Annotated in this window: 53 protein-coding genes and 2 tRNA genes (1 of these 55 running past the window's edge); 43 read left to right on the top strand and 12 right to left on the bottom strand. The window is 68.3% G+C overall.

The window, feature by feature from the left end; translation table 11 throughout:
* Positions 1-1,271: the 5' end (the start) of a TonB-dependent receptor plug domain-containing protein gene (locus tag ARC20_RS07385; protein ID WP_108143382.1), read on the bottom strand. It extends 1,528 nt beyond the left edge of the window; 1,271 of the gene's 2,799 nt are visible here — the first part of the coding sequence; the start codon lies at positions 1,269-1,271; its stop codon lies off the left edge, out of view.
* A 249-nt stretch (positions 1,272-1,520) separates the two neighbouring features.
* Here ARC20_RS07385 and apbC point away from each other — a divergent pair, with 249 nt between their 5' ends.
* Positions 1,521-2,354, top strand: coding sequence for an iron-sulfur cluster carrier protein ApbC (apbC, locus tag ARC20_RS07380; protein ID WP_057646136.1), 834 nt, complete (start codon positions 1,521-1,523; stop codon positions 2,352-2,354).
* A gap of 90 nt (positions 2,355-2,444) precedes the next feature.
* Positions 2,445-3,014 (top strand): dCTP deaminase, encoded by a 570-nt coding sequence (gene dcd, locus ARC20_RS07375; protein WP_057646135.1) that lies wholly within the window; start codon positions 2,445-2,447, stop codon positions 3,012-3,014.
* Between the two features lie 61 nt (positions 3,015-3,075).
* Here dcd and ARC20_RS18615 read toward each other — a convergent pair whose 3' ends face one another.
* Genes ARC20_RS18615 through ARC20_RS07365 form a run of 3 tightly spaced genes read right to left on the bottom strand, consistent with a single transcriptional unit; the run spans position 3,076 to position 4,335 of the window.
* Entirely contained in the window at positions 3,076-3,243 is a 168-nt protein-coding gene (locus ARC20_RS18615) for a LiaI-LiaF-like domain-containing protein (protein ID WP_108143383.1), read from the bottom strand.
* Between the two features lie 31 nt (positions 3,244-3,274).
* Positions 3,275-3,682 (bottom strand): HIT domain-containing protein, encoded by a 408-nt coding sequence (locus ARC20_RS07370; protein ID WP_057646134.1) that lies wholly within the window; start codon positions 3,680-3,682, stop codon positions 3,275-3,277.
* Positions 3,679-4,335: a dienelactone hydrolase family protein gene (locus ARC20_RS07365; protein ID WP_057646133.1), complete on the bottom strand. Its 657-nt coding sequence runs from the start codon at positions 4,333-4,335 to the stop codon at positions 3,679-3,681. The genes ARC20_RS07370 and ARC20_RS07365 overlap by 4 nt, the downstream gene beginning before the upstream one ends.
* Positions 4,336-4,503: 168 nt before the next feature.
* Between ARC20_RS07365 and rimO the strand changes: the two genes are divergently transcribed.
* Positions 4,504-5,862 (top strand): 30S ribosomal protein S12 methylthiotransferase RimO, encoded by a 1,359-nt coding sequence (gene rimO, locus ARC20_RS07360; protein WP_057646132.1) that lies wholly within the window; start codon positions 4,504-4,506, stop codon positions 5,860-5,862.
* A 69-nt stretch (positions 5,863-5,931) separates the two neighbouring features.
* Here the strand turns inward: rimO and greB are convergent, their stop codons facing one another.
* Positions 5,932-6,432: a transcription elongation factor GreB gene (gene greB / locus ARC20_RS07355; protein WP_057646131.1), complete on the bottom strand. Its 501-nt coding sequence runs from the start codon at positions 6,430-6,432 to the stop codon at positions 5,932-5,934.
* Between the two features lie 110 nt (positions 6,433-6,542).
* On the opposite strand from greB, the gene ARC20_RS07350 reads away from it, so the two are divergent.
* The gene (locus tag ARC20_RS07350; RefSeq protein WP_057646130.1) at positions 6,543-7,994 is read left to right on the top strand and encodes a rhomboid family intramembrane serine protease; all 1,452 of its coding nucleotides are present in this window, start codon (positions 6,543-6,545) and stop codon (positions 7,992-7,994) included.
* Between the two features lie 4 nt (positions 7,995-7,998).
* Here the strand turns inward: ARC20_RS07350 and ARC20_RS07345 are convergent, their stop codons facing one another.
* Both ARC20_RS07345 and ARC20_RS07340 read right to left on the bottom strand, forming a co-directional pair.
* Entirely contained in the window at positions 7,999-9,279 is a 1,281-nt protein-coding gene (locus ARC20_RS07345; protein WP_057646129.1) for a DUF4013 domain-containing protein, read from the bottom strand.
* An 84-nt stretch (positions 9,280-9,363) separates the two neighbouring features.
* Positions 9,364-10,872 (bottom strand): helicase HerA-like domain-containing protein, encoded by a 1,509-nt coding sequence (locus tag ARC20_RS07340; RefSeq protein WP_057646128.1) that lies wholly within the window; start codon positions 10,870-10,872, stop codon positions 9,364-9,366.
* A gap of 136 nt (positions 10,873-11,008) precedes the next feature.
* On the opposite strand from ARC20_RS07340, the gene ARC20_RS07335 reads away from it, so the two are divergent.
* Entirely contained in the window at positions 11,009-12,586 is a 1,578-nt protein-coding gene (locus tag ARC20_RS07335) for a transglycosylase SLT domain-containing protein (RefSeq protein ID WP_057646127.1), read from the top strand.
* Positions 12,587-12,607: 21 nt separating this feature from the next.
* On the opposite strand, the gene asd is transcribed toward ARC20_RS07335, so the two are convergent.
* Together asd and ARC20_RS07325 are read right to left on the bottom strand one after the other, a co-directional pair.
* The gene (gene asd / locus ARC20_RS07330; protein ID WP_057646126.1) at positions 12,608-13,453 is read right to left on the bottom strand and encodes an archaetidylserine decarboxylase; all 846 of its coding nucleotides are present in this window, start codon (positions 13,451-13,453) and stop codon (positions 12,608-12,610) included.
* Positions 13,450-14,094, bottom strand: coding sequence for an SCO family protein (locus ARC20_RS07325; RefSeq protein WP_057646125.1), 645 nt, complete (start codon positions 14,092-14,094; stop codon positions 13,450-13,452). Before ARC20_RS07325 ends, asd begins: the two co-directional genes overlap by 4 nt.
* Positions 14,095-14,274: 180 nt before the next feature.
* Between ARC20_RS07325 and prmB the strand changes: the two genes are divergently transcribed.
* The 7 genes from prmB (at position 14,275) to ARC20_RS07290 (ending at position 21,828) form a co-directional block, all read left to right on the top strand.
* Positions 14,275-15,204 carry a 50S ribosomal protein L3 N(5)-glutamine methyltransferase gene (gene prmB / locus ARC20_RS07320; RefSeq protein ID WP_057646124.1) on the top strand — a complete coding sequence of 310 codons (930 nt, stop codon included), beginning with the start codon at positions 14,275-14,277 and terminating at the stop codon, positions 15,202-15,204.
* Positions 15,201-16,304 (top strand): chorismate synthase, encoded by a 1,104-nt coding sequence (aroC, locus tag ARC20_RS07315; RefSeq protein WP_057646123.1) that lies wholly within the window; start codon positions 15,201-15,203, stop codon positions 16,302-16,304. Before prmB ends, aroC begins: the two co-directional genes overlap by 4 nt.
* Positions 16,297-17,352: a 2-hydroxyacid dehydrogenase gene (locus ARC20_RS07310; RefSeq protein WP_057646122.1), complete on the top strand. Its 1,056-nt coding sequence runs from the start codon at positions 16,297-16,299 to the stop codon at positions 17,350-17,352. Before aroC ends, ARC20_RS07310 begins: the two co-directional genes overlap by 8 nt.
* Positions 17,353-17,443: 91 nt before the next feature.
* Positions 17,444-18,472, top strand: coding sequence for an aspartate-semialdehyde dehydrogenase (locus tag ARC20_RS07305; protein ID WP_057646121.1), 1,029 nt, complete (start codon positions 17,444-17,446; stop codon positions 18,470-18,472).
* A 93-nt stretch (positions 18,473-18,565) separates the two neighbouring features.
* Positions 18,566-20,314, top strand: a complete 1,749-nt coding sequence (locus ARC20_RS07300) for a type IV pilus assembly protein FimV (protein ID WP_057646120.1) — start codon at positions 18,566-18,568, stop codon at positions 20,312-20,314.
* Between the two features lie 87 nt (positions 20,315-20,401).
* Positions 20,402-21,175, top strand: coding sequence for a tRNA pseudouridine(38-40) synthase TruA (gene truA / locus ARC20_RS07295; RefSeq protein WP_057646119.1), 774 nt, complete (start codon positions 20,402-20,404; stop codon positions 21,173-21,175).
* Entirely contained in the window at positions 21,172-21,828 is a 657-nt protein-coding gene (locus ARC20_RS07290) for a phosphoribosylanthranilate isomerase (RefSeq protein ID WP_057646118.1), read from the top strand. Before truA ends, ARC20_RS07290 begins: the two co-directional genes overlap by 4 nt.
* A gap of 37 nt (positions 21,829-21,865) precedes the next feature.
* Here ARC20_RS07290 and ARC20_RS07285 read toward each other — a convergent pair whose 3' ends face one another.
* Positions 21,866-22,759, bottom strand: a complete 894-nt coding sequence (locus ARC20_RS07285) for a LysR family transcriptional regulator (protein WP_057646117.1) — start codon at positions 22,757-22,759, stop codon at positions 21,866-21,868.
* A gap of 112 nt (positions 22,760-22,871) precedes the next feature.
* On the opposite strand from ARC20_RS07285, the gene trpB reads away from it, so the two are divergent.
* The 4 genes from trpB to glmM all read left to right on the top strand — a co-directional run bounded on the left by trpB (position 22,872) and on the right by glmM (position 27,229).
* Complete coding sequence (trpB, locus tag ARC20_RS07280; protein WP_057646116.1) at positions 22,872-24,089, top strand: tryptophan synthase subunit beta; 1,218 nt, start codon at positions 22,872-22,874, stop codon at positions 24,087-24,089.
* A complete protein-coding gene (gene trpA, locus ARC20_RS07275; protein ID WP_057646115.1) occupies positions 24,086-24,889 on the top strand; it encodes a tryptophan synthase subunit alpha in 804 nt (267 codons plus the stop codon). Before trpB ends, trpA begins: the two co-directional genes overlap by 4 nt.
* Positions 24,890-24,992: 103 nt before the next feature.
* Complete coding sequence (gene accD, locus ARC20_RS07270; RefSeq protein WP_057646114.1) at positions 24,993-25,886, top strand: acetyl-CoA carboxylase, carboxyltransferase subunit beta; 894 nt, start codon at positions 24,993-24,995, stop codon at positions 25,884-25,886.
* The gene (gene glmM, locus ARC20_RS07265; RefSeq protein WP_057646113.1) at positions 25,883-27,229 is read left to right on the top strand and encodes a phosphoglucosamine mutase; all 1,347 of its coding nucleotides are present in this window, start codon (positions 25,883-25,885) and stop codon (positions 27,227-27,229) included. Before accD ends, glmM begins: the two co-directional genes overlap by 4 nt.
* 6 nt (positions 27,230-27,235) lie before the next feature.
* Here glmM and ARC20_RS07260 read toward each other — a convergent pair whose 3' ends face one another.
* Positions 27,236-28,084, bottom strand: coding sequence for a polysaccharide deacetylase family protein (locus ARC20_RS07260; protein ID WP_057646112.1), 849 nt, complete (start codon positions 28,082-28,084; stop codon positions 27,236-27,238).
* Positions 28,071-29,270: a glycosyltransferase family 4 protein gene (locus ARC20_RS07255; protein WP_057646111.1), complete on the bottom strand. Its 1,200-nt coding sequence runs from the start codon at positions 29,268-29,270 to the stop codon at positions 28,071-28,073. Before ARC20_RS07255 ends, ARC20_RS07260 begins: the two co-directional genes overlap by 14 nt.
* 142 nt (positions 29,271-29,412) lie before the next feature.
* On the opposite strand from ARC20_RS07255, the gene ARC20_RS07250 reads away from it, so the two are divergent.
* The 27 genes from ARC20_RS07250 to pnp all read left to right on the top strand — a co-directional run bounded on the left by ARC20_RS07250 (position 29,413) and on the right by pnp (position 56,980).
* A complete protein-coding gene (locus ARC20_RS07250; RefSeq protein WP_057646110.1) occupies positions 29,413-30,348 on the top strand; it encodes an isopenicillin N synthase family dioxygenase in 936 nt (311 codons plus the stop codon).
* 188 nt (positions 30,349-30,536) lie between these two features.
* Entirely contained in the window at positions 30,537-31,292 is a 756-nt protein-coding gene (gene tpiA, locus ARC20_RS07245) for a triose-phosphate isomerase (RefSeq protein ID WP_057646143.1), read from the top strand.
* Positions 31,293-31,328: 36 nt separating this feature from the next.
* Positions 31,329-31,790, top strand: coding sequence for a preprotein translocase subunit SecG (gene secG, locus ARC20_RS07240; protein WP_057646109.1), 462 nt, complete (start codon positions 31,329-31,331; stop codon positions 31,788-31,790).
* A 47-nt stretch (positions 31,791-31,837) separates the two neighbouring features.
* Positions 31,838-31,922, top strand: a tRNA-Leu gene (locus ARC20_RS07235).
* A gap of 106 nt (positions 31,923-32,028) precedes the next feature.
* The gene (locus ARC20_RS07230) at positions 32,029-32,385 is read left to right on the top strand and encodes an NADH-quinone oxidoreductase subunit A (protein ID WP_057646108.1); all 357 of its coding nucleotides are present in this window, start codon (positions 32,029-32,031) and stop codon (positions 32,383-32,385) included.
* Positions 32,376-32,930, top strand: coding sequence for a NuoB/complex I 20 kDa subunit family protein (locus ARC20_RS07225; protein WP_057646107.1), 555 nt, complete (start codon positions 32,376-32,378; stop codon positions 32,928-32,930). Before ARC20_RS07230 ends, ARC20_RS07225 begins: the two co-directional genes overlap by 10 nt.
* A gap of 33 nt (positions 32,931-32,963) precedes the next feature.
* Positions 32,964-33,713 carry an NADH-quinone oxidoreductase subunit C gene (locus tag ARC20_RS07220; protein WP_057646106.1) on the top strand — a complete coding sequence of 250 codons (750 nt, stop codon included), beginning with the start codon at positions 32,964-32,966 and terminating at the stop codon, positions 33,711-33,713.
* Entirely contained in the window at positions 33,710-35,017 is a 1,308-nt protein-coding gene (locus ARC20_RS07215; protein ID WP_057646105.1) for an NADH-quinone oxidoreductase subunit D, read from the top strand. Before ARC20_RS07220 ends, ARC20_RS07215 begins: the two co-directional genes overlap by 4 nt.
* On the top strand, positions 35,014-35,541 hold the full coding sequence (nuoE, locus tag ARC20_RS07210; RefSeq protein WP_057646104.1) for an NADH-quinone oxidoreductase subunit NuoE: 528 nt from the start codon (positions 35,014-35,016) through the stop codon (positions 35,539-35,541). Before ARC20_RS07215 ends, nuoE begins: the two co-directional genes overlap by 4 nt.
* A gap of 4 nt (positions 35,542-35,545) precedes the next feature.
* Positions 35,546-36,877, top strand: a complete 1,332-nt coding sequence (gene nuoF / locus ARC20_RS07205; protein ID WP_057646103.1) for an NADH-quinone oxidoreductase subunit NuoF — start codon at positions 35,546-35,548, stop codon at positions 36,875-36,877.
* Complete coding sequence (nuoG, locus tag ARC20_RS07200) at positions 36,874-39,108, top strand: NADH-quinone oxidoreductase subunit NuoG (RefSeq protein ID WP_057646102.1); 2,235 nt, start codon at positions 36,874-36,876, stop codon at positions 39,106-39,108. Before nuoF ends, nuoG begins: the two co-directional genes overlap by 4 nt.
* Entirely contained in the window at positions 39,105-40,202 is a 1,098-nt protein-coding gene (gene nuoH / locus ARC20_RS07195; protein WP_057646101.1) for an NADH-quinone oxidoreductase subunit NuoH, read from the top strand. Before nuoG ends, nuoH begins: the two co-directional genes overlap by 4 nt.
* 3 nt (positions 40,203-40,205) lie before the next feature.
* Positions 40,206-40,694, top strand: a complete 489-nt coding sequence (gene nuoI, locus ARC20_RS07190; RefSeq protein ID WP_057646100.1) for an NADH-quinone oxidoreductase subunit NuoI — start codon at positions 40,206-40,208, stop codon at positions 40,692-40,694.
* A gap of 4 nt (positions 40,695-40,698) precedes the next feature.
* Positions 40,699-41,358, top strand: coding sequence for an NADH-quinone oxidoreductase subunit J (locus tag ARC20_RS07185; protein ID WP_181360135.1), 660 nt, complete (start codon positions 40,699-40,701; stop codon positions 41,356-41,358).
* The gene (gene nuoK / locus ARC20_RS07180; protein WP_057646098.1) at positions 41,355-41,660 is read left to right on the top strand and encodes an NADH-quinone oxidoreductase subunit NuoK; all 306 of its coding nucleotides are present in this window, start codon (positions 41,355-41,357) and stop codon (positions 41,658-41,660) included. Before ARC20_RS07185 ends, nuoK begins: the two co-directional genes overlap by 4 nt.
* 7 nt (positions 41,661-41,667) lie before the next feature.
* On the top strand, positions 41,668-43,860 hold the full coding sequence (nuoL, locus tag ARC20_RS07175) for an NADH-quinone oxidoreductase subunit L (protein WP_057646097.1): 2,193 nt from the start codon (positions 41,668-41,670) through the stop codon (positions 43,858-43,860).
* 19 nt (positions 43,861-43,879) lie between these two features.
* Positions 43,880-45,385: an NADH-quinone oxidoreductase subunit M gene (locus ARC20_RS07170; protein ID WP_057646096.1), complete on the top strand. Its 1,506-nt coding sequence runs from the start codon at positions 43,880-43,882 to the stop codon at positions 45,383-45,385.
* Positions 45,386-45,419: 34 nt separating this feature from the next.
* Positions 45,420-46,880: an NADH-quinone oxidoreductase subunit NuoN gene (gene nuoN, locus ARC20_RS07165; RefSeq protein ID WP_057646142.1), complete on the top strand. Its 1,461-nt coding sequence runs from the start codon at positions 45,420-45,422 to the stop codon at positions 46,878-46,880.
* Positions 46,881-46,947: 67 nt separating this feature from the next.
* Positions 46,948-47,024 (top strand) — tRNA-Met (locus ARC20_RS07160).
* A 195-nt stretch (positions 47,025-47,219) separates the two neighbouring features.
* A complete protein-coding gene (locus tag ARC20_RS07155; protein WP_057646095.1) occupies positions 47,220-47,630 on the top strand; it encodes a CBS domain-containing protein in 411 nt (136 codons plus the stop codon).
* Positions 47,631-47,961: 331 nt separating this feature from the next.
* A complete protein-coding gene (rimP, locus tag ARC20_RS07150) occupies positions 47,962-48,552 on the top strand; it encodes a ribosome maturation factor RimP (protein ID WP_057646094.1) in 591 nt (196 codons plus the stop codon).
* A gap of 4 nt (positions 48,553-48,556) precedes the next feature.
* Complete coding sequence (nusA, locus tag ARC20_RS07145; protein WP_057646093.1) at positions 48,557-50,068, top strand: transcription termination factor NusA; 1,512 nt, start codon at positions 48,557-48,559, stop codon at positions 50,066-50,068.
* 95 nt (positions 50,069-50,163) lie between these two features.
* On the top strand, positions 50,164-52,929 hold the full coding sequence (gene infB / locus ARC20_RS07140) for a translation initiation factor IF-2 (RefSeq protein ID WP_057646092.1): 2,766 nt from the start codon (positions 50,164-50,166) through the stop codon (positions 52,927-52,929).
* A gap of 76 nt (positions 52,930-53,005) precedes the next feature.
* Positions 53,006-53,374 (top strand): 30S ribosome-binding factor RbfA, encoded by a 369-nt coding sequence (gene rbfA, locus ARC20_RS07135; RefSeq protein WP_057646091.1) that lies wholly within the window; start codon positions 53,006-53,008, stop codon positions 53,372-53,374.
* A gap of 33 nt (positions 53,375-53,407) precedes the next feature.
* Positions 53,408-54,310: a tRNA pseudouridine(55) synthase TruB gene (truB, locus tag ARC20_RS07130; protein WP_057646090.1), complete on the top strand. Its 903-nt coding sequence runs from the start codon at positions 53,408-53,410 to the stop codon at positions 54,308-54,310.
* Positions 54,311-54,474: 164 nt separating this feature from the next.
* Positions 54,475-54,735, top strand: a complete 261-nt coding sequence (gene rpsO, locus ARC20_RS07125; RefSeq protein ID WP_057646089.1) for a 30S ribosomal protein S15 — start codon at positions 54,475-54,477, stop codon at positions 54,733-54,735.
* Between the two features lie 142 nt (positions 54,736-54,877).
* A complete protein-coding gene (pnp, locus tag ARC20_RS07120) occupies positions 54,878-56,980 on the top strand; it encodes a polyribonucleotide nucleotidyltransferase (RefSeq protein WP_057646088.1) in 2,103 nt (700 codons plus the stop codon).
* The last annotated feature ends 130 nt before the right edge of the window (positions 56,981-57,110 follow it).

The following is a 57,110-nucleotide window of genomic DNA, read 5'->3' as shown; positions in this document are numbered from 1 at the left end:
TACTCAGTGTAGGTCGCGCCGAAGTCGTAATCCCAGGCGGACGCACCGAACGTTCCCTTCGCGCCGAAGGTGACGCGCAGCGAGTCGCTGGTGTCCTTGCCCATGTTGTCGCGGAAGCCGCGCGAGCCGACTTCTTCCGGTGCGAACGCCTTCTGCAGGTTGACGAGGTCGCCCAGCGCGTCGTCCCAGAAATAGCCGAAGTCCGCGCTCGTGCCCCACCAGGTGTAGTTGGAGCCGACGTGGTACTTGGTCTCTTCGTGGCTGTACAGCACGTCGCCGTACAGCTGCAGGTTGTCGTTGATGTCGAAGGTGCCGTGCAGGTAGCCCTGCGTGGACTTCTCATCGTTCGCCAGGGTGCGGTAGCCCGGGGTGTAGAACGAGCCGCAGTAGTACTCGTCACCGAAACCGGGGCGCTGCTGCAGGCCGGTGGTGCCGCCGAACAGGCCGGTGAGATTGGAGCAGTTGGCGGGATCCAGGAAGTGGTAGCTGTCGAAGTAGCCGGCCACCAGGGTGTCGCGGCTTGCCAGCGGCGGGGTGAGACCATTCTGGTTGTACTGCTTGGTCAGGTCACGCTGGTAACCCCAGATCGCGTTCTTCTCTTCGTACTGCACGCCACCAATGACGCTGACGCGGCCGTCGGCCGAGGTCCAGCCGTCGGCGAAGCTCGCGCGGAAATTGCTGCCGCCACCTTCGGAGTAGCCGCCGCCACGGATGGTAAACACGCCGCCATCGAGCTTCTTCTTCAGGATGACGTTGATCACGCCGGCGATGGCGTCCGAGCCATACAGCGAGGACTGGCCGCCCGGCAGGATTTCGATGCGGTCGACCAGGTCGACCGGAATGCCGCTGATGTTGTTGAACGTGTCGCTGCCGTTGTACAGCGCGGGGTAGTTCGACATCGGGCGGCCGTCGATCAGGTACTTCACGTAACCCGGCGGCAGGCCGAACAGGCTGACGGTCTTGGCGCCCTGGGTGAACGAGGCGGAAGTCTGCGCGCCCTGCACGCCGCCGGTGGCGAAGGAACTCTTGGCCAGCACGTCGGCCACGGAGGTGAAGCCGCGCGCCTTGATGTCCTCGGCGCTGATGACCATCACCGGGGTGGCGGTCTCGATTTCGGTCTGCGGAATCAGCGAGCCGGTCACGGTGACGCGGTCGAGTTCCTTCGGCGGGTCCTGGGCCAGGGCGGTGCCGGCGGCCGGCAGGACGATGGCGGCGAAGACGGCCGCGGTCAGGCGGTGCCGTTTGAGGCGGGAAGCTTTGCTGGACGACATCTTGGCGAATCCCCTTGTGCTGTGTGGCTGACTCGGTTGGGGCAATGGCGACGGGCCCAGACAAAGATGTCCGGCGCGTGTCAATGGCATCACCCCTGACCCGACGTTAACACGGGGTTCATCAGTTCGTGAACGGAAAATTAGCGAAAAAGTGTGATGCAATTCTCAAATTATTGATGAGAAAACGTTTTAAGGGTGACGCACGACACGTTGTTGGAGTGCCCGCCCCGGCTCGCGGACAATAGGCACATGAAGATTCCAGCGCATAAGCCGCAGGGCGGCCTGAGCCCCCATTCCCGCATCCGCAACGTCATCGCCATTGCCTCGGGCAAGGGCGGGGTGGGCAAGTCCACCACCGCGGTGAACCTCGCCCTGGCCCTGCAACGCCAGGGCGCCCGCGTCGGCCTGCTCGACGCGGACATCTACGGCCCCAGCGTGCCGGCCATGCTCGGCCTGGCCGGCCGGCCCGACAGCCCGGACAACAAGTCGATCGAGCCGCTGCGCGCCTTCGGCGTGGAGGCGATGTCCATCGGCCTGCTGATCGACACCGACACCCCGATGATCTGGCGCGGCCCGATGGCCACCTCCGCGCTTACCCAGCTGTTCAACGACACCCTGTGGGACGACCTGGACTACCTGCTGGTCGACCTGCCGCCGGGTACCGGCGACATCCAGCTGACCCTCTCGCAGAAGATCCCGGTGGCCGGCGCGGTGATCGTCACCACGCCGCAGGAGATCGCCACGCTCGACGCGCGCAAGGCGCTGAAGATGTTCGAGAAGGTGGAAGTGCCGGTGCTGGGCATCGTCGAGAACATGGCCGTGCATACCTGCTCGAACTGCGGGCATGCCGAGCACCTGTTCGGCGAGGGTGGCGGCCAGCGCATGGCGGCGCAGTACGGCGTGCCGTTGCTGGGCTCGCTGCCGCTGGAGATCGCCATCCGCGAACAGGGCGATGTCGGCACGCCGATCGTCGCCGCCGCGCCCGATTCGCCCGCCGCGCAGGCCTACGCCGCCGCCGCCACGCGCCTGGCCGAGGAACTGGCCAAGCGCCCGCGCGCCAGCATCCCGATCGCGTTCGGCTGAGTGCCTCCGTGTGGCCGCAGACGCCTGCGGCCGCAATGTTTAGACTCTGGCGGCGGCGCAGACCGCCCCCTCCATCCCCAGGAACACCGAATGAGCATCAAGAGCGACCGCTGGATCAAGCGCATGGCCGAACAGCACGGCATGATCGAGCCGTTCGAGCCGGGGCAGGTCAAGCAGGACGCCAGCGGGCAGCGCATCGTGAGCTTCGGTACCTCCAGCTACGGCTACGACGTGCGTTGCTCGCGCGAGTTCAAGGTGTTCACCAACATCAACTCGACCATCGTGGACCCGAAGCACTTCGACAGCGGCAGCTTCGTCGATATCGAATCGGACGTGTGCATCATCCCGCCCAACAGCTTCGCGCTGGCACGCACGGTGGAATACTTCCGCATCCCGCGCGACACCCTGGTGGTGTGCCTGGGCAAGAGCACTTACGCGCGCTGCGGCATCATCGTCAACGTGACGCCGCTGGAGCCGGAGTGGGAAGGCCACGTCACCCTGGAGTTCAGCAACACCACGCCGCTGCCGGCGCGGATCTATGCCAACGAAGGCGTGGCGCAGATGCTGTTCTTCCAGTCCGACGAAGTGTGCGAAACCAGCTACCGCGACCGCGGCGGCAAGTACCAGGGCCAGACCGGCGTGACCCTGCCGCGCACCTGAGCCGCGCGGCCATGCAAACGAAAACGGCGCCCTTCGGCGCCGTTTTTCGTTTGATCGCGGGTTACTTCCCGCGCCCGAACAACATGCCGATGCCGACCGCCACCAGCAGGGCCGGCCACCAGGTGCTGATCAGCCGCCCGATGCTCAGGTGCGTCCAGCCCAGGTTGTTGGCCAGGAACAGCAGGCCGACGAGGATGAGGATCAGCGCGGCGACGACGTGGGATTTCATGCAGTCGGGATCGGGTGGCTTGGACGGGCGCCTATCGTAGCCGTTGCGCCCAGTCTTCGACACGCCGCTGCAGGTCGTCCGGCGCGAACCGCTGCGCCCGCCCGCTGCCCCACACCGGGCCCGGCCACGCGGCATCGCCCTCGTGCCGGCCGACCAGGTGCACGTGCAGCTGCCGCACGATGTTGCCCAGCGCGCCGAGGTTGAGCTTCCGCACGCCGGGTTCGGCCTGCAGCAGGCGCGAGACCTGGTTGACCTCGGCCAGCAGCAGGCGTTGCTGGCCACCGTCCAGGTCGATCCACTCGCTGGCGCCGTCCACGCGCGGCACCAGCACCAGCCAAGGGAAGCGTGCGTCGTCCATCAGGCGCACTTGCGAGAGCGGCCCGTCGGCGACGAACACGCTGTCGGCGGCCAGCCGCGGGTCGAGCGCGAAGCCGCTCACAGGTTGTCGGCGAAGAAGGCCAGCGTGCGCTCGCGCGCCAGCTTCGCGCTCTCCGGCGCGTAGTGCGGGCCGACGTCGCGATTGAACGCGTGGTCGGCCGGGTACACGTACACCGGCGACTGCGGCAGCTTCTCGCGGTGCGCCTGCACGGCTTCCGGCGGGATGCTCTTGTCCTGCTCGCCGAAGTGGAAAATCACCGGCGCCTTGAGCGGCTCGTCCAGGAACTGCACGTTGCGCGCGCCGTAGTAGCTGACCGACGGCAGGCCCAGGCGGATCGCCGAGAGCAGCGCGACGCTGCCGCCCCAGCAGTAGCCGACGGTCCCGACCTTGCCGGCCGGCGCCAGCGCCGTGGCGGCCGCCTGGACGATGTCCACCGCGCGGTCCATGCCCAACGCCTTGACCATCTCCAGGCCGCGCTGGGTGCCGGCTTGGTCGTACGGCAGCTGGGCATCCTTTTCCACCGGGTCGAAGAACGCCGGCACCAGCACCTCGTAGCCGGCGCTGGCGAAATCCTCGCCGACCTGCCGCATGTGCTCGTTGACGCCGAAGATCTCCTGGATCACCACCAGGCCGCCGCGCGGCTGGCCAGCCGGCTTGGCGTGCCAGGCGGTGACCTGGCCGTGCGGGGTATCGAGCGTGGTCCAGTGGCCCATGGGAATGTCCTCGGCTAATGAATGGGGGATCTCCATTATGGAAGCCTTGCCTGTTCGCAGGGGTGACGGAGTCTGGCCGCTGGCGTTCAGGGCGCCCGCGCGCGGCCGGCTATAATCCGGCCCGCCCAGGCCCCAGGCCGTTCCTCACCCAGGCCCCCAGACCCCCGCATGTCCCAGTCGAACCCCAAAGTCGGCTTCGTCAGCCTTGGCTGTCCGAAAGCGCTCGTCGATTCCGAACGCATCCTCACCCAGCTGCGGGTCGAGGGTTATGACATCGTCCCCAGCTATGACGCCGCCGACGTGGTGGTGGTCAACACCTGTGGCTTCATCGACTCGGCCGTGGCCGAATCGCTCGACGCCATCGGCGAGGCGATGAACGAGAACGGCAAGGTCATCGTCACCGGCTGCCTGGGCAAGAACTCGGCGCTGATCCGCGAGCAGTACCCGGACGTGCTCTCCGTCTCCGGCCCGCAGGACTACGCCACGGTGATGGAGGCGGTGCACGCCGCGCTGCCGCCGCAGCACAACCCGTTCGTGGACCTGGTGCCGGACTACGGCATCAAGCTGACCCCGCGCCACTACGCGTACCTGAAGATTTCCGAAGGCTGCAACCATCGCTGCAGCTTCTGCATCATTCCTTCGATGCGCGGCGACCTGGTCTCGCGCCCGGTGGACGACGTGCTGCGCGAGGCCGAGCGGCTGGTGCGCGGCGGCGTCAAGGAACTGCTGGTCGTCTCGCAGGACACTTCCGCCTACGGCGTGGACCTGAAGTACGCAGAGAAGACCTGGCAGGGCCGCCAGTACGCCACGCGCATGAAGGCGCTGTGCGAAGGGCTGTCCGAGCTGAAGGTGTGGACGCGCCTGCACTACGTCTATCCGTACCCGCACGTGGACGACGTGGTGCCGCTCATGGCCGAAGGGAAGATCCTTCCGTACCTGGACATCCCGTTCCAGCACGCCAGCCCGCGCATCCTCAAGCTGATGAAGCGGCCGGGCGCCGTGGATAAAACCCTCGAGCGCGTGCTGCGCTGGCGGCAGATCTGCCCGGACATCACCCTGCGTTCGACCTTCATCGTCGGCTTCCCCGGCGAGACCGAAGCCGAGTTCGAAGCGCTGCTGGACTTCCTCGACGAGGCGCAGCTGGATCGCGTCGGCGCGTTCGCCTACTCGCCGGTGGAAGGCGCCAGCGCCAACGCGCTGCCCGACCCGGTGCCGGAGGAAGTGAAGCAGGAGCGCCTGGCCCGTTTCATGGAACGCCAGGCCGCCATTTCCGCCGCGCGCCTGGAGGCCAAGGTCGGCACCGTGCAGCAGTGCCTGGTGGATGGCCTGGAGGACGGCATCGCGGTGGCGCGTTCGCGCGCCGACGCGCCGGAGATCGACGGCCTGGTGCACATCCAGAACGGCGAGGAAATGGGCCTGCGCCCGGGTGACTTCGTGCAGGTGGAGATCACCGAGAGCGACGAGCACGATTTGTTCGGCGATGCGCTGGAACCGGCGCGCAAGCCGCTGCCGCTGGCGATGGTGTAATCCGCCGCGCGCCGCTCCCTGCGGGAGCGGCTTCAGCCGCGACCGCGGATCACCCGGTCGCGGCGCACTTCACGCGTAATCGACTTCCACGATCACGAAGCGGGTCATGCCGCCCGGCAGCATCACCTCGAACTCGTCGTCCACGCGCTTCTTCAACAGCGCCCGCGCCATCGGCGAATCGATGCTGATCCAGCCCTGCGCGGCATCGGTTTCGTCCGGCCCGACGATGCGGTAGCGCAGCAGCTCGCCGTCGCTGACCCGCTCCAGCTCCACGCGCGCCCCGAAGAACACCGCCTGCGGGTCGCTCGGCCGCGTATCCACCACCCGCAACGCCTCCAGCCGCTTGCTGAGGTAGCGCACGCGCCGGTCGATCTCGCCCAGCTGCTTCTTGCGATAGGTGTACTCGGCGTTCTCCGAGCGATCGCCTTCCGCCGCCGCGGCGGCCAGCGCCTTGACCACTTCCGGCCGGCGTACGCGCCACAGCTCGTCGAGCTCGGCCTTGAGCCGGGCGTGGCCGGCGGCGGTGATGAGCGCGGTGCTTTTCTCTGCGGGGGGACGCCAGCGGGTCATGCCAGGAACGGGGGCGGCCACGGGGGAGGGGATGCTAGCGCGGCGCGGCTTGCATGTCGCCCGGCCGATCGTCGAAGCTGCCTGCTTCGCGCCGACAGGGGATGTTGCCGATGTTGATCCTGCCTTTGCACAAGCCGCTCACCTTGGCCACCTGGCCCTGGATGACCACCTTGCTGCTGCTGGCCAACGTGATCGTGTTCTTCGGCGCGCAGTCCGGCGACACCCGGGCGATGGGGCAGGCACAACGCTACTACCTGGATTCTGGCCTGGCCGAACAGGAGATGCCCGCCTATCGCCAATACCTGCTCGACAGCGGCCGCGGCGACGAGGTGCAGGCGCTGGATGACGAAGACGAGGATGCGCAGTGGGGGCAACTGGCCACGGCGGCGGTGAACGACCTCGGCTTCCGTGCACGCCTGGCCCAACACGCGCCGGGCGAGGATGAGGATGCGCAGGCACGCTGGCGCCCGTTGCGCGCCGAGTTCGACCGCCGCCTGGATGCCATCTTCACCCTGCGCCACATGCAGCGCGGCTCGGAGTGGTCGCCGCACCGCATGCTCACCGCCGCGTTCCTGCATGCCGACCCCATGCACCTGATCGGCAACATGTTGTTCCTCGTCGCGCTCGGCCTGCTGCTGGAAGGGGCGATCGGCCCGGGGTGGCTGCTGGGCGTGTACGTGGTGGGCGCCTATGGCTCGGCCGCGGCGAGCGTGCTGTGGCGCTGGGGCGAATACGGCGGCGGGCTGGGGGCGTCCGGCGCGATCGCCGCGATGATGGGCGCGTTCTGCGCGGTGTGGGGACGCCAGCCGGTGCGCTTCTTCTACTGGTTCTGGGTGGTGTTCAACTACGTGCGCGCCCCGGCCATCCTGCTGTTTCCGCTGTGGCTGGGCTGGGAAGTGTTCAACCTGCTCTCGCAGGACGACGCGCGCGTCGCCTTCGAGGCGCATGCCGGCGGGCTGGTGACCGGCGCGCTGATGGGCGCGCTGCTGGTATGGACGAAGCAGACGCGGCCGGCCTTCCTGCTCGATACCCCGGCCGTGGTGGTGGACGACCGTTGGGCGCGCGCGCAGCGCCACCTCGGGCGCATGGAAAACACCGAGGCCGAATCGCTGCTGGCCGAGTTGGCGGCCGAACAGCCGCAAAGTTTCGACGTGGCGCTGGCGCGCTGCCGGCTCGCGCGCAACGCGGGCCAGACCCAGTTCCTGCGCGAGCGCGCGCTCACCTTGCTGCGGCTGCCCGCGACGAACGCCGCGCAGGTGCAGGCGCAGTGGGGGCTGGCACAGACGCTGCCGGGCGACGGCGTCGCGCTGCCGGCCGATGTGCGCAGCGTGCTGGCTTCGCAGTGGATCGCCCTGGGCCACCTGCAGGAGGCCGAGCGGCTGTTGTCGTTGGAAGGCGAGGGCGGGCCGCGGGATGCCCAGGCCCAGCTGTGGCTGAAGCTGGCGCTCGCGCACGGCGCGCGCCAGTCCGGCGATCAGCAGCGCCTGCTGGCCCACCTGCTGCAGGCCTTCCCGGACCAGCCGCAGGCGACCAAGGCGCGCTTCCTGCTGGACAACCTCTGAAGGGTCAGGCCGTCGGCGAGGCGGTGGAGGTGATGGCCGCCAGCGCGGTCTGCAGGCGGCGCCGCACTTCCTCGTTTTCGCAGCTGATCAGCGCGGTCTCCAGCAGTGCCCGCGCCTCGTCGTCGCGGCCATAGCGTTCGGCCAGCAGCAGCGCGGCATCGAGCGCCCACTGCGCGGATTCCTCGCGCCGCGGCCACTTGCGCACCATCGCCCGCAGGGCATCCACGGTGAGCTGGTGCTGGCCGCCCAGGCGCGCGCGATCCACCAGCGACATCGCCTGTTCCACCTGCGCCGGCGTGAAGTCCGGTTCGATTTCCAGCATCTCGCGCAGGATCGCCAGGGCGCGGCGTTCCTGCTTCTCGGCGACGAGCCGGCTGATGTACAGCTGCGCGTGGTCGTGCAGCTCCGGCGAGGCGCCTTCCTGGCGCAGCAGGCGCTGGTACAGCTCATGTACGCCCAGCGACACCGCGCGGCCCTTGATCGCCCCGCGCAGCACCTCGCGCGCCTCGCGCGGATGGCCGTCGCGCACGTGGCCCTCGGCTTCGTCGAGCAGGCGCTGGTCGGGATCGGCGCGGCGGGTGTCCTGCAGGGCTTCCGGCTCGAAGCCGAGCGCCTCGTGGTACTGGAACACCAGGTAGCCCAGCAGGTGGAACACCGAGAACAGGCCCCAGGTCACCATGAAGTTCACGGTGAGGTGGCTGACCAGCGGCGGCATGTAGCGGCTGAGCCATACCGCGGCGGTCATCGAGCTGGCCAGGATCACGAACAGCAGGCACACCGCGGCCAGGTACGGCCAGCCGATGCGCAGGGCCAGGCCGAGCGGCACCATCGGGTTGAGCGCGCGCAGCAGGCTGCCGTCCATGGCCAGCGAGATCACCGAGCCGGGCATCAACAGCACGACGGCGCCGAGCGCCATCAGGGCGAGGGCGCCGCTGCGGGTGAACATCGCCACGAACATCACGCCGGCCGCGGCCAGGATGATCAACACGAACAGGCGCCAGATCGCGCCGTCGCTCAGTTCCAGCCCGTAGTTCGGGGCGTCGGGATGTCCGTTGGCAGTGTGCCGCAGCACCTCGAACGCATAACGGTAGGTGGCCAGCGAGACGACCAGGCCCAGGATCCCGCCGATACCGGGCAGCAGCGACAACAGCGCGCACAGGCTCAATGCGATCAGCGACCACAGCGCGGCGCCGTGGATCGGATACAGCGCGATCGCGGGCAGACGCGACCAGAACGGTTCCGGTGCGCCACCCTGGCGGCCGGTCCGCTTACGACGATCTTCCATGACGCTCCCCCTGAGCGGTCGTTGTCCGTCCGGATTGTGCTGGCACGCGCCCGGCGCGCGCAATGGTGCCGGGCGCCGCGTCCGTCAGCGCTTGCCGCCGCCGAAGATGCCGCCGAGGATGCCGCGCACGATCTGCTGGCCGAGCTTGCTGCCCACCGTGCGCGTGGTCTGCTTGGCCATCGTCTCCAGCAAGCCTTGGCGACGCTTGGTGCCGAACACCGCGTCCTTCACCGCCTGGCCCCATTCGTTGCCGGCGGCCGCGTCCTGCTCCGGCCCGCGCGCCGGCGGCGCGTCGGCCTTGGCGACCTGCGCCTGGGCCCGCTTGGACAGCATCTCCGCCGCCGATTCGCGATTCACCGCGGTGTCGTACTTGCCGCCGACCGGGCTGCCCGCGCGCACCTGCGTGCGTTCGGCGTCGGTGATGGCGCCCATGCGGCAACGCGGCGGGGCGATCAGCGTCTGCTCCACCGGCATCGGCACGCCCTTGTCCTGCAGCGTGGAGACCAGCGCCTCGCCGGTGCCCAGGCTGGAGATCGCGCTGGCGACGTCGAGCCTGGGATTGGCCACGAAGGTTTCCGCGGCCGTCTTCACCGCCTTCTGGTCGCGCGGCGTATAGGCGCGCAGCGCGTGCTGCACGCGGTTGCCGAGCTGGCCGAGGATGTTGGCCGGCACGTCGTCGGGGAACTGCGAGCAGAAGTACACGCCCACGCCCTTGGAACGGATCAGGCGCACCACCTGCTCGATGCGCTGCACCAGCGCGGGCGGCGCATCGTCGAACAGCAGGTGCGCCTCGTCGAACACGAACACCAGCTTGGGTTTGTCCAGGTCGCCCACTTCCGGCAGCCGCTCGAACAGTTCGGAGAGCAGCCACAGCAGGAAGGTCGAATACAGCCGCGGCTTGAGCACCAGCTGCGCGGCGGCGAGGATGCCGATCACTCCGCGGCCGTCCGTCGTCGTGCGCATCAGGTCTTCCAGCGCCAGTGCCGGCTCGCCGAAGAAGCCTTCGCCGCCGTCCTGCGCCAGCCGCAGCAGGGCGCGCTGGATCGCCGCCACCGACGGGGCGCTGACCAGACCGTATTCGGTGGAGATCTCCTTGCGGTCTTCCACCACCAGGTTGAGCAGGGCGCGCAGGTCGTCCAGGTCGAGCAGCAGCAGGCCGCGGTCGTCGGCCAGCTTGAACACGATGTCCAGCACGCCGGCCTGGGTGTCGTTGAGTTCGAGGATGCGGGCGAGCAGGGTGGGGCCCATCTCGCTGACGGTGGTGCGCACCGGGTGGCCGAGCTGGCCGTAGAGGTCCCAGAACACCACCGGGCTGGCGGCGGGGGCGTAGTCGGCCACGCCGATCTCGGCGGCGCGCTGGCGCAGCTTGTCGTTGCCGTCGCCGGCCACGGCCAGGCCGGCGACGTCGCCCTTCACGTCGGCCAGGAACACCGGCACGCCGATCCGCGAGAAGCCCTCGGCCAGGGTCATCAGGGTCACCGTCTTGCCGGTGCCGGTGGCGCCGGCCACCAGGCCGTGGCGATTGCCCAGCCGGGGCTGGAGGACCACGGCGATGTCGTCGGTGACGCCCTTGCCCAGCAGGATCGGATCCATGGCATGCCTCGCATTCAAGTTGCGCCGATTCTACGGCGCTGGCTGACGTTGCACTGTACCCGTCCCGCGGCGCGCCTTGCCCCGGCGCGCGGGCCGCGGCTAACCTGCCAGACCTCGTCGCCGCCGTAGTCGAAAGATGCCGCTCCCGTTCCCCGTTCCGCGCCCGTGGCCCCTGCTGGCCGTCGTGGCGCTGCTGTCGGTCGTTCCCCCTGCCATGGCGCTGTCCAAGCGCGACGAAGCCCGGGTCGAGGCCCTGCAGACGCGGATGGCCGCCGCCGAGAAGCGCTACCGCGACGCCCAGGTGCTGGTCGGCAACGCCGATCCCAAGGGCCAGGCCGAGAGCGATGCCGCGCTGGAGGACATGGAGGACGTCATCACCGCCTGCACCCAGCAGCGCGGCTGCGAGATGGGCACCATGCTGGCGACCTACAAGCGCCTGCTCAAGGCCAGCACCGACGCCCAGCAGCAGGACGACGATGACGGCGCCGACGACGGTTTGCTCGAAGCCGACCCGGACCATGTCGGTCCGCTGGCCGCCGACGTGCCCGAGGCCGCCCGCGCCGCGGCGCTGCTCAACGACCGCCGGCACGAGTTCGACACCATGGTCGAATACAACGCCGCCGTGCAGGCCGGCATCCGCCGCTGGCTCACCGACCTGCGCCCGCAGCTGCTCACCAGCTACGAGAACTACGAGAACCTGCGCGGCGTCATGTGGCCGGAATGGCAGCGCCGCGGCCTGCCCGAAGCGCTGCTGTTCGGCATCATGGCCAAGGAGTCCAACGGCCGCGTGCATGCCAGCTCGCGCGCCGGCGCCGCCGGCCTGATGCAGTTCATGCCGGCCACCGGCCGCCGCTTCGGCCTGGGCGTGGACGAGACCGGCTTTGACAGCCGCTTCGACCCGCGCAGCGCGGCGATGGCCAGTGCCGCCTACCTCAACGAACGCATGGGCGAGCTCAACCGCAACATCGAGCTGGCGCTGGCCGCCTACAACGGCGGCGAAGGCCGCGCGGCGCGCGTATACGGCGCCACCGGCGGGCGCAGCTTCTGGGACCAGTCGGTGTACGACCAGTTCCCGGCCGAGACCAAGGACTACGTGCCGATGGTGATCGCCGCGGCGTGGCTGTTCCTGCACCCGCAGCAGTACGGGCTGGAGCTGCCGAAGGTCAACGCGGTGCCGGCCACGCTGACGCTCTCGCGTTCGACCACGATTTACGAGCTGACCATCTGCCTGGGCAGCGCCGGCACGCGCGATGGCTACATGCGCGCGCTGCGCAACCTCAACCCGCGCTACGAGCCGGACGGCTGGATTCCCGGCGGCACCACGATCAACGCGACCACGCGCATCGTCGGCCTGTACAACCGCTACTGCGTGAAGGGCCCGCGCGCGGACCTGGCGCGCACGCTGATCAGCGCCGACCTCAACCAGGCCATCGTGCGGCCTTCACCGCAGTCGTTCACCGGCAGCGTGGCGGTGGGTAGCGCGACGCCGATGGCGGGCGTGGCGACCACCGTGGCCACCGGCCAGCCGGCGCCGGCCAAGCCGAAGGCCAAACAAGTGCGCAGCTACAAGGTAGCCAAGGGCGACACGCTCGGCCGCATCGCCGACAAGCACCAGTGCGAGTTGAAGGACCTGGCCAAGGCCAACAAGCTGCGCGCGCCGGCCTATGCGCTGAAGCCGGGGCAGGTCATCCAGCTGGTGGGCTGCGACAAATAAGCGTGGCGGGGCGCGGCTTCTTCAGCCGCGCAGCGTCGCCAGCGCCTCGCCCAGCTGCACCGCCGATTCGGCCTGCAGCTGTGGCGCGAATTCCGCCACGCCCGGCGGCAGCAGCACGACCACCGTCGAGCCATAGTTGAAGCGCGCCATCTCCGCGAAGCGCTCCAGCGTGATGCCCTGGCCGCGATAGTCCTTGCGGGTGATGCTATCGCCGTAGGCCGGGATCTCCTCGCCGCTCCACACCGTTTCCACGCCGGACACCAGCAACGCGCCCACCATCACCGAGGCCATCGGGCCGAAATCGGTATCGAAGTGGCACACCAGCCGCTCGTTGCGCGCGAACAGGCGCGGCACGCCGGCCACCGCGGCCGGGCCCACGCTGAACAAGCGGCCCGGCACGTGCACCGTCTCGCGCAGCGTGCCGGTCCACGGCATGTGCACGCGGTGGTAATCGCGCGGGGACAGGTACACCGTGGCGAACAGGCCCTCGCGGAACGGCAGCGCCGAGGCCTCGTCACCGAGCAGCTCGGCGGCGGTAAACGACTGCCCCTTGGCCTGGAAGATGCGGCCATCGACGATCGCGCCCAGCTGGCTGATGCGCCCGTCCGCCGGCATCACCAGCGTGCGCGGGTTCGGCTCGGCGCGGCGCGCGCCTTCCTTCAAGGCCCGGGTGAAAAACGCATTGAACGATGGGTACGCAGTCGGGTCCGGCTGCGCGGCTTCGGCGAGGTTGACGTTGAACTTCTCGGTGACCGTGTCGATCAGCCACTGCTTCACGCGCGGGTTCGTCGAATAGGCCAGCCGTCGCGCCAGCGAGGACAGGGCGCGGTGCGGCAGGGCGTAGGTCAAGGCAGTGGTGAAATTCATGGGGCGGCAGCCTGGGTCAAGCGGGTGAAGTCCGCGGCAATGGCCTGCGGCTGGAAGGGCGGACGGATCAGGCCGGCGAGGCGGCCCTGCGGGTCGAGCACGGCGATGCCGGCCGAGTGATCCATGCTGTAGTCGTTCGGGTTTTCGTCGATGTGCTTGCCCGGCACCTTCTGGAACACGAAGCCCAGCGCGGTGGCGAAGCGCTCCAGCTCCGGCACGTCCGCGGTGGCGGCCAGGGTGTCCTTGTGGAAGGCATGGGCGTATTCGCCCACGCGCGCCGGGCTGTCGCGCTCCGGGTCGATGGAGACGAACAGCACGCGCGGGCGCAGGCCTTCGGGGATGTTCGTCCACTGCTGCTGGGCGCGGGCCAGGTCGGCCAGGGTGGTGGGGCACACGTCCGGGCAGGACAGGAAGCCGATGAACACCAGCGTCCAGTGGCCGCGCAGCTCGCCGGGCACCAGCGCGGTGCCGTCGGACTGGCGCAGGTTGAAATCGGGCAGGGCGCGCGATTGCGGGTACATCACCACGGTGTCCGTGGCGGTGGCGGCGGAGCGGTCGGTGAACACCTTCTGCGCGACGACCAGCCCCAGGCCGGCGGCCAGGGCGGCGGCAATCACGATGCCGGTTGTACGTAGGGTCATGCGGCCAGCCACCTCGTTCCAGAGGCGCCGGCGGACCGGCGCGGGTCGGCGGGGAGAGGCCGCCGGCGGGCGTCGCCCGGGGCCGGCGCGGCCCGCGCGCCGAAGTTTCCCCTGCAACAGACGCTCATGATAGCGGCCACGCGCCTATAATCGGGGGCCTTTCCCCCACCTGCTGTTGCCATGACCGCCGCCACGGCCGACGAACTGTCCACGATCATCGACCTGATCCGCTACGGCACCAGCCGTTTCAACGAGGCCGGCCTGACCTTCGGCCACAGCTACGACAACGCGCTGGACGAAGCGACCCAGCTGGTCCTGCACACCCTGCACCTGCCGCACGACCTCGGCCCGGCCTACGGCGCCGCGCGCCTGACCCGCGCCGAGAAGGAGCAGGTGCTGGCGCTGTTCCAGCGTCGCATCGACGAGCGCGTGCCGGCCGCCTACCTCACCGGCGAGGCCTGGTTCGCCGGGCTGAGCTTCAAGAGCGACGCGCGCGCGCTGGTGCCGCGTTCGCCGATCGCCGAGCTGATCGAAGCCGGTTTCGAGCCATGGCTGGCCGGGCGCGAGGTGTACCGCGCGCTGGACCTGTGCACCGGCTCGGGCTGCATCGCCATCGCGATGGGCCACTACAACCCGAACTGGCAGGTCGACGGCGTGGACATCAGCGACGACGCGCTGGCCCTGGCCGCGGAAAACAAGGCGCGCCTGCACGCCGACAACGTCACCCTGCTCAAGTCGGACCTGTTCACCGGGCTGACCGGCCGCCACTACGACCTCATCGTCACCAACCCGCCGTACGTCACCAACGACGAGACCGACGCGCTGCCGCAGGAATACTCCTACGAGCCGGAGCTGGGCCTGCGCGCGGGCGACGACGGCCTGGACCTGGTGCTGAAGATCCTGCGCGACGCGCCGATCCACCTGTCCGAAGACGGCCTGCTGATCTGCGAAGTCGGCGAATCCGAGCAGCACCTGGTCAAGCTGCTGCCGGAAGTGGATTTCGCCTGGATCGAGTTCAAGGTCGGCCAGATGGGCATCTTCGCGGTGGAATGCCGCGAGCTGATCGCGCACAGCGCCCGCATCACCGAACTGGCGGCATCGCGGCCGTGAGTTCCAACGCCTTCGGCAAGCTGCTGACGGTCACCACGTTCGGCGAATCGCACGGGCCGGCGATCGGCTGCGTGGTCGATGGCTGCCCGCCGGGGCTGGAGATCAGTGCCGGGGAATTCACCCAGGACCTGCAGCGCCGCGCCACCGGCAAGAGCCGCCACACCTCGGCGCGCCGCGAGGCCGACGAGGTGGAAATCCTCTCCGGCGTGTACGAAGGCGTCACCACCGGCACGCCGATCGCGCTGCTGATCCGCAACACCGACCAGCGCAGCAAGGATTACGCCAACATCGCCCGGCAGTTCCGCCCGGGCCACGCCGATTACAGCTACTGGCAGAAGTACGGCATCCGCGACCCGCGCGGTGGCGGCCGTTCTTCCGCGCGCGAGACCACCACGCGCGTGGCCGCCGGCGTGATCGCCAAGAAGTGGCTGGCGCAGCGCTACGGCGTGACCGTGCGCGGCTGGCTCTCGCAACTCGGGCCGATCGTGCCGCAGGGCTTCGACTGGAACGCGGTGGAAGAAAACCCGTTCTTCTGGCCGCACGCCGCCCAGGTGGACGAGCTCGAAAGCTACATGGACGCGCTGCGCAAGTCCGGCGATTCGGTCGGCGCGCGCGTCACCGTGGTGGCCGACGGCGTGCCGCCGGGCTGGGGCGAGCCGATCTACGGCAAGCTCGACGGCGAACTGGCCGCCGCGCTGATGAGCATCAACGCGGTGAAGGGCGTGGAGATCGGCGACGGCTTCGATGTCGTCGCGCAGAAGGGCACCGAGCACCGCGACCTGATCTCCGCCCAAGGTTTCCACAGCAACCACGCCGGCGGCATCCTCGGCGGCATCTCCACCGGCCAGCAGGTCGTGGCGTCGATCGCGCTCAAGCCCACCTCCAGCCTGCGCCTGCCGGGCCAGAGCGTGGACGTGGACGGGCAGCCGATCGAAGTGGTCACCACCGGCCGCCATGACCCGTGCGTGGGCATCCGCGCCACGCCGATCGCCGAGGCGATGATGGCGCTGGTGCTGATGGACCAGGCGCTGCGCCACCGCGCGCAGTGTGGCGATGTCGGTGACGTCTCCCCGCGCATTCCCGGAACGCTCGATGGCTGACGCGCGGCCACGCGTGTGGGTCAGCCAGCCGCTGTTCGATGAGGAAATCGAACGGCTCGGGCAGTATTTCGACGTGCAGGCCACGGCGGAAGTCACGAAGTATTCGGCCGGCGACATCGCCGCGCGCCTGGCCGGCGTGGATGGCGCGCTGATCACCCTCAACGAGCGCGTGGGCGCGGCCGAAGTGGCCGGCGCCGGCGGTTTGCGGGCGGTCGCCAATGTCGGCGTCGGCTACAACAACCTCGATCTCGACGCGCTGAGCGCGGCCGGGATCATCGCCAGCAACACCCCGGACGTGCTCACCGAGACCACGGCCGACCTCGGCTTCGCGCTGCTGATGGCCGCCGCGCGGCGCATCACCGAATCCGAGCGCTGGCTGCGCGAGGGCCAGTGGCGGCAGTGGTCGTTCAAGACCATGCTCGGCCACGACATCCACGGCAGCACGCTGGGCATCCTGGGCATGGGCCGCATCGGCCAGGGCATCGCCCGCCGCGGTGCGCTCGGCTTCGGCATGAAGGTGCTGTACCACAACCGCAGCCGGCTGCCGGAAGCGGTGGAAGCCGAGACCGGCGCGCGCTATGTCGGCTTCGACGACCTGCTCGCGCAGGCCGACCACCTCGTGCTGGTGCTGCCTTACACCCCGGCCGCGCACCACCTGGTCAATGCCGCGGCATTGGCGAAGATGAAGCCTTCCGCCACGCTGGTGAACATCGCGCGCGGCGGGCTGGTCGATGAAATCGCGCTGGCCGACGCGCTGGCGAACGGCCGCCTGGCCGCCGCCGGGCTGGACGTGTACGAGGGCGAGCCGAACGTGCGCCCGGAGCTGCTGGCGCTGCGCAACGTGGTGCTGACTCCGCATATCGGCAGCGCCAGCCTGGATACCCGCCGCGGCATGGTCGCGCTGGCGGTGGACAACCTGATCGCCGCGCTGGGGCAGGGGCCGGATGCCGGCCGGCCGCCGAGCGCGCTGAACCTGGGCCAGATCGACGCCGGCAAAACCGGCGGCAAGGCCGTGGGCGCGGGCAAAATCGGCGCCGAAAAACGATAGGGAACCTCCGCGTCCGCTGTCCCGGAGGTTCCCCGAACCCAGCGATGCTGCGCCGAATTCCTTTCCCTATCGAATCACCGAGCCAACACCCATGAACCAGAACACCCGTCGTTTCAACGTTGCCGTCGTCGGCGCCACCGGCGCGGTCGGCGAGACCATGCTCAACATCCTGGCCGAGCGCGACTTCCCCATCGGCACGCTGCATGCCCTCGCGTCCGAGCGCTCGGCCGGCGGCACCGTCGAGTACAAGGGCGAGAAGATCGCCGTGCAGGACCTGGCCACCTTCGACCCGAAGGGCGTGGACATCGCGCTGTTCTCGGCCGGTGGCAGCGTCTCCAAGGAATACGCGCCGAAGTTCGCCGCCGCGGGCGCGGTGGTGATCGACAACTCCTCGGCCTTCCGTTACGACGACGACGTGCCGCTGGTGGTGTCGGAAGTGAATCCGGAAGCGCTCAAGGACCGCCCGCGCGGCATCGTCGCCAACCCGAACTGCTCGACCATGCAGATGCTGGTCGCGCTGGGCCCGATCCACCGCCAGTACGGCATCGAGCGCATCAACGTGGCCACCTACCAGTCGGTGTCCGGCGGTGGCCGTTCGGCGCTGGAAGAGCTGGGCAAGCAGACCGGCCAGCTGCTGAACTTCCAGGAGATCGATCCGCAGCGCTTCCCGGTGCAGATCGCCTTCAACCTGATCCCGCACATCGACGACTTCCAGGACAACGGCTTCACCAAGGAAGAAATGAAGCTGGTGTGGGAGACGCAGAAGATCCTCGGCGACGCCAGCATCAAGGTGAACCCGACTGCCGTGCGCGTGCCGGTGTTCTACGGCCACTCCGAGGCCGTGGCCATCGAGACCCGCGAGAAGATCACCGTGGAAGCCGCGCGCGAACTGCTCTCGCGTTCGCCGGGCGTGGAAGTGGTGGACGAGCGCAAGGCGGGTGGCTACCCGACGCCGGTCACCCACGCTTCGGGCAACGACGCGGTGTACGTCGGCCGCATCCGCGAGGACTTCTCGCACCCGCGTGGCCTGAACCTGTGGATCGTCTCGGACAACATCCGCAAGGGCGCCGCGCTCAACGCGGTGCAGCTGGCCGAACTGGTCGCCGCCGAGCAGGGCTGAGCCTGCTGCGGTGCGCAAGGACGCCGGGCTTTCGGCACGGCGTCGCGCACCTGCCCGTATGCAGCTTTCCGGCGCGACGTTATATTGGCGCCCATGAAACGCAGGGGAATGGGCGCCAGGCGCCCGCTACAAGGTATCGGCGCGCTGGTCCTGACGCTGTGCAGCGGTGCTGCGATGGCGCTCGGGCTGGGCGACATCCGCGTGCTGTCCCGTCCGGGGCAGCCGCTGGTGGCCGAGATTCCGGTCATTTCCAACGAGCCGGGCGAGCTGGAGAACGCGCACGTCGCGCTGGCTTCGCCGGCGACGTTCGCCCGCGTCGGCCTGGAGCCGCCGCAGGGCCTGGTCAACGAACTGCAGTTCCAGTTCACCCAGGACGCCGGTGGCCGGGCGGTCATCCGCGTCACCAGCGCCTCGCCGGTGTCGCAGAAGGCGCTGTCGTTCCTGATCGAAGTGGATTGGGGCCAGGGCCGGCTGGTGCGCGAATACTCCGCGCTGGTCGATGCACCGAACACCGCCGCGGCGATCGCCGAGCCGATGATCGAAGCGCCGGCCGCCAGTGCCGAGAACCGCATCATTCGCGAGACCGAAGCGCTGCCGCCGGAGCCGTTGCCGGCCACGCCGACGCCTGAAGCCGCGCCGCCGGTGGCTGCCACGCCGGAGCCGGCACCCGCGCCGCGTCCCGCGCGCCAGGCGCCCGCCGCGCCGACGCTGCAGCCGGGTGATTCGCTCACCGTGCGCAGCGGCCAGACGCTGTCGGGCATCGCCGCGCAGCTGGCCGGCGAGGGCGCCTCGCTGGACCAGACCATGGTCGCGCTGCTGCGCGCCAACCCCGATGCCTTCATCGGCGGTAACATCAACCGGCTCAAGGCCGGTGCGGTGCTGCGCACGCCGGCGCAGGAAGAACTGGCCCGCGTGGGCGCCGCCGAAGCACGGGCGATGGTGCGCGAACAGGCCGCGCAGTGGCGGCAAGCGCGCGCGGCGATCCCGCAACCGGCCGAGGCCGGTGCGGCGGCCACGCCCACCGCCAGCAGCCCGGCGCCGTCGACGGCAGCGCCCGCCGCGGAAGGCGCGCGGCTTGAAATTGCGCCGGCCGTGGCCAGCGATGCGAAGAATGCCGGAACGACCAGCGGCACCAGTGCCGGAGGCGAGGGAGACATGGCGGCGAACGAACAACTGCAGCAGGCGCGCGAGGATATCGCCACGCGCGACGCCGAGATCCAGGAACTGCGTAACCGCGTGGGCGAGTTGGAGAAGCTCAAGCAGGACCAGCAGAAGCTGATCGCGATGAAGGACACCGACCTGGCCGCCGCGCAGGCGCGCCTGGCCAAGGCTGGCCCGGCACCGGGCAGCGAGTCGGGCACGCCGATGTGGCTGTGGGGCGGGCTGGCGCTGGTGATCGCCGGCATCGCCGCATGGCTGGCGTCGCGCCGCCGCAAGCCTTCGCCGTTGCCGCCGCTGCCGCGCCAGGGTTTCGATGCCGCGACGCTGGCCGCCGCCGTGCCCGGCGCCGCCGCGCCGAGCATGGGCGAGCGCGAGGTCGACCGCGAAGTCGAGCTGGAAGAAGTGGACCTGCGCGAAGAAGAACATGCGCCCTGGCGCGCGCCGGTGGAAGAAGATCCGGCGCCGGTCATCGTGGCCGAGCCCGCCGCGCCGGCGTGGCATGCCGATGCCGTGGCGCCGCTCAACCCGGTGCCCGCGGGCCGCGACCGCCTCGAACTGGCGGTGGCCTACCTGGACCTGGGCGATACCGAAACCGCGCGCAGCCTGCTGCTGGAAGTGGCGCAGGGCCCGGACCCGGCCGCGCGCGCCGAGGCCGTCGCGCTGCTCGGCCAGCTGCGCTGAGTTCCCTTCGCCTGCCCCGCGCGATGCGGGGCGGGCGAGATCACCGCAACAACCCGGCGGCCGTGGTCGCCGCAATCGGACGGCAGCATGCGTTACGCCCTCGGCGTGGAGTACGACGGCAGCGAATTCCTGGGCTGGCAGCAGCTCGGCGAACACGGCGGGCCGAGCGTGCAGGCCACGCTGCAGGAGGCGCTGTCCTCGGTCGCCGACGCCCCTGTCTCGGTGGTGTGTGCAGGCCGCACCGATGCCGGCGTGCATGGTGAATGCCAGGTCGTGCATTTCGACAGCGAGGCCGGCCGCGACCCGCGCGCGTGGATGCTCGGCACCACCACGCGCCTGCCGCGCTCGGTGGCGGTGCGCTGGTGCGTGCCGGTGGCCGACGATTTCCACGCGCGCTTCTCCGCGCGCGCGCGCCGTTACCGCTACCGGATGTTGAACCGCACGGTGCGCCCGGCGCTGTATCGGCAGACCTTGAGCTGGGAGCGGCGTCCGCTCGATGCCGGCGCCATGCACGCAGCGGCGCAGGCGTTGCTGGGCGAGAACGATTTCGGCGCGTTCCGCAGCGTGCAGTGCCAAGCGTTGCATGCGCGGCGTGAATTGCAGGCGATCTCGGTGCGGCGTGAGGGCGAAGTGATCGAAGTGGCGGTGCAGGCGAATGCATTCCTTCATCACATGGTGCGCAATATCGTGGGCTCGCTGGTGCTGGTCGGCGCCGGCGAGCAACCGGTGGAATGGATCGCCGAATTGCTGGCCGGACGCGACCGCACAGTGGCCGGACCGACCGCGCCGCCCCAGGGGCTGGTCTTCGTCGGGCCGCTGTATGACCGGCAATGGCAGCTGCCCACCGAGGTCACGCAATGAATCGAACGCTGTACCGCACTCGCATCAAGTTCTGTGGCATGACCCGCGCCGGCGACATCCGCCTGGCCGGTGAGTTGGGCGTGGACGCGATTGGCTTCGTGTTCGCGCACGGCAGCCCCCGCCGCGTGGCGCCGGCCGAGGCGCGCGCGATGCGCCAGGCCACCGCGCCGATGGTCGATGTGGTCGCGCTGTTCCGCAACAACAGCAAGGACGAAGTGCGCGAGGTCGTGCGCACCGTCCGCCCGAGCCTGCTGCAGTTCCATGGCGAGGAAGAAGACAGCTTCTGCCGCAGCTTCAGCCTGCCGTACATGAAGGCGATCCCGATGGGCGGCGCGCAGCCGCACAATGCGCGCGCGCTGCAGATGGCCTTCCCGAACGCGGCCGCTTTCCTGTTCGACAGCCATGCGCCCGGCGGCAGCGGTGGCAGTGGCAGCACGTTCAATTGGGCGCAGATCCCGACCGGGTTGCATCGCCCGTTCCTGCTGGCCGGCGGCATCACGCCGGAAAACGCGTTCGACGCGGTGGTGGCGACGCTGCCGTGGGGCGTGGATGTGTCCAGCGGCATCGAGAGCGAGCCGGGCATCAAGGATGGCGAGAAGATGCGGCGGTTCGTCGAGGAAGTGCGGCGCGCGGATTGCCACGAGATGTCGTGATGGCCGGCAGGGCGCCGGGTCGCGGCTGAAGCCGCGCCTACCTGTCCGCGGGCGCCTCGAGCTCGCGCCGCAGCCAGTCCGCGAATGCATCGATGCGCCGGTCTCCATTGCGCGCATCCACGCACAGCACCCACTGCGCCGACGTTTCGACGAATCCCCACGGCGCGACCAGCCTGCCGCTCGCCAGGTCGTCCGCCACCAGCGGCTGCGGCGCGATGGCCACGCCCAATCCCGCCACGGCCGCCTCCAGTAGATAGAGCAGGTGTTCGAAGTCGTTGGCGACCGGCAGCGCGTCCGGCGCCAGCCCGTTGGCCTGCGCCCATTCCGGCCACGCCTGTGGCCGCGAGCGCGTGCCCAGCAGCGGCAGCCGCGCCATGTTCGCCACGGAAAGCCCGGCGTCCGCGGCCGCCATCCGGGGGCTCATCACCGGCCCGATCCGCTCCGGGCCCAGCGCGAGCACGCGCCAGCCAGGCGGCCAAGGCGGCGAGGCGAGCAGCAGCGCGGCATCCAGCCCGCCCAGGTCCGGCCCGGGCGGCTGCTCGGTGGCGGACAGGTGCAGGGTCAGCTGCGGCAGGTCTTCGCCCAGCCGCGCCAGCCGCGGGATCACCCAGCGCGCCAGCAGGCTGCCGCTGCAGCCGAGCACCAGCGGCGCGTGCCCGGCATGGCGGCGCAGGCCGCGCCAGGCTTCGCGCAGGCGACCGAACGCCTCGCCGCTGGCTTCGCGCAGGCGTTCACCGGCGTCGGTCAGCACCAGGCCACGGCCCTGGCGGGCGAACAGGGGCGTGCCCAGCGCTTCCTCCAGCGTGCGGATGTGCCGGCTCACGGCGCCATGGGTGACATGCAGCTCGTCGGCGGCCCGGCTCACGCTGCCCAGGCGGGCGGCGGCCTCGAAGGCACGCAGGGCGGGGAGGGGCGGTAGATCGCTGCTCATGTGAGCAAAACTCACAGGTCGTGGAGAAGGGCTCGATTATCACCCGGTATGGGCTGCGGTAAAGTGCCTGCCATTGCGGCACCAAAGCCGCGCGCACGAGCTTCGTACCGCCATGTCCACGCCTTCCATCAGTGACTTCCACGCCTATCCGGATGCCGCCGGCCACTTCGGCCGCTATGGCGGGCGCTTCGTCGCCGAGACCCTGATCGGCCCGCTGCAGGAGCTGGCCGCCGCCTACGACGCCGCGCGCCAGGACCCGGCCTTCATCGCCGCCTACGACAAGGACCTCAAGCACTACGTGGGCCGGCCCAGCCCGATCTACCACGCCGAGCGGCTGAGCCGCGAAGTGGGCGGCGCGCAGATCCTGCTCAAGCGCGAGGACCTGAACCATACCGGCGCGCACAAGATCAACAACACCATCGGCCAGGCGCTGCTGGCCAGCCGCATGGGCAAGACGCGCATCATCGCCGAGACCGGCGCCGGCCAGCATGGCGTGGCCAGCGCCACGGTCGCCGCGCGGCTGGGCCTGGAATGCGTGGTCTACATGGGCGCCACCGACATCGAGCGGCAGAAGATCAACGTCTACCGCATGAAGCTGCTCGGCGCGACCGTCGTGCCGGTAACCAGCGGCTCGGCCACGTTGAAGGATGCGCTCAACGAGGCGATGCGCGACTGGGTCACCAACGTCGCCGACACCTTCTACATCATCGGCACCGTCGCCGGCCCGGATCCGTACCCGCGCATGGTGCGCGACTTCAACGCCATCGTCGGCCGCGAGGCGCGCGCGCAGATGCTGGAGGACTACGGCCGCCTGCCGGATGCGATCACCGCCTGCGTGGGCGGCGGCAGCAATGCCATCGGCCTGTTCCATGCCTTCCTCAACGACCCGGGCGTGGCGATCTACGGCGCCGAGGCGGCGGGCGACGGCATCGGCACGGGTCGCCATGCGGCCTCCATCGCCGCCGGCCGCCCGGGCGTGCTGCATGGCAACCGCACCTACGTGATCTGCGACGACGACGGGCAGATCATCGAGACCCACTCGGTCTCCGCCGGCCTGGATTACCCGGGCGTCGGGCCGGAGCATGCGTTCCTCGCCGACACCGGCCGCGCGCAATACCTGGGCATCACCGACGACGAGGCGCTGGCCGCCTTCCACCTGCTCGCGCATACCGAGGGCATCCTCGCCGCGCTGGAATCCAGCCATGCGGTCGCGCAGGCGATCAAGCTGGCGCGCGACCTGCCGAAGGATGCGCTGGTGCTGTGCAACCTCTCCGGTCGTGGCGACAAGGATGTGCATACCATCGCCGCGCGCGAGGGGGTGACGGTATGAACCGCATCGACGACAAGTTCGCCCAGCTCCGCGCGACGAACCGCAAGGCGCTGATCCCCTTCATCACCGCCGGCGATCCCTCGCTGGAAGCCACCGTGCCGGTGATGCATGCGCTGGTGCGCGCCGGTGCCGACGTCATCGAACTGGGCGTGCCGTTCTCCGACCCGATGGCCGACGGCCCCACCATCCAGCGCAGCTCCGAGCGCGCGCTGGGGCGCGGCGCCGGGCTGGCCTACGTGCTGGAGGCGGTGCATGAGTTCCGTCGCGAGGACGCCACCACGCCGGTCGTGCTGATGGGCTATTTGAACCCCGTCGAGATCCACGGCACCGCGCGCTTTGCCGAGGCCGCGGTGGCGGCGGGCGTCGATGGCGTGCTGCTGGTCGACCTGCCGCCGGAAGAGGCGAGCGAGACTCGCGAACTGTTCGATCGCGCCGGCCTGGCGCTGATCGCCCTGGCCGCGCCGACCACCGACGACCAGCGCCTGCCGCAGGTCTGCGCCAGCGCCCGGGGCTATCTGTATTACGTGAGCTTCGCCGGCGTCACCGGCGCCGATCGCCTGGACACCCAGGCCGCCGGCCAGCGCCTGCAGGCGCTGCGCAAGGCGGCCACGGTGCCGGTGGTGGCCGGCTTCGGCATCAAGGACGCAGCCAGCGCCGCGGCCATGGCGGTGGATGCCGATGGCGTGGTCGTGGGCAGCGCGCTGGTGCAGGCGCTGGAAGGCGCGGCGGACAGCGGGCAGGCGCGGCAGCGGGCCGAGGCTTTCCTGGCGCCGTTGCGGGCCGCGCTGGATGCGGGCTGAGGCGGAACGTACGCTGGCGTCCTGCACCGTATCGAACCGGCTGGGATAGACTGGCGCCCTTCTGCGGCCCCCGGGGCCGCCCTGCAAGGATCGTCATCACCGCATGAGCTGGCTCAGCAAACTGATGCCTTCGGGCATCCGCACCGACAACACCCCGAGCAAGAAGCGCAGCGTCCCCGAAGGCCTGTGGGAGAAGTGCAGCAACTGCGGCAGCGTGCTGTACCGCCCCGAGCTGGAGGAAAACCTCGAGGTCTGTCCGAAGTGCGGCCACCACATGGCCATCCGCGCCCGCGCGCGCCTGGCGTCGTTGTTCGACGAGGGCAGCACCAGCGAGATCGCCGCCCACCTCGGCCCGGTCGACGTGCTCAAGTTCCGCGACCAGAAGAAGTACGCCGACCGCATCAAGTCCACCCAGAAGGCCACCGGCGAGTACGACGCGCTGGTCGCCATGCGCGGGCTGGTCAAGGGCAACCCGCTGGTCGCCTCTTCGTTCGACTTCGCCTTCATGGGCGGCTCGATGGGTTCGGTGGTCGGCGAGCGTTTCGCCCGGGCCGCCGAAGTGGCGCTGGAGCTGGGCTGCCCCTACGTGTGCTTCTCCGCCAGCGGCGGCGCGCGCATGCAGGAAGGCCTGTTCTCGCTGATGCAGATGGCCAAGACCTCCGCGGCGCTGGGCCGCCTGCGTGAAGCCGGCCTGCCGTACATCTCGGTGCTGACCCACCCGACCACCGGCGGCGTGTCGGCCTCGTTCGCGATGCTGGGCGACATCAACATCGCCGAGCCGCAGGCGCTGATCGGCTTCGCCGGTCCGCGCGTGATCGAACAGACCGTGCGCGAGAAGCTGCCGGAAGGCTTCCAGCGTTCGGAGTTCCTGCTCGACCACGGCGCCATCGACCAGATCTGCGACCGCCGCGAAATGCGCGAGCGCCTGGCCGACCTCACCGCGATGATGATGCGCCAGGCGCGCCCGGCCGCCGACGAAAAGCCGGCCGCGGCATGAGCGCAAGGAAGTATTTCGGCACCGACGGCATCCGTGGCCGCGTCGGCCAGGGACCGATTTCGGCCGACTTCGTGCTGCGCCTGGGTAATGCCCTGGGCCGCGTGCTGGGCGAGGGCGGCCGCGGCCGCCCCACCGTGCTGATCGGCAAGGACACGCGCATCTCCGGCTACATGTTCGAAGCCGCGCTGGAGGCCGGGCTGGTCGCCGCCGGCGCCGACGTGCAGCTGATCGGGCCGATGCCCACCCCGGCCATCGCATTCCTGACCAATACGCTGCGCGCCGATGCCGGCATCGTGATCAGTGCTTCGCACAACCCGCATTACGACAACGGCATCAAGTTCTTCTCCGCCGAAGGCGAGAAGCTCGACGACGCCACCGAGCTGGCCATCGAGGCCGCGCTCGACGCGCCGTTCCTGACCGTCGATTCGACCCGCCTGGGCAAGGCGTCGCGCGCGCGCGATGCGATCGGCCGCTACATCGAGTTCTGCAAGTCCAGCGTGCCGCGGGGTTTCCACCTGCGCGGGCTGAAGATCGTGCTGGACTGCGCGCACGGCGCCACGTACCACATCGCCCCGATGCTGTTCCGCGAGCTGGGCGCGGAAGTCGTGGTGATCGGCGCGGCGCCGGATGGCCTGAACATCAACGACGGCGTGGGTTCGACCCACATCGACAACCTCGCCGCGAAAGTGCGCGAGGTCGGGGCCGACCTGGGCATCGCCTTCGATGGCGACGGCGACCGCGTGCTGATGGCCGACGACCAGGGCAACCCGGTCGACGGCGACGACCTGCTCTATGTATTGGCACGCGGCTGGCAGGCCAGCGGCCGGCTCAAGGGCACGGTGGTCGGCACGTTGATGACGAACTACGGGCTGGAGCAGGCGCTGGCCGGCCTCGGCATCCCGTTCGTGCGCGTCAAGGTCGGCGACCGCTACGTGCACCAGGCGCTGGTCGAGGGCGGTGGCGTGCTGGGCGGCGAAACCTCCGGCCACATGCTGTGCCTGGACCGCGCCACCACCGGCGATGGCATCGTCAGCGCCCTGCAGGTGCTGGAGACGCTGCGCCGCGAGGGCGCCAGCCTGCGCCAGGCGCTGGCCGGGCTGCACAAGGTGCCGCAGCAGACCATCAACGTGAAGCTGCAGGGCAACGCCAAGGACACCGTCGGCGCGGCCTCGGTGCAGCAGGCGCTGGTGCAGGCGCAGGCCGCGGTGCAAGGACGGGGCCGGGCGTTCCTGCGGCCTTCGGGGACCGAGCCGGTCGTGCGGGTGACGGTCGAGGCCGATGACGCCACGTTGATGCAGTCCACCCTTCAGGCATTGGCCGACGCGGTGCGTGCCGCCACCTGAGGTCGATCAGGCGCCGGGCGGCAAGCCCCGGCGCCATGCCTTGAAGCGATTGAACACCGGCGCCTGCAAAGGGTGGTAGCTGGCGCGGATGCGCTGGCGCAACCAGCGGGCGGGCCGGTCGCGCACCGGAAACCGATACACGTGTTCGCGATCACCTCCGGGCAGGTTGCGGCCGAAGGCGTGGGTCGTGTGCAGGTGGCCGAAACCCAGTTCGCGTGCCACGGCCAGGTAGTTGGCGTCGAAATACCCGAACGGCCAGCACAGATGATCCGACAGCGGGCCGAGTTCGCGCTCCAGCGTCTGCCGCGATTGCCGCAGGTCCTCGGCCAGTGTCTCGCGCAGCGTGGCGGAGGACAGGCCGAGTTCGTACCAGCGGCGGTGGGTGTGCGTGTGGCAATGCACCTCGAAGCTGCCGCTGGCGATCATCTGCCGCGCTTCACTCCAGCGGATCATGACGTCGTCGGCGCGCCCCCCGGCAATCGCGGCTTCGCAGGCGCGGTGGGTGGGCGTGGACAGTGGCCGGGCCGTCTGCCCGGCGAAAGGGCGCACCACGCCGTCGCCGACCCAGCCGCTGACCAGGAACAGCACCGCATGCATGCTATGGCGCTGCAGGATCGGGTGGGCATGCACCCAGTTGTCCAGATAGCCATCGTCGAACGTGATCAGGATCGACTTGCGCGGCACCGGCCGGCCGGCCAGGAAGCCGGCGAACTGGTCCAGCGTGAGCGAGGTCCAGCCATCGCGCGCCAGCCAGGCGATCTGGCTGGCGAAGTTTTCCGGCGAGACATTGATCATGCCGCCGGCCGGGGTGACGTGGTGGTGCATCAGCACCGGCACGGCCTTAGCGCGATCCATGCCGTTCCTCCTGCCATTGCCGATAGAGTCGTTCGGTCGCCTCGGCCTGGCCGTCCACCGTGAATTCCCGGTGCCGCCGCAGCCAGCGCCAGCCCGCAGTGCCCATGCGCCGGCGCAGGCCGGGGTGGTCCACCAGCAGGCGCAGCGATTGGGTCATGGCGGCGATGTCGTCGACGCCCGAGAGCAGGGCGTTGCCGCCGCGCTCGAGCATCTCCGGAATGCCGCCCACGTCGGTGGCCACGATCGGCACGGCGGCCGCAGCCGCTTCCAGCAGCACGGTGCCGGCCGCTTCGCGGCGGGTGGCCAGCGCGAACACGTCGAAGGCCGGCATCAGTTCGCAGGCGTCGCGGCGGTAACCGAGGAAATGTACCTGCGCCTGGATGCCGTGCGCCTGGCATTGCAGTTGCAGCTGCCGCCTGGCCGCATCGCCGTGGCCCACCAGCAGCAACTGCACGCACGGGTGGCGCAGGCACAGCGGTGCGATCGCCTCGATCAGTTCGGCATGGCCCTTGGGTGGGCGCAGGACTGCGACGCAGCCTACGAGCAGGTCGCCCGCGCCGAATCCCAGTTCGCGACGTACGCGTGCACGCGCCTGCGTGCGCTGCGACCAGGCGTGTTCGGCCGGCGCGTCGAACCAGGGCAGGGCGGCCACCGCAGGCGGCACCACGCCGATACGCTCGCCCCGCACGCCGCGCTGGACCAGCAATTGCCGGACATGCTCGCTGACAGTCAGGACGCGGTGCGGCAGCAAGGCGTAGGTCAGCAGCGAGTTGACCGGGCTCATCAGGTGCCTTGAACGCACCACCAGGCCGATGCGTGCCAGCCGCGCCGCGCAGGCGACGATCAAGGTGTCACGGCGGCTGGTCGTGTTGACGACATCGAAGCGGCGTTCGCGCAACAGCCTGCGGGCACGGGCGATGCCGGCCACCAGCCGTAGCGGGCCGCCCATCGGCAGTTCGATCACTTCGATGCCGGCGGCCCGTGCGCGCCTGCCCAGCGGCGCGTCGGGCTGGCACAACAGCGTGACCTGGTGGCCGCGCTGGCGCATGGCCAGCAGGTGCCGGTAGAGATAGGTCTCCTGGCCGCCGAAGCCGGTGGCCGCTTCGCTGTGCAGGATCGACAAGGGTGGGCCGGGCGGCAGGGGAGGATCGCGGTGGGCGCGCGCGGGCGCGGCAGTCAGGTTCATGGCAGGCCGAAACGAGGGACGGGCGTCTGCCGCGGTGCGGCGTTGGACGCGCCGCGATCCTAGGTTCGGGGCCGGCCTGCGATCTGTCAGAATATGCGCACGCAAAAAGCGACGTTCAGCTCCCATCCCAGCAGGTCAGCCCGTGAGCCAGATTCCCACCCTCGACATCACCCGTTTCGACAGCGACCGCGACGCCTTCGTGGCCGAGCTGGGCGCCGCCTACCGCGAATGGGGCTTTGCCGGCATCCGCAACCATGGCATTCCGCAGGCGGAGATCGACGCGGCTTACGATGTGTTCAAGGCTTTCTTCGCCCTGCCGGAGGACACCAAGCGCCAGTACCTGCTGCCGGGTAGCGGCGGCGCGCGTGGCTACACCGCGTTCGGCGTGGAAACCGCGAAGGACTCCAAGCATTTCGACCTGAAGGAGTTCTGGCACATCGGCCGTGAAATCCCGGAGGGCTCGAAGTACCGCGACGTGATGCCGGCCAACCTGTGGCCGACCGAGGTCGCCGGGTTCCGCGAGCACGGCTACAACCTCTACAGCAAGCTCGACCAGCTCGGCGCGCGCGTGCTGTCGGCGCTGGCCCTGCATATCGGCCTGCCGGAAAACTATTTCGTCGACAAGACCGACTCGGGCAACTCGATCCTGCGGCCGATCCACTACCCGCCGATCACCGCCGACGACATCCCCAACGTGCGCGCCGGCGCCCACGAGGACATCAACCTGATCACGCTGCTGGTCGGCGCCAGCGCCGCCGGGCTGGAGGTGAAGTCCAAGCAGGGCGAGTGGGTGCCGTTCACCTCGTCGGCCGACACCATCGTGGTCAACATCGGCGACATGCTGCAGCGCCTGACCAACCACGTGTACCCGTCGACCACCCACCGCGTGGTGAACCCGCCGGGCGACCTGGCCCGCCAGCCGCGCTATTCGGTGCCGTTCTTCCTGCACCCGAATCCGGATTTCCTGATCGACGTACTGCCCTCCACGGTCACCGCCGACAACCCGAGCCGCTACCCGGAGCCGATCACCGCCCAGGGCTACCTGGAAGAGCGCCTGCGCGAGATCAAGCTCAAGTAAGGTAGGGCAGGGCGCCCGCCCGCCGTATCCCGGGGCCGGTCCATGACCGGCCCTTTTTTGTCGCCTGACCGGCGGCGGGCTGGCCCGGGCGGGACCGATTTTGTCCCGTCGTTGTCCGCGATAACGGTTCGGCATGGCGCATTGGATTATTCTTATACCCTTTTGCGAGGAGTGACGAAGCGATGGCGATACGTCGCAAGATCGTGGCCGGCAATTGGAAATTGCACGGCACCCGGCAGTTCGCCACCGAGCTGGTTGCCAAGGTCGCCGCGGCCATGCCGCTGGACGGGGTGGAGGTCGTCATTCTGCCGCCGCTGCCCTACCTGGGCGACCTGATCGAGGATTTCGAGGGCGGCCACTTGCGCTTCGGCGCCCAGGACGTGAGCAGCAACGAGAAGGGCGCCTATACCGGCGAGGTCTCGGCCAGCATGCTGGTGGATGTTGGCGCGGACTACGGGCTGGTCGGCCATTCCGAGCGCCGCCAGTACCATTTCGAGAGCAGCGAGCTGGTGGCGCGCAAGTTCGCCGCCGCCCTGCATGCCGGGCTGACCCCGATCCTGTGCGTGGGCGAGTCCCTGCAGGACCGCGAGGCCGGGCTGACCGAGCAGGTCATCGCCAGCCAGCTCGCGCCGGTGCTGGCGCTGGTGGGGGTGGAGGGGTTCGCGAAGGCCGTGGTGTCCTACGAGCCGATCTGGGCCATCGGTACCGGCCGCAGTGCCAGCCCGGCACAGGCTCAGGCCGTGCACGCCTTCATTCGTGGTCAAATCCGCGGCCTCGATGCTAGAATCGCCGATTCGTTGCCGATCCTGTACGGCGGCAGCGTCAAGCCCGATAACGCCGCGGAACTGTTCTCGCAGCCCGATGTCGATGGAGGGCTGGTCGGTGGCGCTTCGCTGGTCGCCGAGGATTTCCTGGCGATCGCCTGCGCGGCGGTCGGTTGCTAAACCTTCAAAGTCATTAGTCCGGGGACGGATTCGAAAATGCTGATGTTGATCCTCAATGTGATCTATGTGCTGATCGCGGTGGCGATGATCGCGCTGATCCTGATGCAGCGCGGCGCCGGTGCGGCGGCGGGTTCGGGCTTCGGCGCGGGCGCCTCGGGCACCGTGTTCGGCTCGCGCGGCGCTTCGAATTTCCTCTCCAAGTCCACCAAGTGGCTGGCCGTGGCGTTCTTCGCCATCAGCCTCTTCATGGCCTGGTACGCCGGCCACGGCAATCGCCCGGCCGAGCAGGGCCTGGGCGTGATGTCGCAGGAAACCGCCCCGGCCGCGCCGGCTGGTGAAATGAGCCAGGCGCTGCCGCAGGCGCCGGCCTCCTCGACGGTGCCCTCGGCGCCGGTCGAAACCGCCCCGGCGCAGCAGGCGCCGGTCGAAGCCGCGCCGGTCGAACAGGCGCCGCAGGCGGGTGAAGAAAATAACGCCGGCGCGTCACAAAAACGCTGAAGCCGGTTACAATACGCTGCGCACTGCAACGCCGGTGCGCAACGCAAGCCCAGGTGGCGGAATTGGTAGACGCACTACCTTGAGGTGGTAGCGACTTAGGTCGTAGGGGTTCGAGTCCCCTCTTGGGCACCATGTTTGGCTGCGGTTCCTGCGGGTTGTGGCAACGCCTGCCGCGGGTTCCGCCTATACCCCATGCCGGCGCGCCCCACGCGCACGGCAGAGGCAAGAGAGAATCGCTGTGCTGGCCGAATATTTGCCGAGTCTGCTGTTCCTGGTCGTCGCTACGGGCATCGGCATCGCGCTGATGGTCATTGGCCGGTTGCTCGGCCCTCGCCGTCCGGATGCCCAGAAACTCTCGCCGTACGAATGCGGCTTCGAAGCCTTCGAAGACGCGCGCATGAAGTTCGACGTGCGCTACTACCTGATCGCGATCCAGTTCATCGTCTTCGATCTGGAAATCATCTTCATCGTGCCCTGGACGCAGGTGTTCATGGAAATCGGCGCCCGTTCGCTGGTCACCATGGGCCTGTTCGTCGGCATGCTGTTCCTCGGTTTCATTTACGTCTGGAAGAAGGGAGCCCTGGAATGGGAGTGATTCAGACCCTCGACCGTCTGATGACCAATCCGATCCCGGAAGGTCGCATCGACGACATTCTCCGCCCCGAAGGCGAGAACCCGCTGCTCGAAAAGGGCTACGTCACCACCAGCGTCGACGCGTTGCTCAACTGGGCGCGCACCGGCTCGATGTGGCCGATGACCTTCGGTCTGGCCTGCTGTGCGGTGGAAATGATGCACGCCGGCGCCGCGCGCCTGGACCTTGACCGCTACGGCGTGGTGTTCCGCCCGTCGCCGCGCCAGTCCGACGTGATGATCGTGGCCGGCACGCTGGTCAACAAGATGGCCCCGGCGCTGCGCAAGGTCTACGACCAGATGCCGGATCCGAAGTGGGTCATCTCGATGGGCAGCTGCGCCAATGGCGGCGGCTACTACCACTACTCCTACTCGGTGGTGCGCGGCTGCGACCGCGTGGTCCCGGTCGACGTCTACGTGCCGGGCTGCCCGCCGACGGCCGAGGCGCTGGTCTACGGCATCTTGCAGCTGCAGAAGAAGATCTGGCGCACCCAGACGATCGCACGCTGACCCGTCTTCCTCTTACAAAGCAGCCAAGCCCCCATGGCAGAGCAAGCAACTCCTTTCACTGACCGACTCAGCGCGCGTTTCGCCGGCGCGCGGGTCACCGTGGTCGAACCGCGCGGCGAAGTGACGATGGAAGTGCCTGCCGCGGATTGGCACGCCACCTGCCTCGCGCTGCGTGACGAGCTCGGTTTCGAGCAGCTCTCGGATCTGTGCGGCGTCGATTACCTCGGCTACGGCAGCGACGAGTGGGACACCGATGACGTGTCCTCGCAGGGCTTCAGCCGCGGCGTCGAAGGCAAGTCGGCCGGTCGCTTCGCCTGGGGCGAGTTCCCCAGCCGCGAAACCCCGGAAGGCGCGCAGCCGGACACCATGCCGCAGCAGCGCTTCGCGGTCGTCGCCCAGTTGATCTCCTACCAGCACAACCAGCGCCTGCGCGTTCGCTGCTACGCACCGAACGACGAGCTGCCGGTGGTGGCCTCGGTGTGCGATATCTGGCCGGGCGTGAACTGGTTCGAACGCGAGGCGTTCGACCTGTTCGGCATCGTCTTCGCCGGCCACCCGGACCTGCGTCGCATCCTGACCGACTACGGATTCGTCGGCCATCCGTTCCGCAAGGATTTCCCGCTGATCGGCAACGTCGAAGTGCGTTACGACGAAGAGAAGAAGCGCGTCGTGTACGAACCGGTGACCTCGGTCGAGCCGCGCGTCAACGTGCCGCGCGTGATCCGCGACGACGCGCGTTACCAGACCGCGGCCGGTGAGTCGCGCACGGAGGCCGCCAAGTGAGCGAGTTCCACCAGGCCGCCGCGGCCTTCGCGAGCAATCCTGCCGAAAGCAAGCAGGAGATCCGCAACTACACGATGAACTTCGGCCCGCAGCATCCTGCGGCGCACGGCGTGCTGCGCCTGATCCTGGAAATGGACGGCGAAACCGTGGTGCGTGCCGACCCGCATATCGGCCTGCTGCACCGTGGCACCGAGAAGCTGGCCGAGTCCAAGCCGTTCAACCAGTCGATCGGCTACATGGATCGCCTGGATTACGTGTCGATGATGTGCAACGAGCACGCCTACGTGCGCGCGATCGAGACCCTGATGGGCATCGAGGCGCCGGAGCGTGCGCAGTACATCCGCACGATGTTCGACGAGATCACCCGCATCCTGAACCACCTGATGTGGGTCGGCTCCAACGCGCTCGACCTGGGCGCGATGGCGGTCATGCTGTACGCGTTCCGCGAGCGCGAAGAGCTGATGGACGTATACGAGGCGGTCAGCGGCGCGCGCATGCACGCCACGTACTACCGTCCGGGCGGCGTCTACCGCGACCTGCCGGACCGCATGCCGAAGTACAAGGAATCTCGCTGGCACAAGGGCAATGCGCTGAAGAAGCTCAATGCCGCCCGCGAAGGCTCCATGCTGGACTTCCTGGAAGACTTCACCAACACGTTCCCGTCGCGCGTCGACGAATACGAAACCCTGCTGACCGACAACCGTATCTGGAAGCAGCGTACCGTGGGCGTGGGCGTGGTCACGCCGGAACTGGCGCGTGCCTGGGGCATGACCGGCGTGATGTTGCGTGGCTCGGGCATCGAGTGGGACCTGCGCAAGAAGCAGCCGTATGCCAAGTACGACGCGGTCGATTTCGACATCCCGCTCGGCACCGAAGGCGACTGCTACGACCGCTACCTGGTCCGCGTGGCCGAAATGCGCGAGTCCAACCGCATCATCAAGCAGTGCGTGGCATGGCTGAAGGCCAACCCCGGCCCGGTCATGGTCAAGAACTTCAAGGTCGCTCCGCCCAGCCGCGAGGACATGAAGGACGACATGGAAGCGCTGATCCACCACTTCAAGCTGTTCAGCGAAGGCTACTGCGTGCCAGCCGGCGAGACCTACAGCGCCGTCGAGGCGCCGAAGGGCGAGTTCGGCTGCTACCTGCTGTCCGACGGTGCGAACAAGCCGTTCCGCGTGCACCTGCGCGCGCCGGGCTTCGTGCACCTGTCCTCGATGGACGCGATCATCCGCGGTCACATGCTGCCTGACGTGGTGGCAATGATCGGTACTTACGATTTGGTTTTCGGTGAGGTCGACCGATGAAGGCGACGGGCAATTTCGAATCGGCGCGTGACGTCGATCCGCTGGTGGTGCTGAGCGACAAGACGCGCGCTCACATCGATCATTGGCTCACCAAGTTCCCGCCGGAGCGCAAGCGCTCGGCGGTGCTGCAGGGGCTGCATGCCGCGCAGGAGCAGAACGAGGGCTGGCTGACCGACGAACTCATCGCCGGCGTCGCCAAGTACCTGGACCTGCCGCCGGTGTGGGCCTACGAGGTGGCGAGCTTCTACTCGATGTTCGAGACCGAGAAGGTCGGTCGCAACAACGTGGCGTTCTGCACCAACATCAGCTGCTGGCTCAACGGCGCCGAGGACCTGGTCGCGCACGCCGAGAAGAAGCTCGGCTGCAAGCTGGGCCAGTCCACCGCCGACGGCCGCGTCTACCTCAAGCGTGAGGAAGAGTGCCTGGCGGGCTGCTCGGCCGCACCCATGATGGTCATCAATGGCCACTACCACGAGCGTCTGACCAAGCAGAAGGTCGACGAGCTCCTGGACGGGCTGGAGTAAGCGCATGGCACACCACGAATCCAAGGGTCCGGTCGGTCCGGCGCCGCTGCCGCACCAGGTCTGCCTGACCACGCTGCACTACGACACGCCCTGGTCCTACGAGAGCTACCTCAAGACCGGTGGCTACGCCGCGCTGCGCAAGATCCTCGAAGAGAAGATCGCGCCGGCCGACGTCATCGAAATGGTCAAGCAGTCCGGCCTGCGCGGCCGCGGTGGCGCGGGCTTCCCGACCGGCCTGAAGTGGTCCTTCATGCCGAAGGGCGACATGCAGAAGTACATCCTCTGCAATTCGGACGAATCCGAGCCAGGCACCTGCAAGGACCGCGACATCCTGCGCTACAACCCGCATTCGGTGGTGGAGGGCATGGCGATCGCCTGCTACGCCACCGGTTCCACCGCGGGCTACAACTACCTGCGTGGCGAGTTCCACCACGAGCCGTTCGAGCACTTCGAGCAGGCCCTGGCCGACGCCTATGCGAACGGCTGGCTGGGCAAGAACGTGCTGGGCTCGGGCGTGGACATCGACATCTATGGCGCGCTGGGCGCCGGCGCCTACATCTGCGGCGAAGAAACCGCGCTGATGGAATCGCTGGAAGGCAAGAAGGGCCAGCCGCGCTACAAGCCGCCGTTCCCGGCCAACTTCGGCCTGTACGGCAAGCCGACGACGATCAACAACACCGAGACCTACGCCTCGGTGCCGGCGATCATCCGCAACGGCGCGGAGTGGTTCAAGGGCCTGAGCAAGACCGCCAACGGCGGCCCGAAGATCTTCTCGGTCTCCGGCTGCGTGCAGAAGGGCGGCAACTTCGAAGTGCCGCTGGGCACCACTTTCGACGAGCTGCTGGAAATGGCCGGTGGCCTGAAGCCGGGCCGCAAGCTGAAGGCGGCGGTGCCGGGCGGCGTGTCGATGCCGGTGCTGAAGGCCGACCAGCTGGCCGGCCTGCAGATGGACTACGACACCCTGCGTGCCCTGGGCACCGGCCTGGGGTCGGGCGCCATCGTGGTGCTGGACGACAGCGTGTGCTGCGTGCGTTTCGCCTGCCGCATCTCGCAGTTCTTCCACAAGGAATCCTGTGGCCAGTGCACCCCGTGCCGCGAAGGCACCGGCTGGATGCACCGCGTGCTGGAGCGCATCGTCGCCGGCAAGGCGACCATGGAAGACCTGCACCAGCTGAAGGCGGTGGCCGGCCAGATCGAGGGCCACACCATCTGCGCGTTCGGCGAAGCCGCGGCCTGGCCGATCCAGGGTTTCCTGCGCCAGTTCTGGGATGAATTCGAGTACTACATCGTCAACGGTCGCTCGATCGTCGACGAGCAAATGGGAGTGGCTGCGTGAGCGCACAGCCGGTAAATCCGAACGTTCCGCCGGATCATGTCACCGTCGAGATCGACGGCCAGAGCCTCGTCGTGCCCAAGGGCTCGATGATCATCCAGGCCGCCGACAAGGCCGGCATCCCGATCCCGCGTTTCTGCTACCACGAGAAGCTGCCGATCGCCGCCAACTGCCGCATGTGCCTGGTGGACGTGGAAAAGTCGCCGAAGCCGGCGCCTGCCTGCGCCACCCCGGTGATGGACGGCATGAAGGTCGCCACGCGCAGCGAGAAGGCGCTGAAGTTCCAGCGCAGCGTGATGGAATTCCTGCTGATCAACCACCCGCTGGACTGCCCGATCTGCGACCAGGGCGGCGAGTGCGAGCTGCAGGACGTCTCGCTCGGCTACGGCCGTTCGGTGAGCCGCTTCAACGAGCGCAAGCGCGTGGTGCCCGACGAGGACATCGGTCCGCTGGTCGCCACCGAGATGACCCGCTGCATCCAGTGCACGCGCTGCGTGCGCTTCACCGCGGACGTCGCCGGCACCTATGAGCTGGGCGGCATGTACCGCGGCGAGAACCTGCAGATCGGCACCTATGACGGCAAGCCGCTGACCACCGAGATTTCCGGCAACGTCATCGACGTGTGCCCGGTGGGCGCGCTGACCAACAAGGTGTTCCAGTTCCGCGCCCGCCCGTGGGAGCTGTCGGCGCGCGAGTCGCTGGGCTACCACGACGCGATGGGCTCGAACCTGTTCCTGCACGTGCGTCGCGGCGAAGTGCTGCGCACCGTGCCGCGTGACAACGAGCTGGTCAACGAATGCTGGCTGTCGGACCGCGACCGCTATTCGCACCAGGGCCTGTACAGCGAAGACCGCGCGGTCAAGCCGCTGAAGAAGGTCAACGGCGAGTGGGTGGAAGTGAGCTGGGCCGAAGGCCTGTCGGCCGCCGCGCAGATCCTCAAGGCGCAGTCGGGTGACAACCTCGGCGTGCTGGTCCACCCGGCGACCTCCAATGAGGAAGGCGAGCTGCTGGCGCGCCTGGCCTCGGGCCTGGGCACCGGCAACCTGGACCACCGGATCTTCAACCGCGATTTCTCCGACGCCGCCGTCGCCGAACCGTTCGCCGTGTCGCTGGCCGAGATCGAACAGGCCGACGTGGTGGTGATCGTCGGCAGCAACGTGCGCCACGAGCTGCCGCTGCTGCATGCCCGCCTGCGCAAGGCGCAGGTGGCCAACGGCACGAAGATCCACGCGGTCAACCCGGTCGATTTCGACTTCACCTTCAAGCTGGCCGGCAAACAGGTCGTGGCCCCGTCGCAGATCGCCTCGGCGCTCTCCGACGCCGCGCTGCGCGATGCGGTCAAGGGTGCTTCGCGCGCCGTGGTGATCGTCGGCGGCCTGGTCGAGAACCACCCGCAGGCCGCCTCGCTGCGCGCCGCGGTGCGTGATTTCGCCGGCGCCACGGGCGCGGCGGTGTGCCGCATCCCGCAGGGCGCCAACGCCGTGGGCCTGGTCGCGCAGGGCGTGCTGCCCACCGCGCGCGATGCCGGCGCCATGCTGGCCCAGCCGCGCTCGGCCTATGTGATCTACGGCATCGAGCCGGGCCTGGACTTCGCCGACGCCCCGGCCGCGCGTGCCGCGCTGCACGGCGCCCAGGTGGTGGCCTTCAGCCAGTTCGCCTGTGCCTCGACCCGCGATGTGGCCGACGTCATCCTGCCGATCGGCGCGCTGCCGGAAATCGAAGCAACGCTGACCAACCTCGACGGCCGCGTGCAGAAGGCCAAGGCCGGCGGCAAGCTGCCGGTGGAAGCCCGCGAGGGCTGGCGCGTGCTGCGTGCCCTCGGTGGCGAGCTGGCCCTGGCTGGTTTCGAGTTCACCGACCTGACCGGCCTGCGCGCCGGCATGCAGGCCCGCAGCGTCACCCCGAGCGCCTCGGCGCAGCCGGCGGTGGCGGGCGAGGGCCTGGAGGTCGCCGCGACCGCCGCGATCTACCGCACCGACGCGGTCGTTCGCCGCGCCGCCGCGCTGCAGTCGCATCCGCTCAACCTGGCCCCGGCCGTGGTGATGAGCCCGGACGCGGCCGCGCAGCTGCAGGTGGCCGAAGGCCAGATGGTCAAGGTCGGCACGAGCGCCGGTAAGGCGACGCTGCCGGTGGTGCTGGACAAGCGGGTCGCCGCGGGCACGGTCTGGATTGAATCCGGCCATGGCGCTACCGCGCCGCTCGGCGCCGGTCGCGTAACGGTGGTGGCTGCATGAACGAGATGCTGTTGAACCTGGTCGATCCGCTGCACCAGTGGCTGCTGGGCCTGGGCGATATCGGCGCGGTGCTGTGGATCATCGCCAAGATCCTGGTGATCGCGGTGCCGGTCATCACCGCGGTGGCCTTCTACGTGGTGTGGGAGCGCAAGCTGATCGGCTGGATGCACGTGCGCCACGGGCCGAGCTATGTCGGCCTCGGCGGCCTGCTGCAGGCCTTCGCCGACGTCTTCAAGCTGCTCACCAAGGAAATCATCCAGCCGTCCAGCGCGCACAAGGCGCTGTACGTGATCGCCCCGCTGATCGTGCTCGCCCCGGCCTTCGCGGCCTGGTCGGTGGTGCCGTTCGACGCGAAGATCGTGCTGTCCAACGCCAACGTCGGCCTGCTGTACCTGCTGGCGATGACCTCGCTGGGCGTGTACGGCATCATCCTGGCCGGCTGGGCGTCGAACTCGAAGTACGCCTTCCTCGGCGCGATGCGTTCGGCCGCGCAGGTGGTCAGCTATGAAATCGCGATGGGCTTCGCGCTGGTCGGCGTGATGATCGCCGCGCAGAGCGTGAACCTCACCGCGATCGTCGAGGCGCAGGGCGGCAGCTCGGGCTTCTTCGACTGGTTCCTGATCCCGCTGTTCCCGCTGTTCGTCGTGTACTGGGTGTCCGGCGTGGCCGAAACCAACCGCGCGCCGTTCGACGTGGTGGAAGGCGAATCGGAAATTGTCGCCGGCCACATGGTGGAGTACTCGGGTGGCGCCTTCGCGCTGTTCTTCCTGGCCGAGTACGCCAACATGATCCTGGTCAGCTTCCTGATCTCGATCTTCTTCCTCGGCGGCTGGCTGAGCCCGATCCAGGGCTGGGTCAATCCGGGCAGCGTCTCGCCGCTGGTCGACTGGATCTGGCTGGGCGGCTGGCCGTGGCTGTTCATCAAGGTGTTTTTCTTCGCCAGCGCCTACATCTGGTTCCGCGCGTCGTTCCCGCGCTACCGCTACGACCAGATCATGCGACTGGGCTGGAAGATCTTCATCCCGCTGACCATCGTCTGGATCGCGGTGACGGCATTGATGGTGTTCTACGGCGTGATCCAGAAGGGCGTGTAATCGATGAACAAGATCACCCATTACTTCAAGAGCCTGCTGCTCCTCGAGCTGCTCAGTGGCCTGTGGCTGACGCTGAAGTACACCTTCAAGCCGAAGTACACCGTCATCTACCCGATGGAGAAGTTCCCGCAGTCGCCGCGCTTCCGTGGCCTGCACGCGCTGCGCCGCTATCCCAACGGGGAAGAGCGCTGCATTGCCTGCAAGCTGTGCGAGGCGGTGTGCCCGGCGCTGGCCATCACCATCGATTCGGCCAAGCGCGAGGACGGCACCCGCCGCACCACGCGCTACGACATCGACCTGTTCAAGTGCATCTTCTGCGGTTTCTGCGAAGAGAGCTGCCCGGTCGACTCGATCGTGGAAACCCACATCCTCGAGTACCACTTCGAGAACCGTGGCGAAAACATCGTCACCAAGCCGCAGCTGCTGGCGATCGGCGACCGTCTCGAGTCCGAGATCGCCGAGCGCCGCGCCGCCGACGCCGCCTTCCGCTGAGGTCATGATGGACTGGGTCAATATTCTCTTCTGGGCCTTCTCGGCGATCGCGGTGGTTTCGGCCGCCTCGGTGATCAGCGTGCGCAACCCCGTCTACGCGGTGCTGTGCCTGATCCTGACGTTCTTCTCCATCGCCTGCGTGTGGGTGCTGATCGGGGCCGAGTTCCTGGGTGTCACCCTGGTGCTGGTCTACGTCGGCGCGGTGATGGTGCTGTTCCTGTTCGTGGTGATGATGCTGGACATCGACACCAGCCGCCTGCGCGAGGGCTGGGTGAAGTACCTGCCGTGGGGCATCATCTTCGCGGCGCTGATGCTGTTCGAGATGGTCAGCCTGATCGGCGTGAAGTCGCGCACCGCCACCCCGCTGCCGGCCGATAACGCCGCCGCGCTGGCCGCCGACACCTCGAACCTGACCTGGCTGGCGCGCAGCCTGTTCACCGAATACCTGATGCCGTTCGAGTTCGCCGCCGTCATCCTGACCGTGGCGGTGATCGCCGCGGTGATGCTGACCCTGCGCAAGCGCACCGGCATCAAGACCCAGAACGCGTCCGAGCAGACCCGGGTCAAGGCGGGCGACCGCCTGCGCATCGTCAAGATGGCCGCCGTGAAGCCGGTCACCCCGGCGCCGACGGATGCCGGCAACACCCCGGAGGCAAATTCGTGATCACCCTTGGCCACCTGCTGGGACTGGGCGCGGTGCTGTTCTGCATCAGCCTCGCCGGCATCTTCCTCAACCGCAAGAACGTCATCGTGCTGCTGATGTGCATCGAGCTGCTGCTGCTCTCGGTGAACATCAACTTCATCGCCTTCTCGCGCCACCTGGGCGACACGGCGGGGCAGCTGTTCGTGTTCTTCATCCTGACCGTCGCCGCCGCCGAAGCCGCCATCGGCCTGGCCATCCTGGTGACCCTGTTCCGCACCCGCCGCACGATCAATGTGGCCGAAGTCGATTCGCTGAAGGGCTGACCCGAAGATGGAAATCACACTCTCCAAGGGCCTGCTCATCACCGTGGTGCTCGCACCGCTGGTGGGCAGCATCATCGCCGGCTTGTTCGGCCGGCAGGTCGGCCGCAAGGGCGCCCAGTTCGCCACCATCCTCGGCGTGGCGATCAGCTGCGCGCTGTCGTGCTTCGTGCTGTACCAGCTGGTGGGGCAGGGCGCCTCGCCGTTCAACCAGAACCTGTACACCTTCTTCGAGGTGGGCCAGTACAGCGCGCATGTCGGTTTCATGATCGACAAGCTGACCGCGATGATGATGGTCGTGGTGACCTTCGTCTCGCTGCTGGTGCACATCTACACCATCGGCTACATGGCCGATGACCCGGGCTACCAGCGCTTCTTCAGCTACATCTCGCTGTTCACCTTCTCGATGCTCACCCTGGTGATGAGCAACAACTTCCTGCAGCTGTTCTTCGGCTGGGAAGCGGTGGGCCTGGTGTCGTACCTGCTGATCGGCTTCTGGTTCAAGCGCCCGACCGCGGTGTTCGCCAACATGAAGGCGTTCCTGGTCAACCGCGTCGGCGACTTCGGCTTCATCCTCGGCATCGCCGCGGTGCTGTGGGTGTTCAACACCCTCGACTACGCGACCGTGTTCGCCAACGCCGGGGTGCTTGCCGACCCGCGCGCCGCCGTGCAGCTGTGGGATGGCTCCTTCGACCTGTTCGGCCAGCACTTCGCGCTGCTCAGTCAGCCGGTGGTGTGGTCGGTCGCCACGCTGATCTGCATCTGCCTGTTCATTGGCGCGATGGGCAAGTCGGCGCAGGTGCCGCTGCATGTCTGGCTGCCGGACTCGATGGAAGGCCCGACCCCGATCTCGGCGCTGATTCACGCCGCCACGATGGTGACCGCCGGCATCTTCATGGTGGCGCGCATGTCGCCGCTGTTCGAGCTGTCGGAAACCGCGCTGAACTTCGTGCTGTTCGTCGGCGCGACCACCGCGTTCTTCACCGGCCTGATCGGCATCGTGCAGAACGACATCAAGCGCGTGGTCGCCTACTCGACGCTGTCGCAGCTGGGCTACATGACCGTCGCGCTGGGCGTGTCGGCGTACTCGGCGGCGGTGTTCCACCTGATGACGCACGCCTTCTTCAAGGCGCTGCTGTTCCTGGCGGCCGGCTCGGTCATCATCGGCATGCACCACGAGCAGGACATGCGCAAGATGGGCGGCCTGCGCAAGTACATGCCGATCACCTACTGGACCAGCGTCATCGGTACGCTGGCCCTGGTCGGCACGCCGTTCTTCTCCGGCTTCTACTCGAAGGACACCATCATCGAGGCGGCCGAGATCCACGCGCACCACGCGCACAACTGGGTGGCCACGTACGGCTACTGGGCGGTGCTGGGCGGCGTGCTGGTGACGAGCTTCTACAGCTTCCGCCTGCTGTTCATGACCTTCCATGGCAAGGAGCGCTTCCGCGACGCGCATGCGCACCACGATGCGCACGCCGACCACGCGCACGATGACCATGCGCACGATGACCATGCGCATGACGACCACGGCCACGACGACCACGGCCACGGCCATGGCGCGCACGAGCCGCACGAGTCGCCGTGGGTGGTGACCCTGCCGCTGGTGCTGCTGGCGATCCCGTCGATCGCGATCGGTTTCATTACCTCCGGCCCGATGCTGTTCGGCACGGACTGGATGGGCCACCGCGCCGCCGAGACGGTGCCCGGCCAGGAGACCACGTTCTTCACCGGCGTCATCGACTTCTACAACCAGAGCCACAACACCGTGGCCGAGGTGGGCGAAGAGTTCTGGCACGGCCCGGTCGAGTACGCCACGCATGGCATGAGCGCCTGGCCGTTCTGGCTGACCCTGGCCGGTTTCCTGCTGGCGGCGCTGATGTACCTGTGGAAGCCGGACCTGGCGGGCAAGGCGCGCAAGCTCTTTGCCTGGCCGGTGCGGATCCTCGAAGAGAAGTACGGTTTCGACAAGCTCTGGATCAACGGCTTCGCCGGCGGCGGCGTCCGCCTGGGCAAGGTGTCCCGCGCGATCGACACCCATGTGGTCGACGGCGCGGTGGTCAACGGTTCGGCCCGCGTGGTCGACCTGGCCGCCCACCTGCTGCGTCGCACGCAGTCCGGTTTCCTCTACCACTACGCCTTCGCGATGATCATCGGGCTGATCGCCCTGTTGACCGTCGTGAATTATGTCTGGCGTTGACCTGTACGGATAAGAAGACGTGTCGAACTGGCCCCTATTGAGTGTCCTGATCTGGCTGCCGATCCTCGGCGGTGCCCTGATCCTCGCCCTGCGCAACGCACAGGCCGCCCGCTGGGCGTCCCTGGTCGTCGCGGTGGTGACCCTGCTGATCAGCCTGCCGCTGCTCACCGGTTATGACCGCAGCAGCGATGCGCTGCAGTTCGTCGAGCTGCATGCCTGGATCCCGGCGTACAACATCGGCTACAACCTGGGCGTGGACGGCATCGCCATCGCGCTGATCGTGCTGACCACCCTGGTCACGGTGCTGGCCCTGGTCGGCGCGTGGGGCGTGATCGAGAAGCGCGTCAACCAGTACGTGGCGGCCTTCCTAATCCTGGAAGGCGTGACCGTGGGCATCTTCGCGGCAACCGACGCGATGCTGTTCTACGTGTTCTTCGAAGCCATGCTGATCCCGATGTTCCTGATCATCGGCGTGTGGGGCGGCCCGCGCCGCATCTACGCCGCGATCAAGTTCTTCCTGTACACCTTCCTCGGCTCGGTGCTGATGCTGGTGGCGCTGATCTACCTGTACCTGAAGGGCGGCAGCTTCCAGCTCGCCGACCTGTACGCGATGCAGCTGACCGCCAAGGAACAGACCTGGATCTTCTTCGCCTTCATGATCGCCTTCGCGGTCAAGGTGCCGATGTTCCCGGTGCACACCTGGCTGCCGGACGCGCACGTGGAAGCGCCGACCGCCGGTTCGGTGATCCTGGCCGCCATCGCGCTGAAGATCGGTGGCTACGGCTTCCTGCGCTTCAACCTGCCGATCGTGCCGGACGCCAGCAACCACTTCGCGTGGGTGGTGATCGCGCTGTCGCTGATCGCGGTGATCTACGTCGGCCTGGTCGCCCTGGTGCAGGACGACATGAAGAAGCTGGTGGCTTATTCGTCGATCGCCCACATGGGCTTCGTCACCCTCGGCACGTTCATCGCCTTCACCCTGGTGCGTGACTACGGCAGCGTCGACGCCGCCCGCCTGGGCCTGCAGGGCGCGATGGTGCAGATGATCTCGCACGGCTTCGTCTCCGGCGCGATGTTCACCTGCATCGGCGTGCTGTACGACCGCATGCATACCCGCCGCATCGCCGATTACGGCGGCGTGGTGAACGTGATGCCGTGGTTCGCCACCTTCGCCATGCTGTTCTACATGGCCAACGCGGGCCTGCCGGGCACCAGCGGCTTCGTCGGCGAGTTCATGGTGATCATGGCCAGCTTCCAGAAGCATCCGTTCATCGCGTTCGGCGCGGCCACCACGCTGGTGATCACCGCCGCCTACACGCTGTGGCTCTACAAGCGCGTGTTCTTCGGCGAGGTCGCCAATGCCCACGTGGCCGAGCTGAAGGACATCAATGGCCGCGAGGCGTTCGTGCTCGGCGTGTTCGCCATCGGCGTGCTGGCCCTGGGCATCTATCCCAAGCCGCTGACCGACCTGATGGAGCCGTCGATCGCGAAGCTGGCGACCCAGATCGCCGTCAGCAAGCTCTGACGGGCCGTCGCAAGAAATTGAACCAGGAATGATGATGACCACGCCAACGCCCCTGTCGTTGACCACTGCCGACCTGGCGCCGCTCGCACCCGAACTGGTGCTGATCGGTGGCGCCTTCGCCCTGCTGATGATCGACCTGTTCGTCAGCCAGCGGCACAAGGTCTGGACCCACCTGATCTCGGTCGCGATCCTCGCCATCGTGCTGGCGATGCTGGCCACCGGCGTGGGCGGGCAGGGCGAGATCTTCAACGGCATGTTCGTGCGCGACACCGCCGCGGACGTGATGAAGACCGTGATCGTGCTGGTCAGCGGCCTGACGCTGGTCTACGGCTGGAGCTACCTGCGCGAGCGCAGCCTGTTCCAGGGCGAGATCCCGGTGCTGGTGCTGTTCGCCACCGCGGGCATGATGATCCTGGTCTCGGCCGGCAGCCTGCTGATGGTGTACCTGGGCCTGGAACTGCTCGCGCTGTGTTCGTACGCGCTGGTCGCCTCGAACCGCGACAACGGCCTGGCCACCGAGGCGGCGATGAAGTACATCGTGCTCGGCTCGCTGGCCTCGGGCCTGCTGCTGTACGGCATGTCGCTAATCTACGGCGCGACCGGCACGCTGAGCCTGGCCGGCATCCATGACGCCATCGACGGCTCGCCCGAGCGCCTGCTGCTGCTTACCGGCACGGTCTTCATGATCGCCGGCGTGGCCTTCAAGCTGGGCGCCGCGCCGTTCCACATGTGGCTGCCCGACGTGTACCAGGGCGCCCCGGCGCCGATCGCGCTGTTCATCAGCTCGGCACCGAAGCTGGCCGCGTTCGGCATGGCTTACCGCCTGCTGGAAATGGGCATGGGCCCGTTGTCGCCGCAGTGGAGCCTGCTGATCGGTGCGCTGTCGGCGCTGTCGCTGGTGATCGGCAACCTGATGGCGATCGCGCAGAGCAACCTCAAACGCATGCTGGCTTACTCGACCGTCTCGCACATCGGCTTCCTGCTGATGGGCGTGGCCGGTGGCGACGAGCGCGGTTATTCGGCCGCGATGTTCTATGCCGTGAGCTACGCGATCATGTCGACCGCTTCGTTCGGCGCGATCATCGCGCTGTCGCGCAGCGGCTTCGAGGCCGAGAACATCGACGACTTCAAGGGCCTGAACGCCCGCAACCCGTGGATGGCCGGCCTGGTGCTGTGCATCATGGCGTCGCTTGCCGGTATCCCGCCGTTCCTGGGCTTCTGGACCAAGCTGGCCGTGCTCGGCGCGGCGGTGCAGGGCCACATGCTGTGGCTGGCGATCCTCGGCGTGATTTGCGCGGTGATCGGTGCGTACTACTACCTGCGCGTCATCAAGGTGATGTACTTCGACGAACCGGTCGGCGAGCCGTTGCCGGCGAACAACGACCGCGTGCTCGGCGTGGTGCTCGGCGTCAACGCGCTCGCACTGCTCGCGCTGGGCGTGGCGTGGAATCCGATCATGGTCTGGTGCCAGCGCGCGTTCGAGCATCTGGCCTGATTAATGCGAAAAAACGCTGCAGGGGGTTGCAATAGTTCTCCTGTATCGTCATAATCTCTTTCTCTGCTGCGGGGTGGAGCAGTCTGGCAGCTCGTCGGGCTCATAACCCGAAGGTCGCAGGTTCAAATCCTGCCCCCGCTACCACATAAGCATCCCGGCGTTCGCGACGGGTTCGCAGTAGAAAAAACGAAGCGGCGGATCCGGAAACGGATCCGCCGTTTTCGTTTGCATCGGTTTCCACGGGCGGCTTCAGCAACGTCGCGGCAGCGCTCACGGTTCGCTCATGCGGCGCAAACCTTTCGCCTTGCACGCTGCGCACTCCTTCGAGGGAGTCTGGCGATGATCATCGAGAACATCATGAGCCGCGACGTGCAGACCGTGCGTCCGGACCAATCGCTGCGCGAAGCCGCGCAGACCATGCGCACGCTCAACATCGGCAGCCTGCCGGTGCGCGACCACGACCGCCTGGTGGGCATGCTCACCGATCGCGACATCGTCGTGCGCGGCGTGGCCGAAGGCGGGGTGGAAGGCCGCACGGTGAGCGAGGTGATGTCGCCGGCGGTGAAGTACTGCTATGCCAGCGACGACGTGCAGGACATCGCGCGCAACATGGCCAGCCTGGAAGTGCGCAGGTTGCCGGTGGTCGATGCGGACAAGCGGCTGGTCGGCATCGTGTCGCTTGCCAACATGGTGCATTCCGAACCCGCGGCGGCGGCCGTGATGTCCCAGGGCGTCGCCACGCCGCATTGAGGCGCGCCCACCGCCGGTGGCAAGCCGCCCGGGCTTGCTCGCCAGCCCCGAGGGTTGCCACGGCAGGGGGTACGCCGTAACATACCGGGCTCTTGCGGAAAGCGTTTCAGGGTCGGCGCCATGGGCCTCCGACCGGGACCCGGCTTCCGTTGGCGGACCCCGATCGGCCCGGCAGGGCGCAGGTCGCTGGATCCGAAGTCGTGGCAGCCATGTTCCCGCCGCCACGCCGGCCCCTAGAGGCCGGGCACACTCGCAAGGGGCCCATGGGGCCCCTTGTTGTTTCCCGGGACTGGATTTCCACCCGGTCCGTACCCATTAACCGAGGGCAGCTGTGAGCGACAAGGCTACTGAAATCGCCGAACTGCTGGCACCCACCGTCGAGGCGCTGGGGCTGGAGCTGCTGGGCGCCGAGTACCTGCCGGCCCCCGGCAGCGCGACGTTGCGCCTGTACATCGACGTGCCGCTGGCCGAACAGCCCGAGCGCGTGGTCAACATCGACGACTGCGAGCGCGTGAGCCGTGAAGTCTCCGCCCAGCTCGACGTCGAGGATCCGATCAGCGGCAATTACACGCTGGAAGTGTCCTCGCCGGGCGTGGACCGCCCGCTGTTCACCCTGGACCAGTTCGCCCGCCACGTCGGCGAGTCGGCGAAGGTCGGCCTGAAGCTGCCGCAGAACAACCGCCGCCGCCTGCAGGGCGTGATCGTGCGGGTCGATGCCGAAGCGGGCCAGGTGGTCTTCGAGGTCGAAGGCACCGAGATCGCGGTGGCGTTCGACAACATCGACAAGGCGCGGATCCTGCCGGACTGGGTCGCGCTGGGGCTGGCCCCGCAAAAACCGAACAAGCCGGGCCCGAAGAAGGCGGGCCAGGGCACCAAGAAACCATCCAACGAGTCGGCGGCAAAGAAGCCGCGCGCGGAGTGACCAAATGAGCAAGGAACTTTTGCTGGTAGTGGACGCGGTGGCCAATGAAAAAGGCGTGCCGCGTGAAGTGATCTTCGACGCGATCGAGGCCGCGCTGGCTTCGGCTGCGAAGAAGCGCTACCCCGACCAGGACGTGCTGGCCCGCGTGTCGATCGACCACAAGGACGGCAGCTACGAAACCTTCCGCCGCTGGGAAGTCGTCGCCGACGACGTCGTGATGGATTCGCCGGACCGGCAGATCCGCATGATGGACGCCGTGGACGAAGCCGACGGCGTGGAGATTGGCGACTTCATCGAAGAGCAGATCGAAAACCCCGATTTCGGCCGCATTGCCGCCCAGGCCGCCAAGCAGGTCATCGTCCAGCGCGTGCGCGAGGCCGAGCGCCAGCAGGTGGTGGATGCGTGGAGCGACCGCGTGGGCGAGCTGATCACCGGCGTGGTCAAGCGCGCCGAGCGCGGCAACATCTACGTCGACCTCGGCGGCAACGCCGAAGGCTTCATCCCGAAGGACAAGGGCATTCCGCGCGACGTGCTGCGCGCCGGTGACCGCGTGCGCGGCTACCTGGCCGAAGTGCGTTCGGAGCCGCGTGGCCCGCAGCTGTTCATCAGCCGCGCCGCGCCGGAATTCATGATCGAACTGTTCAAGCTCGAAGTGCCGGAAGTCGGCCAGGGCCTGGTCGAGATCAAGGGCTGCGCCCGCGATCCGGGTGACCGCGCCAAGATCGCCGTCATCGCCCACGACGCGCGCACCGATCCGATCGGCGCGTGCATCGGCATGCGCGGTTCGCGCGTGCAGGCCGTGTCCAACGAGCTCAACGGCGAGCGCGTGGACATCGTGCTGTGGAACGAGAACCCGGCCAACTTCGTCATCAACGCGATGGCGCCGGCCGAGGTGCAGTCGATCATCGTCGACGAAGAGAAGCACTCGATGGACCTGGCCGTGGCCGAAGACCGCCTCGCCCAGGCGATCGGCAAGGGCGGCCAGAACGTGCGCCTGGCCAGCCGCCTGACCGGCTGGCAGCTCAACGTGATGACCGCCGACCAGGTGCAGGCCAAGAGCGAGGCCGAGCAGGCCACCGCCCGCCAGCTGTTCATGGACAAGCTGGAAGTGGACGAGGAAATCGCCGGCATCCTGGTCGCAGAGGGCTTCAGCACGGTCGAGGAAATCGCCTATGTGCCGGTTGGCGAGCTGCTGGCGGTGGAGGGCTTCGACGAGGACATCGTCGAGGAACTGCGCGCCCGCGCCCGCGACGCCCTGCTCAATGCCGCCCTGGCCGAGGAAGAAGGCCTGGACGAGCACCAGCCCGCCGAGGACCTGCTGGCCCTCAAGGGCATGGACGAAGCCACCGCGTATGCCCTGGCCGCCAATGGCGTGCGTACCAGCGAGGACCTGTCGGACCTGGCTGCCGACGAAGTCGTCGATTTCGGCATCGAAGGGCTGACCGCCGAGCGCGCCGCCGCGCTGATCCTGGCGGCCCGCGCCGAGGAGATCGCCCGCTTGGAGCGCGGCGAATGAGCCGGCGATGAAACCCGCCCTGAGCCGCTCAGGGCTTAGAATCTGCGCTTCCCTTGCTCTGGGCGAGGGGGCGCCAACCAGATCATAGGATCCGAATGTCGCAGCAAACCACCATCCGCAAGCTTGCCGAACTGGTCAACACGCCGGTCGAGAAACTGCTGGAACAGCTGGCCACGGCCGGTATGAAGTTCAGCGGTCCCGACCAGGTCGTGACCAGCACCGAGAAGATGAAGCTGCTCGGCTTCCTGCGCCGCACGCACGGCAAGTCCGAAGCGTCGGCCGAATCGGTGGGCGAAGCGCCGAAGAAGATCACCCTGAACCGGCGCAAGGTCGAGGAAGTGACGGTCAGCGCGGGCCGCAGCAAGACCACGGTCAACGTCGAAGTCCGCCAGAAGCGTACCTACGTGAAGGCGGCCGAGGCCGAAGCGCCGGAAGCTCCGCGCGCCGCGCCGGCCGCCCCCGCCGCGCCTGTCGCCGAAGCGCCTGTCGCGCCTGCGGCCCCGGTGGCGCCGGTCGCCGCGCCGCCGCGCAACCCGGCGCCTGCCGCGCCGATCGATCCGGAGCGCGCCGAGATCCTGCGCAAGCTGGAAGCGTCGCGCGCGCGCAATCTCGCCGAGCAGCAGGCGCTGGCCGAGGTCGACCGCAAGCGTGCCGAAGAAAACGAGCGCAAGCGCCAGGAAGCCCAGGCCGAGCGTGATCGCGTGGAAGCCGAGCGCAAGGCCGCCGAGGCTGCCGCGCGCAGCGGCGGCGCAACCGCCGATGCAGGCAGCGCCGCGCCGGCACGCCCCGCGCGTCCGGCACCGGCCGCGCCGCGTGCCCCGGTCGCCGCGCGTCCGGCCGCACCGCGCGCCGATGATCGCAACAACAATGCCGCGCGCCACAAGACCCGTGGCTCGCACGCCATGGTGGCGGGCGTGGAGGACGACGACGCGACCAAGCGTTTCGCCGGCCAGCTGCACCTGTCGGCCGCCGATCGCGCGCGCCGTTCCAACGTGCGTGGCAAGCCCAAGCCGACCGGCGGTCGCCGCGGCTTCGAGCAGCAGCGTGGCGGTGGCGGCGGTGGCAGTGGCCCGCATGGCTTCGAGCGTCCGACCGCCCCGGTCGTGCGCGAGATCGCCATCGGCGAGACCATCACCGTGGCCGACCTGGCGCAGAAGCTCGCGCTGAAGGGCGGCGACGTGGTGAAGGCGCTGTTCAAGATGGGCGTGATGGCCACCATCACCCAGAGCATCGACCACGACACCGCGGTGCTGATCACCGAAGAGCTCGGCCACAAGGCCGTGCGTGCCGACAGCAACGACTTCGAAGACGCGCTGCTGGCGCATTCGGAAGAAGTGCAGGGCGAAGCGCGTCCGCGTCCGCCGGTGGTCACCATCATGGGCCACGTCGACCACGGCAAGACCTCGCTGCTGGATTACATCCGCCGCACCAAGATCGCCTCGGGCGAAGCCGGCGGCATCACCCAGCACATCGGCGCCTACCACGTCGAAACCCCGAAGGGCGTCATCAGCTTCCTCGACACCCCGGGCCACGCCGCATTCACCTCGATGCGCGCCCGCGGCGCCAAGCTGACCGACATCGTGGTGCTGGTCGTGGCGGCAGACGATGGCGTCATGCCGCAGACCAAGGAAGCCGTGCAGCACGCCAAGGCTGCCGGTGTCCCGCTGATCGTGGCGGTCAACAAGATGGACAAGTCCGACGCCGATCCGCTGCGCGTGAAGAACGAGCTGCTGAGCCAGGACGTGGTCGCCGAAGAGTTCGGTGGCGATACCCAGTTCGTCGAAGTCTCGGCCAAGACCGGCCTGGGCATCGACACGCTGCTGGACGCCATCTCGCTGCAGGCCGAAGTGCTCGAACTGAAGGCGGTGCCGGATGGCCGCGCCAGCGGTACGGTCATCGAGTCCTCGCTGGACAAGGGCCGTGGCCCGGTCGCCACCGTGCTGGTGCAGCAGGGCCAGCTGAAGAAGGGCGATTACCTGGTCTGCGGCATCCAGTACGGCCGCGTGCGCGCGCTGTTTGACGAAACCGGCAAGCAGCCGGATTTCGCCGGCCCGTCGATCCCGGTGCAGGTGCTCGGCCTGTCGGGCGTGCCGGACGCCGGCGACGACTTCGTCGTGGTCGAGGACGAGCGCCTGGCCAAGGACGTCGCGCAGCAGCGTGAAGCCAAGCGTCGCGAAACCCGCCTGGTCTCCTCCGCGGGCAACCGCATGGAAGACATCCTGGCGCAGATGGGCAAGGGTGAAGGCCAGCAGGTGCTGAACCTGGTGATCAAGGCCGACGTGCAGGGTTCGGTGCAGGCCCTGAGCCAGGCGCTGGTCGCGTTGTCCAACGACGACATCCGCATCAACGTGATCCACGCCGGCGTGGGTGGCATCACCGAGTCGGACGCCAACTCGGCGGTCGCCTCCAAGGCCACGGTCATCGGCTTCAACGTGCGTGCCGACGCCTCGGCGCGCAAGATCATCGAAGCCAACGGCGTGGACCTGCGCTACTTCTCGATCATCTATGACGTGATCGACCAGGTGAAGCAGGTTGCTTCGGGCCTGCTGGGCGTGGAGATCCGCGAGGAGATCATCGGTATCGCCGAGGTCCGCGACGTGTTCCGCAGCTCGAAGTTCGGCGCGGTGGCGGGCTGCATGATCGTCGAGGGCGTGGTCAAGCGCTCCAAGCCGATCCGCGTGCTGCGCGACAGCGTGGTGGTGTTCGAAGGCGAACTGGAATCGCTGCGCCGCTTCAAGGAAAACGTGGAAGAGGTCCGCAACGGTACCGAGTGCGGTATCGGCGTGAAGGCCTACAACGACGTCAAGGTTGGCGACCAGATCGAGTGCTTCGAGCGCATCGAAGTGCCGCGCACCCTGTAAGACCTGTTCCGGGGCCCGTCATCGGCGGGCCCCGGATCCACCTGCAACCCCGCAACAGAAGAAGAATCCCAAGCTCGTGCCGACCAAGTCCTTCCACCGCACCGATCGCGTTTCCGCCCAGCTCCGCCGCGAGCTCGGCACCCTCGTGCACGTCGCCGTGCGCGAACACGGGCTGCCGTCGGTGAGCGTGTCCGATGTCGAGGTCACCCGCGACCTGGCCCATGCCAAGGTCTTCGTCACCGCCCTGCAGCCGGAACGTTCGGTCGAGGCGATGAAGGGGCTGAAGGAACTCGCGCGCGAGCTGCGCATGCAGCTGGCTCGTGCGATGAAGCTGCGGCACGTGCCGGAGCTGCATTTCCATTACGACGATTCGGTCGATCGCGGCGAGCGCATCGACAACCTGCTGCGCGATTTGCCGACGGCGCCGGCCGACGACGAGTCCTGATGGCTCGGCGCTTCCGGCGCCGATGAGCATTCCATGTCGAAGATTCCCTTCCGTCGCCTCGACGGCATCCTGCTGCTCGACAAGCCCGCCGGCCTGAGCTCCAACCAGGCGCTGCAGGCCGCGCGCCGGCTGCTGCGGGCGGAGAAGGGCGGCCATACTGGCGCGCTCGACCCCCTGGCCACGGGCCTGCTGCCGCTGTGCTTCGGCGAGGCGACCAAGATCGCCGGCCTGCTGCTCGGCTCGGCGAAGGCCTATGACGCCGACGTGGTGCTGGGCGTCACCACCGATACCGACGACGCCGATGGCGTGCCGCTGCGCGAGCGTCCGGTGCCGGTGCTCGACGAAGCGGCCATCGCCGCGGCGCTGGTACCGTTCACCGGTCGCATCCGCCAGCGCGCCCCGATCTACTCGGCCCTCAAGCAGGGCGGGGAGCCGCTGTACGCCAAGGCCCGCCGCGGCGAGGCCATCGAGGCGCCCGAGCGCGAGGTCGAGGTGCATGCGGTGGAGATCCTGGGGCTGGACGGCCCCCACCTGCGCCTGCGGGTGACCTGCGGGTCGGGCACCTACATCCGCAGCCTGGCGCGCGACCTGGGCGAGTCCCTGGGTTGCGGCGCGCATATCGCCGGCCTGCGGCGCCTGTGGGTCGAGCCGTTCCGGTCCCCGGAGATGTTCACGCTGGAGGCGCTGGAGGCCCGTCTGGCCGCCGGTGAGCCGGCCGAAGGCCTGCTCCTGCCGCTGGCCGCCGGGCTGGCCGACTACCCGCGCATCGACCTGGCCGAGGAGCCGGCCCGGCGCTTTCGCATGGGCCAGCGGCTGCGCGACCCGGCTTTCCCGGCCGGTGAAGTGGTCGTGTTCGGGCCCGACGGCCAGCCCTCCGGGCTGGGCAGGGTGGACGCCGAGGGTTTGCTGGCGCCGCAGCGCCTGTTCAATGCCTGAACCCGCGGTTCGTGCGCCGACCTTGTTCGCGGCGGCCCCGGCCGGTACAATTTCGCGGCCTTTTCGGGCATCTGGCGCCTCGCGCCCATTCCATCAGCAAACGGCGAGTCAGGCGGTGCGCAGCGTGCGTTCCTGCCGACCCCGCATCTACCAGAGAAAACATCATGTCGATCGACACCCAGAAGGTCATTGAAGACAACAAGCGCAGCGCCGCCGATACCGGCTCCCCGGAAGTGCAGGTCGCCCTGCTGACCGCCCGCATCGAGCAGCTGACCGGCCACTTCAAGACCCACAAGAAGGACCACCACAGCCGCCGCGGCCTGCTGCAGATGGTCAACCGCCGTCGCAGCCTGCTCGACTACCTGAAGAAGAAGGACGGCGAGCGTTACAAGTCCCTGATCGAGAAGCTCGGCCTGCGCCGCTGATCGAACCCCTACCGCGGCGCAGTGATGCGCCGCGGTTTCGTTTTGCGTGACCCCGAATTCGGGCCGGGCTGCCGGCCACCCATCCTTGGCAAGGGCCGGGGATGGTCCATCCGAAGAAAGCTACATTCCCAAGGAAACCCCCGTGGCAAAAATCACCAAAACCTTCCAGTACGGCAAGCACACCGTCACGCTTGAGACGGGCGAGATCGCCCGCCAGGCCGGTGGCGCCGTCATCGTCAAGATGGACGACACCGTACTGCTGGTCACCGCCGTCGCCGCCAAGAGCGCGCGCGAAGGCCAGGACTTCTTCCCGCTGACGGTCGATTACCAGGAGAAGTTCTACGCCGGCGGCCGCATCCCGGGTGGCTTCTTCAAGCGCGAAGGCCGTGCGACCGAGAAGGAGACGCTGATCTCCCGCCTGATCGACCGCCCGATCCGCCCGCTGTTCCCGGAGGACTACAAGAACGAAGTCCAGATCATCGCCACCCTGATGTCGCTGAACCCGGAAGTGGACGGCGACATCCCGGCGATGATCGGTGCCTCGGCGGCGCTGGCGCTGGCCGGCACCCCGTTCATGGGCCCGATCGGCGCGGCCAAGGTCGGCTACAAGAACGGTGAGTACATCCTCAACCCGACCGCCACCGAGCTGAAGGAATCGCAGCTGGAGCTGGTGGTCGCCGGTACCTCCAACGCCGTGCTGATGGTGGAATCGGAAGCCGAGCTGCTGTCCGAAGACGTGATGCTGGGCGCGGTCACCTTCGGCCACCGCGAGCTGCAGAAGGTCATCAACGCGATCAACGAGCTGACCGTGGAAGCCGGCACCAAGCCGAGCGACTGGGTGGCCCCGGCCAAGAACGACGCGCTGATCTCCGCGCTGAAGGAAGCCATCGGCCCGCGCCTGGGCGAAGCCTTCCAGGTCCGCGACAAGCTGCAGCGCCGTGACGCCATCTCGGCGATCAAGAAGGACGTGGTCGAGTCGCTGGCTGGCCGCGTGGCCGCCGAGGGCTGGAATTCGGCCGAGCTGTCGAAGGAGTTCGGCGAGCTGGAATACCGCACCATGCGCGACTCGGTGCTCGACACCAAGGTCCGCATCGACGGCCGTGCGCTGGACACCGTCCGCCCGATCGCCGTGAAGACCAGCGTGCTGCCGCGCACCCACGGCTCGGCGCTGTTCACCCGCGGCGAGACGCAGGCCATCGTGACCATCACGCTGGGCACCGCGCGCGACGGCCAGGTGATCGATGCGGTCGCCGGCGAGTACAAGGAAAACTTCCTGTTCCATTACAACTTCCCGCCCTACTCGGTGGGTGAGTGCGGCCGTTTTGGCGCGCCGAAGCGTCGCGAGATCGGCCACGGCCGCCTGGCCAAGCGCGGCGTGCTGGCCGTGATGCCGACCATCGAAGCCTTCCCGTACACCATTCGCGTGGTGTCGGAAATCACCGAGTCCAACGGTTCCTCGTCGATGGCGTCGGTGTGCGGCTCGTCGCTGGCGCTGATGGATGCCGGCGTGCCGGTGAAGGCCCCGGTGGCGGGTATCGCCATGGGCCTGGTGAAGGAAGGCGATCGCTTCGTGGTGCTGTCCGACATCCTGGGTGACGAAGATCACCTGGGCGACATGGACTTCAAGGTGGCCGGTACTGCCGAGGGCATTTCCGCCCTGCAGATGGACATCAAGATCGAAGGCATCACCGAAGAAATCATGAAGCAGGCCCTGCAGCAGGCCAAGGCTGGCCGCCTGCACATCCTGGGCGAGATGTCCCACGGCCTGACCACGCCGCGTTCGGAGCTGTCCGACTACGCGCCGCGCCTGCTGACGATCAAGATCCACCCGGACAAGATCCGCGAAGTGATCGGCAAGGGTGGCTCGACCATCCAGGCCATCACCAAGGAAACCGGCACGCAGATCGACATCCAGGACGACGGCACCATCGTCATCGCCTCGGTCAACGCGATCGCCGCGCAGGCGGCCAAGTCGCGCATCGAGCAGATCACCTCGGACGTCGAGCCGGGCCGCATCTACGAAGGCAAGGTCGCCAAGATCATGGACTTCGGTGCGTTCGTGACCATCCTGCCGGGCAAGGACGGCCTGGTGCACGTGTCGCAGATCTCCAGCGAGCGCGTGGAGAAGGTCGGCGACAAGCTGAAGGAAGGCGATCTGGTCAAGGTCAAGGTGCTGGAAGTCGACAAGCAGGGCCGTATCCGCCTGTCGATCAAGGCTGTCGAGGAAGAGGGCGCTGGCGAGTAATCGCGGGTTCCTTTGACTTACGAGAAAAGCGGGCTTCGGCCCGCTTTTTTTGTGGGTGCTTGTTTTTGCGGGGGCGTCCTTGGCTTCGGCCCGTTGCCGGGGCAGGCGCTCAGGCGGGCGGCGGCCATGC

Source organism: Stenotrophomonas panacihumi (genome assembly GCF_001431645.1).
In the GTDB taxonomy this organism is placed as follows: Bacteria; Pseudomonadota; Gammaproteobacteria; order Xanthomonadales; family Xanthomonadaceae; genus Stenotrophomonas_A; species Stenotrophomonas_A panacihumi.
This window is presented reverse-complemented; position numbering and strand designations above follow the sequence as displayed.

Bases quoted from the DNA above. Each gene is read 5' to 3' on its own strand.
- accD (WP_057646114.1), top strand. From the start codon at position 24,993: ATGAGCTGGCTCAGCAAACTGATGCCTTCGGGCATCCGCACCGACAAC.
- glmM (WP_057646113.1), top strand. From the start codon at position 25,883: ATGAGCGCAAGGAAGTATTTCGGCACCGACGGCATCCGTGGCCGCGTC.
- nuoN (WP_057646142.1), top strand. From the start codon at position 45,420: ATGACCACGCCAACGCCCCTGTCGTTGACCACTGCCGACCTGGCGCCG.
- ARC20_RS07185 (WP_181360135.1), top strand. From the start codon at position 40,699: ATGATGGACTGGGTCAATATTCTCTTCTGGGCCTTCTCGGCGATCGCG.
- nuoL (WP_057646097.1), top strand. From the start codon at position 41,668: ATGGAAATCACACTCTCCAAGGGCCTGCTCATCACCGTGGTGCTCGCA.
- ARC20_RS07155 (WP_057646095.1), top strand. From the start codon at position 47,220: ATGATCATCGAGAACATCATGAGCCGCGACGTGCAGACCGTGCGTCCG.
- truB (WP_057646090.1), top strand. From the start codon at position 53,408: ATGTCGAAGATTCCCTTCCGTCGCCTCGACGGCATCCTGCTGCTCGAC.
- asd (WP_057646126.1), bottom strand. From the start codon at position 13,453: ATGAATTTCACCACTGCCTTGACCTACGCCCTGCCGCACCGCGCCCTG.
- rpsO (WP_057646089.1), top strand. From the start codon at position 54,475: ATGTCGATCGACACCCAGAAGGTCATTGAAGACAACAAGCGCAGCGCC.
- infB (WP_057646092.1), top strand. From the start codon at position 50,164: ATGTCGCAGCAAACCACCATCCGCAAGCTTGCCGAACTGGTCAACACG.
- nuoH (WP_057646101.1), top strand. From the start codon at position 39,105: ATGAACGAGATGCTGTTGAACCTGGTCGATCCGCTGCACCAGTGGCTG.
- rimO (WP_057646132.1), top strand. From the start codon at position 4,504: ATGTCCCAGTCGAACCCCAAAGTCGGCTTCGTCAGCCTTGGCTGTCCG.
- ARC20_RS07285 (WP_057646117.1), bottom strand. From the start codon at position 22,759: ATGAGCAGCGATCTACCGCCCCTCCCCGCCCTGCGTGCCTTCGAGGCC.
- ARC20_RS07310 (WP_057646122.1), top strand. From the start codon at position 16,297: ATGGCTGACGCGCGGCCACGCGTGTGGGTCAGCCAGCCGCTGTTCGAT.
- apbC (WP_057646136.1), top strand. From the start codon at position 1,521: ATGAAGATTCCAGCGCATAAGCCGCAGGGCGGCCTGAGCCCCCATTCC.
- ARC20_RS07300 (WP_057646120.1), top strand. From the start codon at position 18,566: ATGAAACGCAGGGGAATGGGCGCCAGGCGCCCGCTACAAGGTATCGGC.
- nusA (WP_057646093.1), top strand. From the start codon at position 48,557: ATGAGCAAGGAACTTTTGCTGGTAGTGGACGCGGTGGCCAATGAAAAA.
- ARC20_RS07335 (WP_057646127.1), top strand. From the start codon at position 11,009: ATGCCGCTCCCGTTCCCCGTTCCGCGCCCGTGGCCCCTGCTGGCCGTC.
- ARC20_RS07290 (WP_057646118.1), top strand. From the start codon at position 21,172: ATGAATCGAACGCTGTACCGCACTCGCATCAAGTTCTGTGGCATGACC.
- nuoI (WP_057646100.1), top strand. From the start codon at position 40,206: ATGAACAAGATCACCCATTACTTCAAGAGCCTGCTGCTCCTCGAGCTG.
- ARC20_RS18615 (WP_108143383.1), bottom strand. From the start codon at position 3,243: ATGAAATCCCACGTCGTCGCCGCGCTGATCCTCATCCTCGTCGGCCTG.
- ARC20_RS07350 (WP_057646130.1), top strand. From the start codon at position 6,543: ATGTTGATCCTGCCTTTGCACAAGCCGCTCACCTTGGCCACCTGGCCC.
- dcd (WP_057646135.1), top strand. From the start codon at position 2,445: ATGAGCATCAAGAGCGACCGCTGGATCAAGCGCATGGCCGAACAGCAC.
- ARC20_RS07225 (WP_057646107.1), top strand. From the start codon at position 32,376: ATGGGAGTGATTCAGACCCTCGACCGTCTGATGACCAATCCGATCCCG.
- trpB (WP_057646116.1), top strand. From the start codon at position 22,872: ATGTCCACGCCTTCCATCAGTGACTTCCACGCCTATCCGGATGCCGCC.
- greB (WP_057646131.1), bottom strand. From the start codon at position 6,432: ATGACCCGCTGGCGTCCCCCCGCAGAGAAAAGCACCGCGCTCATCACC.
- ARC20_RS07220 (WP_057646106.1), top strand. From the start codon at position 32,964: ATGGCAGAGCAAGCAACTCCTTTCACTGACCGACTCAGCGCGCGTTTC.
- trpA (WP_057646115.1), top strand. From the start codon at position 24,086: ATGAACCGCATCGACGACAAGTTCGCCCAGCTCCGCGCGACGAACCGC.
- nuoF (WP_057646103.1), top strand. From the start codon at position 35,546: ATGGCACACCACGAATCCAAGGGTCCGGTCGGTCCGGCGCCGCTGCCG.
- ARC20_RS07255 (WP_057646111.1), bottom strand. From the start codon at position 29,270: ATGAACCTGACTGCCGCGCCCGCGCGCGCCCACCGCGATCCTCCCCTG.
- ARC20_RS07365 (WP_057646133.1), bottom strand. From the start codon at position 4,335: ATGGGCCACTGGACCACGCTCGATACCCCGCACGGCCAGGTCACCGCC.
- ARC20_RS07340 (WP_057646128.1), bottom strand. From the start codon at position 10,872: ATGGATCCGATCCTGCTGGGCAAGGGCGTCACCGACGACATCGCCGTG.
- secG (WP_057646109.1), top strand. From the start codon at position 31,329: ATGCTGATGTTGATCCTCAATGTGATCTATGTGCTGATCGCGGTGGCG.
- prmB (WP_057646124.1), top strand. From the start codon at position 14,275: ATGACCGCCGCCACGGCCGACGAACTGTCCACGATCATCGACCTGATC.
- ARC20_RS07305 (WP_057646121.1), top strand. From the start codon at position 17,444: ATGAACCAGAACACCCGTCGTTTCAACGTTGCCGTCGTCGGCGCCACC.
- ARC20_RS07325 (WP_057646125.1), bottom strand. From the start codon at position 14,094: ATGACCCTACGTACAACCGGCATCGTGATTGCCGCCGCCCTGGCCGCC.
- truA (WP_057646119.1), top strand. From the start codon at position 20,402: ATGCGTTACGCCCTCGGCGTGGAGTACGACGGCAGCGAATTCCTGGGC.
- ARC20_RS07345 (WP_057646129.1), bottom strand. From the start codon at position 9,279: ATGGAAGATCGTCGTAAGCGGACCGGCCGCCAGGGTGGCGCACCGGAA.
- nuoE (WP_057646104.1), top strand. From the start codon at position 35,014: ATGAAGGCGACGGGCAATTTCGAATCGGCGCGTGACGTCGATCCGCTG.
- ARC20_RS07260 (WP_057646112.1), bottom strand. From the start codon at position 28,084: ATGGATCGCGCTAAGGCCGTGCCGGTGCTGATGCACCACCACGTCACC.